Source organism: Bacillus sp. SIMBA_031, assembly GCF_046535225.1.
Taxonomy (GTDB): domain Bacteria; phylum Bacillota; class Bacilli; order Bacillales; family Bacillaceae; genus Bacillus; species Bacillus velezensis.
In genome coordinates, this window is sequence record NZ_JAWRXC010000011.1 from 1 (window position 1) to 55,159 (window position 55,159).

59 protein-coding genes, 2 tRNA genes and 1 rRNA gene are annotated in these 55,159 nt (G+C 45.5%); 1 reads left to right on the forward strand and 61 read right to left on the reverse strand.

Going from position 1 to position 55,159, the window contains the following annotated elements:
• Positions 1-380: 380 nt before the first annotated feature.
• The 47 genes from lysS to metG form a co-directional block, all read right to left on the reverse strand.
• Complete coding sequence (gene lysS / locus SB724_RS18335) at positions 381-1,880, reverse strand: lysine--tRNA ligase (protein WP_014416740.1); 1,500 nt, start codon at positions 1,878-1,880, stop codon at positions 381-383.
• Positions 1,881-1,969: 89 nt separating this feature from the next.
• Positions 1,970-2,971, reverse strand: a complete 1,002-nt coding sequence (dusB, locus tag SB724_RS18340) for a tRNA dihydrouridine synthase DusB (protein WP_007409948.1) — start codon at positions 2,969-2,971, stop codon at positions 1,970-1,972.
• Between the two features lie 21 nt (positions 2,972-2,992).
• A complete protein-coding gene (locus tag SB724_RS18345) occupies positions 2,993-3,202 on the reverse strand; it encodes a helix-turn-helix domain-containing protein (RefSeq protein WP_032872207.1) in 210 nt (69 codons plus the stop codon).
• Positions 3,154-3,657, reverse strand: a complete 504-nt coding sequence (gene folK / locus SB724_RS18350) for a 2-amino-4-hydroxy-6-hydroxymethyldihydropteridine diphosphokinase (protein ID WP_410572230.1) — start codon at positions 3,655-3,657, stop codon at positions 3,154-3,156. Before folK ends, SB724_RS18345 begins: the two co-directional genes overlap by 49 nt.
• Positions 3,654-4,016, reverse strand: coding sequence for a dihydroneopterin aldolase (gene folB / locus SB724_RS18355; RefSeq protein WP_003150671.1), 363 nt, complete (start codon positions 4,014-4,016; stop codon positions 3,654-3,656). The genes folK and folB overlap by 4 nt, the downstream gene beginning before the upstream one ends.
• The gene (gene folP / locus SB724_RS18360; RefSeq protein ID WP_410572232.1) at positions 4,009-4,866 is read right to left on the reverse strand and encodes a dihydropteroate synthase; all 858 of its coding nucleotides are present in this window, start codon (positions 4,864-4,866) and stop codon (positions 4,009-4,011) included. The genes folB and folP overlap by 8 nt, the downstream gene beginning before the upstream one ends.
• Entirely contained in the window at positions 4,847-5,731 is an 885-nt protein-coding gene (gene pabC, locus SB724_RS18365) for an aminodeoxychorismate lyase (protein WP_410572234.1), read from the reverse strand. Before pabC ends, folP begins: the two co-directional genes overlap by 20 nt.
• Positions 5,728-6,315: an aminodeoxychorismate/anthranilate synthase component II gene (gene pabA / locus SB724_RS18370; RefSeq protein ID WP_410572236.1), complete on the reverse strand. Its 588-nt coding sequence runs from the start codon at positions 6,313-6,315 to the stop codon at positions 5,728-5,730. The genes pabC and pabA overlap by 4 nt, the downstream gene beginning before the upstream one ends.
• A 6-nt stretch (positions 6,316-6,321) precedes the next feature.
• On the reverse strand, positions 6,322-7,743 hold the full coding sequence (pabB, locus tag SB724_RS18375) for an aminodeoxychorismate synthase, component I (protein WP_410572238.1): 1,422 nt from the start codon (positions 7,741-7,743) through the stop codon (positions 6,322-6,324).
• 167 nt (positions 7,744-7,910) lie between these two features.
• A complete protein-coding gene (gene cysK, locus SB724_RS18380) occupies positions 7,911-8,837 on the reverse strand; it encodes a cysteine synthase A (protein ID WP_007615206.1) in 927 nt (308 codons plus the stop codon).
• A 75-nt stretch (positions 8,838-8,912) separates the two neighbouring features.
• Positions 8,913-9,803, reverse strand: coding sequence for a peptidyl-prolyl cis-trans isomerase (locus SB724_RS18385; RefSeq protein ID WP_045206448.1), 891 nt, complete (start codon positions 9,801-9,803; stop codon positions 8,913-8,915).
• A 45-nt stretch (positions 9,804-9,848) separates the two neighbouring features.
• Positions 9,849-10,724, reverse strand: coding sequence for an Hsp33 family molecular chaperone HslO (gene hslO / locus SB724_RS18390; protein ID WP_004264606.1), 876 nt, complete (start codon positions 10,722-10,724; stop codon positions 9,849-9,851).
• 10 nt (positions 10,725-10,734) lie between these two features.
• Positions 10,735-11,511, reverse strand: a complete 777-nt coding sequence (locus tag SB724_RS18395) for a type III pantothenate kinase (RefSeq protein WP_130571797.1) — start codon at positions 11,509-11,511, stop codon at positions 10,735-10,737.
• 148 nt (positions 11,512-11,659) lie between these two features.
• Positions 11,660-13,579 (reverse strand): ATP-dependent zinc metalloprotease FtsH, encoded by a 1,920-nt coding sequence (ftsH, locus tag SB724_RS18400; RefSeq protein WP_007615201.1) that lies wholly within the window; start codon positions 13,577-13,579, stop codon positions 11,660-11,662.
• Positions 13,580-13,676: 97 nt separating this feature from the next.
• On the reverse strand, positions 13,677-14,216 hold the full coding sequence (gene hpt / locus SB724_RS18405) for a hypoxanthine phosphoribosyltransferase (RefSeq protein ID WP_004264611.1): 540 nt from the start codon (positions 14,214-14,216) through the stop codon (positions 13,677-13,679).
• A complete protein-coding gene (gene tilS, locus SB724_RS18410; protein WP_265973571.1) occupies positions 14,213-15,631 on the reverse strand; it encodes a tRNA lysidine(34) synthetase TilS in 1,419 nt (472 codons plus the stop codon). Before tilS ends, hpt begins: the two co-directional genes overlap by 4 nt.
• 104 nt (positions 15,632-15,735) lie before the next feature.
• A complete protein-coding gene (locus tag SB724_RS18415) occupies positions 15,736-16,737 on the reverse strand; it encodes a protein kinase domain-containing protein (protein ID WP_014304202.1) in 1,002 nt (333 codons plus the stop codon).
• Entirely contained in the window at positions 16,703-17,440 is a 738-nt protein-coding gene (locus tag SB724_RS18420; RefSeq protein ID WP_004264624.1) for a vWA domain-containing protein, read from the reverse strand. The genes SB724_RS18415 and SB724_RS18420 overlap by 35 nt, the downstream gene beginning before the upstream one ends.
• Before the next feature lie 67 nt (positions 17,441-17,507).
• Complete coding sequence (gene spoIIE / locus SB724_RS18425; RefSeq protein ID WP_007409936.1) at positions 17,508-19,997, reverse strand: stage II sporulation protein E; 2,490 nt, start codon at positions 19,995-19,997, stop codon at positions 17,508-17,510.
• A 209-nt stretch (positions 19,998-20,206) separates the two neighbouring features.
• Positions 20,207-20,278 (reverse strand) — tRNA-Glu (locus SB724_RS18430).
• A gap of 9 nt (positions 20,279-20,287) precedes the next feature.
• Positions 20,288-20,364 (reverse strand) — tRNA-Met (locus tag SB724_RS18435).
• 157 nt (positions 20,365-20,521) lie between these two features.
• Entirely contained in the window at positions 20,522-20,908 is a 387-nt protein-coding gene (locus SB724_RS18440) for a S1 domain-containing RNA-binding protein (protein ID WP_004264630.1), read from the reverse strand.
• Between the two features lie 80 nt (positions 20,909-20,988).
• On the reverse strand, positions 20,989-21,366 hold the full coding sequence (gene divIC / locus SB724_RS18445) for a cell division protein DivIC (RefSeq protein ID WP_032858294.1): 378 nt from the start codon (positions 21,364-21,366) through the stop codon (positions 20,989-20,991).
• Positions 21,367-21,383: 17 nt separating this feature from the next.
• Complete coding sequence (gene yabQ, locus SB724_RS18450) at positions 21,384-22,019, reverse strand: spore cortex biosynthesis protein YabQ (protein ID WP_007615182.1); 636 nt, start codon at positions 22,017-22,019, stop codon at positions 21,384-21,386.
• Entirely contained in the window at positions 22,016-22,318 is a 303-nt protein-coding gene (yabP, locus tag SB724_RS18455) for a sporulation protein YabP (protein ID WP_004264638.1), read from the reverse strand. Before yabP ends, yabQ begins: the two co-directional genes overlap by 4 nt.
• A 78-nt stretch (positions 22,319-22,396) precedes the next feature.
• Positions 22,397-22,657 carry an RNA-binding S4 domain-containing protein gene (locus tag SB724_RS18460; protein ID WP_007409934.1) on the reverse strand — a complete coding sequence of 87 codons (261 nt, stop codon included), beginning with the start codon at positions 22,655-22,657 and terminating at the stop codon, positions 22,397-22,399.
• Position 22,658: 1 nt separating this feature from the next.
• Positions 22,659-24,134 carry a bifunctional methyltransferase/pyrophosphohydrolase YabN gene (gene yabN, locus SB724_RS18465; protein WP_410572244.1) on the reverse strand — a complete coding sequence of 492 codons (1,476 nt, stop codon included), beginning with the start codon at positions 24,132-24,134 and terminating at the stop codon, positions 22,659-22,661.
• A complete protein-coding gene (locus SB724_RS18470; RefSeq protein WP_410572246.1) occupies positions 24,124-25,704 on the reverse strand; it encodes a putative polysaccharide biosynthesis protein in 1,581 nt (526 codons plus the stop codon). Before SB724_RS18470 ends, yabN begins: the two co-directional genes overlap by 11 nt.
• 168 nt (positions 25,705-25,872) lie before the next feature.
• Complete coding sequence (gene spoVT / locus SB724_RS18475) at positions 25,873-26,409, reverse strand: stage V sporulation protein T (protein WP_004264646.1); 537 nt, start codon at positions 26,407-26,409, stop codon at positions 25,873-25,875.
• Between the two features lie 136 nt (positions 26,410-26,545).
• Positions 26,546-30,079, reverse strand: a complete 3,534-nt coding sequence (mfd, locus tag SB724_RS18480) for a transcription-repair coupling factor (protein WP_410572248.1) — start codon at positions 30,077-30,079, stop codon at positions 26,546-26,548.
• Positions 30,080-30,148: 69 nt separating this feature from the next.
• Positions 30,149-30,379 (reverse strand): anti-sigma-F factor Fin, encoded by a 231-nt coding sequence (gene fin, locus SB724_RS18485; protein ID WP_004264650.1) that lies wholly within the window; start codon positions 30,377-30,379, stop codon positions 30,149-30,151.
• A gap of 61 nt (positions 30,380-30,440) precedes the next feature.
• Positions 30,441-31,007, reverse strand: a complete 567-nt coding sequence (gene pth, locus SB724_RS18490; RefSeq protein ID WP_025650338.1) for an aminoacyl-tRNA hydrolase — start codon at positions 31,005-31,007, stop codon at positions 30,441-30,443.
• 84 nt (positions 31,008-31,091) lie between these two features.
• On the reverse strand, positions 31,092-31,700 hold the full coding sequence (locus SB724_RS18495; protein WP_032872190.1) for a 50S ribosomal protein L25/general stress protein Ctc: 609 nt from the start codon (positions 31,698-31,700) through the stop codon (positions 31,092-31,094).
• 84 nt (positions 31,701-31,784) lie between these two features.
• Entirely contained in the window at positions 31,785-32,738 is a 954-nt protein-coding gene (locus SB724_RS18500; RefSeq protein WP_004264656.1) for a ribose-phosphate diphosphokinase, read from the reverse strand.
• A gap of 21 nt (positions 32,739-32,759) precedes the next feature.
• Positions 32,760-34,130 carry a bifunctional UDP-N-acetylglucosamine diphosphorylase/glucosamine-1-phosphate N-acetyltransferase GlmU gene (gene glmU / locus SB724_RS18505; RefSeq protein ID WP_410572251.1) on the reverse strand — a complete coding sequence of 457 codons (1,371 nt, stop codon included), beginning with the start codon at positions 34,128-34,130 and terminating at the stop codon, positions 32,760-32,762.
• A 191-nt stretch (positions 34,131-34,321) separates the two neighbouring features.
• Positions 34,322-34,615 carry a septation regulator SpoVG gene (gene spoVG, locus SB724_RS18510; RefSeq protein WP_004264660.1) on the reverse strand — a complete coding sequence of 98 codons (294 nt, stop codon included), beginning with the start codon at positions 34,613-34,615 and terminating at the stop codon, positions 34,322-34,324.
• 195 nt (positions 34,616-34,810) lie between these two features.
• The gene (ridA, locus tag SB724_RS18515; RefSeq protein ID WP_004264663.1) at positions 34,811-35,191 is read right to left on the reverse strand and encodes a 2-iminobutanoate/2-iminopropanoate deaminase; all 381 of its coding nucleotides are present in this window, start codon (positions 35,189-35,191) and stop codon (positions 34,811-34,813) included.
• Positions 35,188-36,045, reverse strand: a complete 858-nt coding sequence (gene purR, locus SB724_RS18520; protein WP_004264666.1) for a pur operon repressor — start codon at positions 36,043-36,045, stop codon at positions 35,188-35,190. The genes ridA and purR overlap by 4 nt, the downstream gene beginning before the upstream one ends.
• A 55-nt stretch (positions 36,046-36,100) precedes the next feature.
• Positions 36,101-36,970 carry a 4-(cytidine 5'-diphospho)-2-C-methyl-D-erythritol kinase gene (ispE, locus tag SB724_RS18525; RefSeq protein ID WP_007409927.1) on the reverse strand — a complete coding sequence of 290 codons (870 nt, stop codon included), beginning with the start codon at positions 36,968-36,970 and terminating at the stop codon, positions 36,101-36,103.
• 142 nt (positions 36,971-37,112) lie between these two features.
• On the reverse strand, positions 37,113-37,301 hold the full coding sequence (locus tag SB724_RS18530; RefSeq protein ID WP_011996172.1) for a small, acid-soluble spore protein, alpha/beta type: 189 nt from the start codon (positions 37,299-37,301) through the stop codon (positions 37,113-37,115).
• Between the two features lie 162 nt (positions 37,302-37,463).
• Positions 37,464-37,724, reverse strand: coding sequence for a biofilm formation stimulator Veg (gene veg, locus SB724_RS18535; protein WP_007615173.1), 261 nt, complete (start codon positions 37,722-37,724; stop codon positions 37,464-37,466).
• Positions 37,725-37,935: 211 nt separating this feature from the next.
• A complete protein-coding gene (gene yabG, locus SB724_RS18540) occupies positions 37,936-38,811 on the reverse strand; it encodes a sporulation peptidase YabG (RefSeq protein ID WP_032872185.1) in 876 nt (291 codons plus the stop codon).
• A 172-nt stretch (positions 38,812-38,983) separates the two neighbouring features.
• Positions 38,984-39,865 carry a 16S rRNA (adenine(1518)-N(6)/adenine(1519)-N(6))-dimethyltransferase RsmA gene (rsmA, locus tag SB724_RS18545; protein WP_038456675.1) on the reverse strand — a complete coding sequence of 294 codons (882 nt, stop codon included), beginning with the start codon at positions 39,863-39,865 and terminating at the stop codon, positions 38,984-38,986.
• Positions 39,855-40,418, reverse strand: a complete 564-nt coding sequence (rnmV, locus tag SB724_RS18550) for a ribonuclease M5 (protein ID WP_004264696.1) — start codon at positions 40,416-40,418, stop codon at positions 39,855-39,857. The genes rsmA and rnmV overlap by 11 nt, the downstream gene beginning before the upstream one ends.
• 134 nt (positions 40,419-40,552) lie before the next feature.
• Positions 40,553-41,878: a resuscitation-promoting factor gene (locus tag SB724_RS18555; RefSeq protein WP_410572254.1), complete on the reverse strand. Its 1,326-nt coding sequence runs from the start codon at positions 41,876-41,878 to the stop codon at positions 40,553-40,555.
• 134 nt (positions 41,879-42,012) lie between these two features.
• Positions 42,013-42,780, reverse strand: a complete 768-nt coding sequence (locus SB724_RS18560) for a TatD family hydrolase (RefSeq protein WP_032868379.1) — start codon at positions 42,778-42,780, stop codon at positions 42,013-42,015.
• Positions 42,781-42,856: 76 nt separating this feature from the next.
• Complete coding sequence (metG, locus tag SB724_RS18565) at positions 42,857-44,848, reverse strand: methionine--tRNA ligase (RefSeq protein WP_410572257.1); 1,992 nt, start codon at positions 44,846-44,848, stop codon at positions 42,857-42,859.
• Between the two features lie 483 nt (positions 44,849-45,331).
• Here metG and abrB point away from each other — a divergent pair, with 483 nt between their 5' ends.
• Positions 45,332-45,622: a transition state genes transcriptional regulator AbrB gene (gene abrB, locus SB724_RS18570; protein WP_169510469.1), complete on the forward strand. Its 291-nt coding sequence runs from the start codon at positions 45,332-45,334 to the stop codon at positions 45,620-45,622.
• A 49-nt stretch (positions 45,623-45,671) separates the two neighbouring features.
• Here abrB and rsmI read toward each other — a convergent pair whose 3' ends face one another.
• The 14 genes from rsmI to rrf form a co-directional block, all read right to left on the reverse strand.
• Positions 45,672-46,553: a 16S rRNA (cytidine(1402)-2'-O)-methyltransferase gene (gene rsmI, locus SB724_RS18575; RefSeq protein ID WP_088461222.1), complete on the reverse strand. Its 882-nt coding sequence runs from the start codon at positions 46,551-46,553 to the stop codon at positions 45,672-45,674.
• Positions 46,528-46,827 carry a GIY-YIG nuclease family protein gene (locus SB724_RS18580; RefSeq protein WP_088461223.1) on the reverse strand — a complete coding sequence of 100 codons (300 nt, stop codon included), beginning with the start codon at positions 46,825-46,827 and terminating at the stop codon, positions 46,528-46,530. The genes rsmI and SB724_RS18580 overlap by 26 nt, the downstream gene beginning before the upstream one ends.
• Positions 46,814-47,557 carry a tRNA1(Val) (adenine(37)-N6)-methyltransferase gene (locus SB724_RS18585; protein ID WP_004264717.1) on the reverse strand — a complete coding sequence of 248 codons (744 nt, stop codon included), beginning with the start codon at positions 47,555-47,557 and terminating at the stop codon, positions 46,814-46,816. The genes SB724_RS18580 and SB724_RS18585 overlap by 14 nt, the downstream gene beginning before the upstream one ends.
• A 60-nt stretch (positions 47,558-47,617) precedes the next feature.
• A complete protein-coding gene (gene yabA / locus SB724_RS18590; protein WP_004264720.1) occupies positions 47,618-47,977 on the reverse strand; it encodes a replication initiation-control protein YabA in 360 nt (119 codons plus the stop codon).
• Positions 47,978-47,991: 14 nt separating this feature from the next.
• Positions 47,992-48,819: a competence/sporulation regulator complex protein RicT gene (gene ricT / locus SB724_RS18595; protein ID WP_004264723.1), complete on the reverse strand. Its 828-nt coding sequence runs from the start codon at positions 48,817-48,819 to the stop codon at positions 47,992-47,994.
• A gap of 2 nt (positions 48,820-48,821) precedes the next feature.
• Positions 48,822-49,811 (reverse strand): DNA polymerase III subunit delta', encoded by a 990-nt coding sequence (gene holB / locus SB724_RS18600; RefSeq protein WP_032872173.1) that lies wholly within the window; start codon positions 49,809-49,811, stop codon positions 48,822-48,824.
• Between the two features lie 11 nt (positions 49,812-49,822).
• Positions 49,823-50,263, reverse strand: coding sequence for a YaaR family protein (locus tag SB724_RS18605; protein ID WP_004264730.1), 441 nt, complete (start codon positions 50,261-50,263; stop codon positions 49,823-49,825).
• Positions 50,264-50,275: 12 nt separating this feature from the next.
• The gene (gene darA, locus SB724_RS18610) at positions 50,276-50,605 is read right to left on the reverse strand and encodes a cyclic di-AMP receptor DarA (protein WP_004264734.1); all 330 of its coding nucleotides are present in this window, start codon (positions 50,603-50,605) and stop codon (positions 50,276-50,278) included.
• A 70-nt stretch (positions 50,606-50,675) separates the two neighbouring features.
• Positions 50,676-51,314 carry a dTMP kinase gene (tmk, locus tag SB724_RS18615; protein ID WP_007615155.1) on the reverse strand — a complete coding sequence of 213 codons (639 nt, stop codon included), beginning with the start codon at positions 51,312-51,314 and terminating at the stop codon, positions 50,676-50,678.
• Entirely contained in the window at positions 51,311-52,744 is a 1,434-nt protein-coding gene (locus SB724_RS18620) for an aminotransferase class I/II-fold pyridoxal phosphate-dependent enzyme (RefSeq protein WP_130571790.1), read from the reverse strand. The genes tmk and SB724_RS18620 overlap by 4 nt, the downstream gene beginning before the upstream one ends.
• Positions 52,745-52,820: 76 nt before the next feature.
• Positions 52,821-53,939 carry a toxic anion resistance protein gene (locus SB724_RS18625; RefSeq protein ID WP_410572261.1) on the reverse strand — a complete coding sequence of 373 codons (1,119 nt, stop codon included), beginning with the start codon at positions 53,937-53,939 and terminating at the stop codon, positions 52,821-52,823.
• Positions 53,940-53,954: 15 nt separating this feature from the next.
• Positions 53,955-54,569, reverse strand: coding sequence for a 5-bromo-4-chloroindolyl phosphate hydrolysis family protein (locus SB724_RS18630; RefSeq protein ID WP_410572263.1), 615 nt, complete (start codon positions 54,567-54,569; stop codon positions 53,955-53,957).
• Between the two features lie 148 nt (positions 54,570-54,717).
• Positions 54,718-54,912 (reverse strand): sigma factor G inhibitor Gin, encoded by a 195-nt coding sequence (locus SB724_RS18635; protein ID WP_007409914.1) that lies wholly within the window; start codon positions 54,910-54,912, stop codon positions 54,718-54,720.
• Between the two features lie 174 nt (positions 54,913-55,086).
• A 5S ribosomal RNA gene (gene rrf / locus SB724_RS22220) occupies positions 55,087-55,159 on the reverse strand; the annotation flags it as partial.

Here is a 55,159-nt window from a genome sequence, read left to right on the forward strand (position 1 = left end):
ATTAGGCACGCCGCCAGCGTTCGTCCTGAGCCAGGATCAAACTCTCCGATAAAGTAGTTTGACTGACTACGCACATCACTGTGCGATTTATTTAAAACTTTGAATTAACAGGTACGTTTTGTCTTGTTTAGTTTTCAAAGATCATTTTGTCTTTCGTTCAAGCGACTTTATTATTATATCTTATCAATCTCTTGAAGTCAACAACTTTTTAAATTTCTTTTTTTCGTCAGCGCCTTGTTTAGCGGCAACGAATAATAATATACCACCTCACAAATAATAGTGCAATAGTTTTTTAAAAGAAAATCAAAAAAGTTTTACGAGCGGCTTGTTTCTAAAAAAGCGCCGTACTGCGATAAGCAGAAACGGCGCCTGCCCTTTTATTAGCGTTGTCTCATTTGAGGGAATAATAAAACGTCTCTGATAGACGGAGCATTTGTTAACAGCATGACAAGGCGGTCGATACCGATACCCAATCCCCCGGTCGGCGGCATGCCGTATTCAAGAGCTTCAACGAAGTCTTCATCCATCATATGCGCTTCATCGTTTCCTTCTTCTCTTTCTTTTAATTGCGCTTCAAAGCGTTCCCTCTGGTCAATAGGGTCATTCAGCTCCGTAAACGCATTAGCGTGCTCACGGCCGACGATAAACAGCTCAAAACGGTCTGTAAAGCGAGGGTCCTCCGGATTTTTCTTAGCAAGAGGAGAAATCTCTACAGGGTGGCCGTAAATAAATGTAGGCTGAATGAGTGTTTCTTCAATTTTTTGTTCGAAGAATTCATTGATGATATGACCCACCGTCATTGAGTTTGTGATCTCGATACCATGCTCTTTTGCATGACCGCGCGCTTCTTCAACAGTCATCTCATTCCAGAAATCTACGCCTGTCGCTTCTTTGACCGCATCTACCATGTGGAGTCGTTTCCATTCAGGTTTCAGATCAATCTGCTCTTCGCCGTACTGGATTGTGGTGCTTCCAAGCACTTCCTGCGCAATATGTGCAACGAGGTTTTCCGTAAGGCTCATAATATCTTTATAATCGGCGTACGCTTCATACAGCTCGATCATCGTGAATTCAGGGTTATGGCGTGTAGAAACACCTTCGTTACGGAACACACGGCCGATTTCGTAGACTTTTTCCAATCCGCCGACAATCAGGCGTTTCAGGTGCAGTTCAATCGCAATACGCATATAAAGAGGCATATCGAGCGCGTTATGGTGCGTGATGAACGGGCGTGCAGACGCTCCTCCCGGTATGCTGTGCATCGTAGGTGTTTCAACTTCTAAGTATCCATGGTCATCTAAGTATCTTCTCATCGCTTGGATGATTTTGCTGCGTGTGATAAACGTTTGTTTGCTGTCAGGGTTTACGATGAGATCGAGATAGCGCTGGCGGTAACGCTGTTCAACGTCTTTTAACCCATGATATTTATCAGGAAGAGGACGCAGTGCTTTTGTCAGCAGTTCAAAAGATGTCGCTTTGACAGAAAGCTCGCCTACGTTTGTTTTGAAAACTTTCCCCGTGATGCCGATAACGTCTCCGAGGTCTGAAGATTTAAAGATTTCATATTGTTCTTCGCCGACACTGTCTTTTCTTACGTAAATTTGAATTTGACCTTCTAAGTCCTGCAGATGCGCAAAGCCGGCTTTCCCTTTTCCGCGCTTTGTCATCATACGGCCTGCAATGGTCACTTCGATCGCTTTTTCTTCCAGTTCTTCTTTAGAAAGCTCCTGGTAGGCGTCAATGATCTGTTGAGATTGATGCGTTCTCTCGAAACGTTCGCCGAAAGGGTCAATGCCGTTTTCTCTCAGCTGGTTCATTTTATCTCGTCTGACTTGCAGCTGGTCGTTCAATTCCTCATGATTTTGCTCTTCTTGACTCATTGGTATCACTCCGTTACATTTTGTTTTCACGAAAAAGCAGAAAAACTGCCAGCGGTAAGCTGGCAGTGAGCAGCAATAGAGGGTGTATATTAACCTACTTTTGCATCTTGAAGCTCTTTTGCCTCTGCTTCGGCGGTAAATGCATCTAAAAGCTGCACAACTTCTTCACGCGTCTCACATTGGTTAATTTCGTTGCGTACATTCGCATTGCCTCTGACACCTTTCAGGTACCAGGCAGCGTGTTTTCTCATTTCTCTGACTGCCACATTTTCGCCTTTTAACTTAATCAGGCGGTCTAAGTGCAGTTTGCATACCGACATTTTTTCACGGACTTTCGGTTCGTCTTTCAACTCACCGGTTTCAAGGTAGTGCACCGTACGGTAAATCATCCACGGGTTGCCGAGTGCGGCCCGGCCGATCATGACGCCGTCAACTCCTGTTTCCTCAAGCATGCGTTTCGCGTCCTGAGGCGTTTTGACATCACCGTTTCCGATGACGGGAATGGAGACGGATTGCTTCACTTCTTTAATGATATCCCAGTTCGCAGTGCCTTCATACATTTGCACTCTTGTGCGGCCGTGCAGGGCAACGGCTTTTCCGCCGGCACGTTCAACGGCTTGGGCGTTTTTCACCGCATAGATGTGCTCTTCATCCCAACCCATTCTCATCTTCACTGTAACCGGCTTATCAACAGCATCTACTACTGCGGATACCATTTCATAAATCTTATCAGGATCGAGAAGCCATTTGGCGCCCGCATCACATTTTGTAATCTTGGGTACGGGACATCCCATGTTAATATCAATAATATCAGCAGTCGTGTTTTGATCTACAAACTTCGCCGCTTCCACAAGGGTTTCCTTTTTTCCTCCAAAAATCTGAAGGCTGAGCGGTTTTTCACGTTCATCAATGTAAAGCATCCCCATTGTTCTTGCGTTGTTGTAAAGAATCGCTTTGTCACTGACCATTTCAGCGCATACCAATCCAGCTCCGAATTCCTTTACAGTCAATCTGAACGCTGAGTTGCAGACACCGGCCATAGGGGCAAGCACAACCCGGTTTTTCAATTGAATATCACCGATTTTAAACATTTTTCCCCTCCTTTCATTTGTCTATTTTTCAGGCGGGGCCAATTCGTCCGCACTTATATTTAAAACATCTGCCGCATCTTGAATGATGGCATCTGATGGCAATCGGTTTCCGCGTTCAATTTCACCGACAATAGAAACTGATACACCTAATGCTTTTGCAAATCCTTCTTGAGTATAACCTTTCAGCTTTCTGAATGCACGAATTCGCCTACCCCAGATTTCTGCTTCCATACTCTTACACCTTCTTGGTTTGTTTCAGCGCTTATCGTGATATGATCCGCCTGCGGACATATTTCTTTTAACGGCGCAAGGACAAATAAGCGCTCATACATTCTCGGATGCGGAACAATCAGCCGCTCTGTTTCAATATTTTCACGATTATACAGCAAAATGTCAAGGTCTGCCGTCCGCGGTCCCCAGCGAATCTCTCTCGTTCTGCCTAATTCAGCTTCAATGCTCTGCGTTACGTCAAGAAGTTCAAAAGGAGATAACGACGTTTTCACTTCAACCGCCATATTGAGAAACTGATCTTGATCCTCATAGCCGACGGGATCTGTTTCATATATGGAGGACACCTTTGACACTGTCACGCCATGATGGCGGCTGAGCAAGGCCACTGCCTGGCGCAAATAATGTTCACGGTCGCCCATATTGGAACCGAGGCCGATATATGCCGTATTGTTCATGATTTCTTTCTCGTCATTTCTATGGCTACTGATTTATAATGGCCGGGAATCGGCGGGTCAGGCTTAACAACCTTTACCGTACATTGCTGCACCGGCTCAAATTTCTCAAGGACGGTGTCTGCGATCCGTTCCGCAAGGGTCTCGACCAAATTAACGGGCTCGCCCTCAACGATGCCGCGGCAGACACTGTACAATTCCGCATAGTTAATGGTATAAGAAAGGTCATCCGTTTTTCCCGCTTTGCTCAAATCCAGTTCGGCAGTCAGGTCTACTTTGAAGCGCTGGCCGAGTTTGTTTTCTTCTTCGAACACGCCGTGATATCCGTAAAACTCCATACCTTCCACATATACTTTATCCAAAATGTGCGCCTCCTTTGTTCAACATAGCATCCATCATCTTAGTCATTCTTGCGATCTCTTTGACATCGTGCACCCTCACAATGTCGCAGCCTTTCTGGACGCCAAGGCATACTGTCGCTCCCGTTCCCTCGGCACGTTCTTCAGGGGGAAGGTCAAGCACACGGCCGATGAACCTTTTTCTCGATGTCGCCAGGAGCAGCGGATAACCTAACCCGCTGAACACCTCCAGCTTGTTCATGACAGCCAGATTGTCCTCATAATTTTTCGCAAAGCCGATCCCCGGATCCAGAATCATATTTTCATCTGTGACGCCGGCTTCTGCGGCAATTTTTACGCTTTCCATCAAGTCAGCAAGCATATCAGGAATAAGATCGTTGTAGTTTCTTTCCATGCGATTATGCATTAAGATAATCGGAACCCCATGTGCGGCGGCTACTGACGCCATGTCAGGGTCACCTTTCGCCCCCCAGATGTCATTAAGGATAGAGGCTCCCGCTTTAACCGCTTCGTCTGCCACGGACGCTTTGTACGTATCGATTGAAAGCGGAATGTCCAGCTCGCTTGTAATCCGTTCTATAACGGGGATGACTCGTGACATTTCCTCATCAGCCGACACGAGTGATGCGCCGGGCCTTGTCGATTCGCCGCCGATATCTATGATATGCGCCCCTTCTTCAGCCATCTTCGCCGCATGCAGAAGCGCCCTTTCCGTACTGTCGTATTTACCGCCGTCAGAGAAGGAGTCTGGCGTTACATTTAATATCCCCATAACGAGCGTCTTCTCTTTATAGGACAGAGCGCCTTTTTTTGTATGAATCAGTTTAGGCTGTTCAATTGTTTGCTGCGCCATTTTGTTCCCCCTCCTGTACATTCATTTTATTTATTTCCTGCTGATACTGCTTACGGAGCAATTGCACCGTTTTTCCGCTCACTCCGGGCAGCGGCACTTCCTCTATTTTAGAAAACGGGATGATTTCAAGCACGGAGTTTGTCAACCATGCTTCATCCGCTTCAAGCATTGATTGAAAACGGAATCGGCCTTCGGTGACTTCTGTCCCCTGCCGTTTCAATTCATCAATGACAAACTGTCTTGTTACACCATCGAGAATTCCCGTATCCAAGGATGGCGTAAAGACCTTGTCTCCTTTTCGCCAAAACACGTTGGAGACAATGCCCTCCGCGACATCTCCTTCTCCGGTCAGGAAAATGCCTTCAAGATTGGGATCATTCCCGATCTCCCGTTTAGCATACATGTTGTTTAAATAGTGATGAGATTTTAACCGGAAATATCCTTCAGGCGTATTTCTCCTGATAGAGAGAAGCCTGCCTTCTTTTTGAACAGGCAGAGTTTCCGGATTGAGCCGGTTGACGAAACAAAGGACGGTCGGCTTTTCATAAGTCTGCGCGGCAAACCCTTTATCGCTGACGCCTGCCGAGATGTTAAGCCGGACACGCGCGCTGCCGTCCTTTATGTCATTGAGGAGCAACAGTCTCCGAAGCATATCAAGCAGCTCCTGTTTGTTCACCTCATATGCAATCTGCAGATCCCGAAGCGCCCTGTTGAGCCTGGCGACATGCGCATCCGACAGAAACGGCCGGCCGCTGTAAAGCCTGAACGTCTCGAACGCGCCGATCCCGTACAGATAACCATGGTCAAAAGGAGAAAGCGCCGCTTCTTTCTCCTCTATATATTGACCATTCAAATATATAATCACACCGTCACTTCCTTTTTGCGGTGTGTCTCTATAAAGTTTCTGAGCATCTCTTTGCCGAAGGAGGTCATGATGGATTCCGGATGGAACTGAACACCTTCAACAGGCAGCTCATTATGGCGGATTGCCATAATTTCTCCTTCTTTGGTTTGAGCGGATACCGTAAAGCAGTCCGGCAATGTGTCCGCTTTGACAATAAGCGAGTGGTACCGGGTGGCGACCAGTGGATTTTGCAGGCCTTTAAAAATCGTCTGTCCGTCATGTATAACTTCTGACGTTTTGCCGTGCATGAGCCGCTCTGCTCTGACGACGTCGCCGCCGAATACTTGCGCAATCGACTGATGCCCGAGACATACGCCGAAAACAGGAATACTGCCGGCAAAATGTTTGATGGCTTCGAGGCTGATCCCCGCTTCATCAGGACTGCACGGCCCGGGTGAAATCATTAAGAAGTCCGGACCCAGCTCTTCAATCTGCTCAATCGTAATCTCGTCATTCCGTCTGACGATCAGTTCCTCCCCGAGCTCACCCAAATATTGAACCAAGTTGTACGTAAATGAATCATAATTGTCAATCATTAAAATCATCTCTGCTCACCTCGTCTGATTTTTTGTCTCTTCTTCGCTCAGCTCTAACGCCTTTTTCATCGCAAAAGCTTTTTTGAACGATTCCTTGTATTCTTGCTTCGGAACCGAATCAATGACCACTCCTGCACCGGACTGCATAAAAGCATGTCCGCCGGCTGCATAGATCGTCCGGATCACAATGTTAAACTGCAAATCTCCGTTGAATCCGAACCAGCCTATAGATCCAGTATAAAGCCCCCGTCTTGTCGGCTCAAGCTCTTCTATAATTTCCATCGTTCTCACTTTGGGCGCTCCCGTGATGGTGCCCCCCGGGAACACCGCATGAATAATGTCTGTCGCGTCATATCCGTCCTGCAGCTCTCCCTGTACGTTTGACACGATATGCATGACGTGGGAATACTTTTCGATCGCCATAAATTCGTTAACCCGCACGGAGCCGTAGCGCGATACGCGCCCGAGATCATTGCGCTCAAGATCAACAAGCATGACGTGTTCCGCACGTTCTTTCTCGTTGTGAATTAATTCATCAGCCAAGGCCTTGTCTTCAGCATCGTCTTTTCCTCTTGAACGCGTACCCGCGATCGGTCTCGTTTCAAGCTTCTTCCCCTTCTTTGTCACCAATAGCTCCGGCGACCCGCATATCACTTGAAACCCCGGTGTCTCGAGATAGGCCATGTAAGGAGACGGATTGACGTTTCTCAAGTGTTTATACACCTCATACGGATGAACGGATAAGGACTGAGACTGCCTGATGGACAAATTAACCTGGAACACATCGCCGCTCGCGATATATTGTTTAATTTGTTCTACAGCCTGCGAAAATCCTTCCTCAGTGAACGGAGCGGCGTACGATCCGTCCCCATTCCGATTCAGCGGTGAAAAAGGCTCGTCCGCCGTTTGGAGGGAACACCACATGTCCTCTAAGCCGGACAGCTTTTCTTCCGCAAGATCCGCTTCTTCCGCTTTGGTATGGGTAATGAGCCATAACGCCTCTTCCTCATGGTCATAAACGGCCACATCATCAAAAACAAGAAAGTAAATATCAGGTGTTTCCAGATCATCTAACGACAGCATCTTAAAATTCTCAATATATCGTGCGTAGTCGTAACTGATAAAACCAATCGCACCGCCCTGAAAGTCCGGAAACCCAACGTTTGTTTCCGTTCCGAGCGTTCCAAACCATTCATGAAAGGCCCGCAGCGGGTCACCTTCTTTAAACAGTGTTTCCCCCTCATGCTTGATCGTTGTAATTCCGTCTTTCCCTCTGACGGACGCAATCGGATCTAGACCGGCTATACTGAATCTTCCCCCTCTCGCGCTTTCGAGCAGAACATGCCGTTTTCTCGATTTCGAAAGGTTTTCATATCGCTGTAAAAATGCTTGTTTCGTAAAAGGTATTTTTCTTCCTGCCGGTCTGCGTTGTGCCATCATATCAATCCTCTGCTTCGTTTTACTGTAGTTTTATTTTAAAGCAATCACACTGGTGAAAAAAGTGAATTTCACTTCCAACCATAAAATTCGAAACGTTTTTTGGATTTTCGATGCTTCAGGCACAAAAAAACTCCCGGATACAGCCGGGAGCCGTGTGTATGTCTCTATTCAAACTGATAAAGCGGTGTGCTTAAGTAACGTTCTCCGTTACTAGGGATGATCGCAAGCACTTTCTTGCCTTTCCCCAGTTTTTTCGCGATTTCCAGTGCAGCGTAAATGGCCGCTCCGGAAGAAATGCCGCCGAGAATCCCTTCTTCTTTTGCCGTTTTACGGGCATATTCAAATGCATCCTCGTTTTTGACGGGAATGATTTGATCATAGATATCCGTATTCAATGTTTCAGGGACAAATCCCGCTCCGATACCCTGAATTTTATGCGGGCCCGGTTTTCCGCCGGAAAGAACTGGAGAATCCGCCGGCTCTACCGCATAGATTTTGATGGATGGATATGCTTCTTTCAGCACTTCGCCCGCTCCCGTGATGGTTCCGCCGGTACCGATTCCGGCCACGAACGCATCAAGCTGGTCGTCACCAAACTGTTCTACGATTTCTTTCCCCGTCGTTTGGCGGTGAATTTCCGGGTTTGCCGCATTGTTGAATTGCTGAGGCACAAAGTATCCGTGTTCCTCGGCAAGTTCTTCCGCCTTTTTAATGGCGCCCTTCATTCCTTCTGCGCCGGGAGTCAGCACAAGTTCCGCTCCGTATGCACGCAGCAGATTGCGTCGCTCCATACTCATTGTATCAGGCATAACGAGAATGGCTCTGAGACCTTTAGCCGCTGCCACCATCGCAAGACCGATCCCTGTATTTCCGCTTGTCGGTTCAATGATTGTGTCGCCGGCTTTTAATTTTCCTTCTTTTTCAGCCGCTTCTATCATCGCCACTCCGATCCGGTCTTTTACGCTGCTGCCCGGATTCATGTATTCAAGCTTCAGATATACATCTGCGCTGTTTTCATCCGTCAGGCGATTCAATTTCACAATAGGAGTATTTCCGATTAGTTCAGTAATAGAATTTGCAATACGCACCATGTTGGACACCTCAATTTCCGAGTAAATTTATTGGTATTATAAATATAAGTTATCAATTTCAAAATTTTTTGTCAATCATTTAGTTCTTTTTTCCCCGTAGAACCAAGAGACCCCCGCCTCTTTCCACAGCGTTTTGACTGTCGCCTTGTCACCTAATTGATCCATCGCGATCTGGCGTCTGATTTGGCTCTTCACTTCATTGTATGAGAAAGTTCTCGCTTTAAGCTTTTCTTTCAGCTGAATGACGGCGTATCCTGAAGAAACTTTAATCGGTTCAGCGGACCATTCATCTTCTTTAAGATTTTTAGCTTCTGTGATATATGCCTGCGGGATATTTTCCTGGTTTTCTGTCACAAAGCCGAGGTCTCCGCCATACTGTGACGTGTATCTGTCCGTGGAACGCTCAGCGGCGACGGCTTCAAAGCTGGAACCGCCTTTCAAATCAGCAAGCACCCTGTCCGCCTCATCTTTGTTTTTGACGACGATGTGCCGGATTCTGTAGGAATCATCGAAATGGTACAATTCTTTGTTTTTATTATAAAATGATTGCATTTCCTTATCCGATATATCGATGTCCTTCGTCAGCAGTTCTTCAAGAAGAATGTTGTAGCGGATCTGGTCTCTCCATTCTTTTTCGGTAATATGGCTGTCTTCATAAAATGAATTATTCACCGCTTTGATTAAAAGAAACTCCCGCTCCAATTCGCTGTTTGAAACTGTGAGTTTATTCTTTTTCGCAAGCTCTTCCACTACTTGTGCATTAATCATGTCTTCCAGAGTTGATTTTCCGTACTCGTCTTCCATCTTTTTCATCCAGTCTTGCCGTGTGATATGTTTATCACCGATTGTCGCGATGGATTCTTCAGATGACCCTGCGGCTTGGGATTTTGTTAACTTATACGCCACTGTCACACTGCATACTAACAGCGCCGCTACAATAATCGTCAAAAGTGTTCTCGATTTCAAAATCTACCCCATCCCTTTTATAAAATAGAACAACCCGCTAAAGAGCTAGCGGGTTGTTTCGTCACGAAGCTCTTCCAGTTCTTCTTTTGTAAATAAATATTTCTCATTACAAAAATGGCAAACCGCTTCGGCTTTTCCGTCTTCTTCTATCATATCTTGTATTTCTTTTTTGCCTAGTCCTAAAATGGCCGTTTCGAATCGATCTTTTGAACAAGAACAGTGAAATTTGACCGGCATTGTTTCGAGAACGTCCGGTTTTTGACCCAGAACTTCTTCTAAGATTTCTTCCGGTGTCAGGCCTTTTTGAATCAATTTTGAAATCGGTTCGATTTGAGATAATTGCTTTTCAATTGTTGAAATGGTTTCTTCATCAGTCCCCGGAAGAAGCTGAATGATGAACCCGCCCGCAGCGAGAATGGTGTTATCAGGATTTACTAGAACACCTACGCCGACAGATGAAGGGACTTGTTCAGAAGAAACAAGGTAATACGTGAAGTCGTCACCGAGTTCACCCGAGACAATCTCTACTTGTCCCGTAAAATAATCACGCAAGCCCAAATCTTTTACGACACTGAGTGTTCCGTCAGTTCCGACCGCCCGTCTGACATCCAGTTTCCCTTGTTCATTGAGGTCAAAATGAACGTGCGGGTTTGATACGTATGCTCTTACCTCACCCTTTGCGTTCGCATCTGCGACAATGGCTCCGATCGGGCCGCCGCCTTCTATTTTGACTGTCAGCTTATCTTCACCCTTAAGCATCGCTCCGAGCATCAGAGAAGCTGTCATCGTCCGGCCGATTGCGGCTGATGCCGTCGGCCACGTGTCATGCCTTCTTTGCGCTTCATTAACCATATCTGTCGTTCTGGCTGCATAAGCCCGCACTTTACCGTCATATGCAATTGCTTTAATTAAATAATCCATCGTTTACCTCCTATACGTGACCCACGCGATTTCGCTCATAAATGATTTCCAGCCCTTTCAGAGTGAGAAACGGGTCAACAATATCAATACAGTCTGATTCGTTTGCGATTAATGACGCAAGCCCGCCTGTCGCAATGACTTTCGGTTCCTGTGTTGCCTGCCATTTCATCCGCTTCACTATACCTTCAACTTGTCCGACATAGCCGAAAAGGATGCCGGACTGCATGGCGCTTACCGTGTTTTTGCCGATGATATTGTCCGGACGGGCAATTTCAATTCTCGGAAGCTTCGCCGCACGTGAGTACAGCGCTTCCGTTGAAATCGTAATGCCGGGAGCAATCGCGCCGCCCATGTATTGTTTGTTTTCATCAATGTAGCAATACGTTGTCGCCGTTCCGAAATCAACAACAATTAAGGGGCCCCCATACTGCTGGATCGCCGCAACGGCATTGACGATCCTGTCAGCTCCCACTTCTTTCGGATTGTCATACTTTATATTTAAACCTGTTTTCATTCCCGGGCCGACAATTTGCGGCTCGATGTGAAAGTATTTTGTGCACATTCTTTCTAAAGAGAACATAATCGGCGGCACCACGGAGGAGATGATAATCCCTTCAATCTGTTCAAACATGAGTCCGGAATGTTCAAATAAGGAACGGAGCAGCATGCCGAATTCGTCTTCTGTTTTGTGCCTGCTCGTTTCTATGCGCCAATGATATTCTAATTCCCCATCATGATATACACCAATCACGGTGTTGGTGTTCCCCACATCTATAACCAGTAACAACCTCTATCACCACTTTTGAATAGTTTCTAATCATAACATTTTCAACATTCTACAATACCATACACGATCTGCGGCTCTTTTGTAAACAAAACGGAACCAGTAAAAAAACCGCCGGTATACGCCGGCGGTTTTCATATCAGAAAGCGAACTATTCTTTCGGCTCGTCTTTCTTTTCGTCTTCTGTTTTAGACAGGATGTTTACTTTCACATCGTCTTTTTGAAGATGGTCATCTGAGAAATTGCGCTCAGGGAGTTTTCCGTGATCCACGAGATGCTTGATTTGTTCCGCATCTAATGTTTCCACATCAAGCAATGTCTGAGCAATCAATTCAAGCTTATCGCGATTTTCAGTCAGGATGGTTTTCGCACGCTCATAACATTCTTTAATGATGCGCTGAATTTCCTGGTCGATTTCGTAAGCGATCTGATCACTGTAGTTTTGCTCGTTGTTGAAATCCCGGCCCAGGAATACTTGACCGCCTTGAGATTGACCGAACTGAAGCGGTCCGAGTTTTTCTGACATACCGAACTCTGTCACCATTCTTCTGGCAATGCTCGTTGCCCGCTGGAAGTCATTGTGAGCCCCCGTGCTGACTTCGCCGAAGATAATTTCCTCGGCAACCCGTCCGCCCAGAAGACCGACAATTTTATCGAGAAGTTCAGGTTTTGTCTGGAAGTAACGGTCTTCTCTCGGAAGCATGACCGCGTATCCGCCCGCCTGCCCCCTCGGAACGATCGTTACTTTATGAACCATATCGGCTTCATCCAGCACAAGTCCGATAACGGTGTGACCGCCCTCGTGGTACGCCACGATATTGCGTTCTTTTTTCGATATGACGCGGCTCTTCTTCGCAGGACCCGCAATGACACGGTCCGTCGCTTCATCAATGTCGCGCATATCAATTTTCTTCTTGTTTTGACGGGCAGCAACAAGTGCCGCTTCGTTAAGAAGGTTTTCTAAATCGGCGCCTGAGAAACCGGGTGTTCTTGAAGCGATCGCTTTTAAGTTCACCGTTTCATCAAGCGGTTTGTTTCTCGCATGGACCTGCAATACGGCTTCACGGCCGATGACATCCGGACGGTCTACCGTAATCTGACGGTCAAAACGTCCCGGACGAAGCAATGCAGGGTCGAGAATGTCCGCACGGTTTGTCGCAGCGATAATAATGATTCCTTCATTCGCACTGAAACCGTCCATCTCTACAAGCAGCTGGTTAAGCGTCTGTTCGCGTTCATCATGCCCGCCGCCAAGACCTGCGCCGCGCTGACGTCCCACCGCGTCGATCTCATCAATGAAGATCAGGCAAGGCGCATTCTTTTTCGCATTTTCGAATAAATCACGCACACGGGAAGCACCGACACCGACAAACATTTCAACGAAGTCAGATCCGCTGATGCTGAAGAAAGGAACGCCCGCTTCACCGGCTGAGGCTCTCGCAAGCAATGTCTTACCGGTTCCCGGAGGTCCGACCAGCAGCACGCCTTTAGGGATTCTGGCGCCAAGCTCGGCGAATTTGCGAGGATCTTTCAGAAACTCAACAACCTCAACAAGCTCCTGCTTCTCCTCATCCGCGCCGGCTACATCTTTAAACTTCACGCGTTTCTTTTCTTCCGTATACAGCTTCGCTTTGCTCTTCCCGAAGTTCATGACACGGCTGCCGCCGCCCTGAGCCTGATTGAGCAGGAAGAAAAACAGAATAAAGATGATGACAAACGGAATGATCGTCGTTAAGAACGTCACCCACCCGCTTGTTTCCTGTGCGGGATCAACTTTTACGTCCGTCTTTTTAATTGCATCAAATATCTGGTCTGCTCCTTTTCCTTCAGGAACATGTGTTAAAAAGTACTGGTCTTTGTCGTATTTTTTCAGCTGTCCTTTTACCTCATAAACACCTCTGACAGGCTGAACCGATACGCTATCAACTTTCCCCTCATCGAGGTTCTTGATAAACGTACTGTACGACATATTTTCTGTTTTCGGGTTTGAAGTCTGGAAGTAACTCACAACCCCGATTACTACTAATAAAATAAGTAAATAAAAAATGGTATTACGGAAGACCCGATTCATTCCTTACCTCCTCCCACAGTAAGCACAACTATGTTCAATAGTACCATAGAAAATCATTCCAATACAACCGATAACCATCTCGGAAGCAGGCAGCCGATCAGCTTTCATAAATCGCCGGTTTTAATACTCCGATGTAAGGCAGATTGCGATAGCGTTCGGCATAATCAAGTCCGTAACCCACAACAAACGCGTCAGGAACTTCAAAGCCTACGAAGTCTGCTTTAATGTCCGCTTTTCTTCCGCTTGGTTTATCCAACAGGGTAACAATCTTAATTGATTTCGCTTTACGATATCGGAAGAGTTCTACGAGATAGCTCAAGGTTAACCCACTGTCGATAATATCTTCAATGATTAAGATGTCCCGGCCTTCTACAGATGTATCCAAATCTTTGATGATTTTGACTTCTCCGGAAGAAACCGTGGAATTTCCGTAGCTTGATACATCCATGAAGTCCATTTCCAAATATGTATCAATATGCTTTATAAGATCAGCCATAAAAGGAAGCGCTCCCTTTAACACACCGATTGCCAACGGAAACGTGTCGCTGTACTCGCTTGTTAATTGTTCTCCAAGCTGTTTTACTTTCTGCTGGATCTCATCTTCTGAGATCAGCACTTTTTCGATATCCTGTTTCATGTTAATGCTTGCCCCCTACACTTTTCATGCTGTCTATATTGTAATACAATGCGGTCACTGTTTGAAATCACAAGATCGTCAAAGATGGATTTTTTCAAGCCAGGCAGCCAGATAATTTCACCGCTCGCATCCGTTACAATCGGCCATTCGTCCCGATCCCGCAGAGGCAGTTTATGATCAATAAATATATCTTTCACCTTTTTCGAGCCATTCATCCCTTTAAGTTTGATCCGGTCGCCGATTTTTCTCGTCCGGATTGTTAAAGGAAATTGCACCTTGTTTCTGCTTGTCATAAAAACAGCATTCCCATTTTTGATATGAGGATCAGCCTGATCGGCCACCTCTATCATAAAGCCGTTGGGGAGAACAGCAGTCTCGCCTTCCGCTCCTTGCAGCTGCAGCTCAAAGGGAACTTTTTCACATTGCCATTGTTCAAATGTAAACAAACATGTCTGATATGATTTGACCACCTTCAGCCCTTTCGGAAAATCAAGCACTCCCGAGGCGCTTCCATTTTCCGCCCATTCGAGAAACTGCTGTATGTGGCGGGCGGAAAACGACGATGGAACGTTTTCATAAAGATAGTTTAATATTAGTTGAACTCCTCTTCTTTGTAAAGGTATCGGAAGGGCAAGCAATTGAGAGGAATTGACTTCAACCGATGTGTCAGACTTGCTTGTAATAACCTTATTCATTCGTTCTTTCGTTAATGACTGCAGGTATTGTTCGTCTTCTGTCAGTGCTTCACTCACCTTTTGAAACATTTTATGAACGTCAGGTGATTCTTGTTTTAAAAAAGGAAGCACGGTCTTTCTGAATCTGTTTCTTGTATAATCGTCTTTTGCATTGCTCTCATCCGTTCTGTAGCTGAGCCCTTCTTGACGGCAGTATTCAAGGATTTCATCCTTTGCCGCATAGAGGAAAGGCCTGATCAGCCAGCCGGATGCAAATTCGCGGACGGGCTGCATTCCCGCAAGCCCTGCCCCGAGCGTACCTTTCGCAAGCCTCATGAGCATTGTCTCAACCTGGTCATCGCCATGATGAGCCAGCGCCAAAAACTTCGCTTGGTGTTTTGCCATCAGATCTTCGAAAAACTGATATCTGCAATCACGCGCGGCAGCCTGCTTGTTCAGCCTATTCTTCTTTGCGTATGCAGAAACATCAATCTGTACCGTTTCGCAGAGGATGTGTTCCGCTTCGCAATATGACTGCACAAACTTCATATCTTCTTCAGATTCAGGACCCCTGAACTGATGGTCGACATGCGCCGCTATGATAACGGAGGAATGCCCGAAGTGCTTATTCAGCATACTGAGAAGCGCCATTGAATCAGGGCCTCCGGAGACCCCGGCAATAATCGTTTCTCCCTCCGCCTGAAGATGATATGTTTTGAAAAAATCTTCCACGCTTTTCACAATGTCCCCCTCACAATGAGCAGGTTTTTTAAAGATATACATATCCTATCACTTTCATTCCCTCCAAGCAAAGAAGAAGCATGAGTACAGGCGTCCGGCCGGCATTAGATGAGAAAAAAGACGATGTAAGCGAAATAAAGGGCGAGAACGCTGATTAAAATAAGTGTTGTTTCAAACAAACCATTGTGCTTTGCGGGTTTTTGTTTAGGTTTATACCGCGTTTGAGATACAGTGCCCTGCCGCGGTTTTGATTGCGGCGGCTTAGGCTTGGCGGCGGCTTTCCTTTTGCTCCCGGCGCTCTGTCCCGCCGTCAGGATGTCATGCTTCATGGCTTCCGCAGACGGATATTGGCCGTTTAAAGCAGAAAACAGAACCTTCTTATACTTATTCAGAAACGGGTGGCCTTCAATGATAGAACGAAGCTGTTCTTTCGGCTGTCCTGACTTTTTGCACTCTTTCTTCTGGACACAGTGGATCATGATCATTGCGACAGCAAACAGGTCATAGGATGGTTCTGCTTTTCTTGTTCCATACCCCCAATAGCCCCTGTCGTAAAACTCCGTATACTCTTTAATCGCGCGGCCCTGTTTTGTCGTTCCCCCTACATCAATGCAGCGAATGGCAGCCGGTGGTCCGGTTACAATGAGATTTTCCGGTTTGAGGTCGCCAAAAACCCACCCTTGCTGATGAAGGACTGACAAGCTGGAAAGAAGCTGCACCATCAGCACCGGAATCCACTCCGCTCCTTTACTGCTGATATATTGCGGAAGAAGCGGCCCTTCTATGTACTCCATCACGTAAAAAGAGACATTTTTATTCAGCTGCGGAATAAACGCGTCGTCCGCATCAAAAAAAGAAGGCCCCATCGTTTGCGACCGGGCCTTTGAAAAGGATTTTAAGACATTCACTTCAGAGGTAACAGACATGCTGTCGCTGCTTATTTTCAAAGCGACCTGTCCGCCTGATGCTTCTGCCAGATATACAATACCGTTAGCCCCTTTTCCAAGCTGTTTGAGCAATCTGTAGGATTTGCCGTTCCATTTGCCCTGAATTGCCGTCCCCGGTGCCAGACTACATGCCAAACTCGTTAAAGCGTCGTTCATCATCTGCCAACATGCTCCTTCTTGAGCGGATTCTCTCAAACTGCTGCGTCGCTTCCCGGATAGCGGGGCCCGTAGGGGTAATACCGCCGGTCGACAGCTTCGCAAAGAGTGCAGAAAGGGATTCAAGCTTCGGCGTCCAATTCAGCACAAGCTCAACTTCCTGGCTTTTCCCGGGAAATATACACATGGCAAATTCATTTTGCCCGGCTCGGGAATTTAAACTGATGGAAAGATCGATCAGCGCTTCTTTCACCGTCGGCAGTTTCGGCGCCATACTCGCACTCGTATCAACCAGCACAAGCACTTGCAGATGAACCGTTTCGCCGAGTTCATCAACCACTTCCATCACTTCGCCGCGTTTTTCAGGAGAAAGCTCTTCCATTTCAACGTTTTTCCCTAAGATTTGTTTAAGCTCTTGATTGACGACACCTTGCAGCGTCTGGGTCATTGCTTTTTTCGTCACCATTTGAACCGTCTGAGACAATTGTGACGCATACACAACTTGATGGACGCCGCCTCCGGCCATGGCGATGCCTTCAACTTCCTTCATTGCCTCTTGGTCAATCGCGTTTTCTTCCATAATTCCTATAACATTCACCGTAATCCCCTGCTCCTTGGCGAAAGCCGCCATTGCGATCGGGTCTTCACCATGATTGGAGCAGCCATCTGTAATCAGCAGAACTTGATTTAAATGTCCCTTATTCACATACATTCCTCCCGGTGATACGATTAGTCCCATCTTCGCCAGAAGGAAAGTGATTTATACGAAAGGATTAAGAAATCTCCTTTTTATTTTGGAAAACCGCCGGCACCGGTATGGAAGCCCATTTCGGCGTGTTGTGATCAATCCGGACAACAACCACTGTCATATCGTCTTCGATTTGACCGGAACGTGTTCTGATGACCTCTTCCATTAATATATCAGCGATTTCCTGAGGATCTTCGGTTTTCAGCCCTTTCATTTTCCGTTTCATCCACAGGTCGTGGTTTTCAACGTGCTTCGGCCCTTCAAAAATACCGTCACTCATCATGACGAGCAGATCTCCCGCTTTTAACTGTTCACTTACAACCTCCACATCAAATTCATTGATGATGCCGATCGGCAGATTGCTGGCCTGAACTTTCATGACTTGATCTCCCCGCTTGATAAAACTCGGCGTTGAACCGACCTTCAAGAATTTGCAGCTTGCATCCTGAAGGTCAATGATAGAAAGATCGAGAGTTGAGTAGATTTCGTCTGTCGTCCGTAAAGACAGAATACTGTTGATCGTTTTGATCGCTATTTTTTCATCAATACCTGATTCGAGGATTTTTTCGAGCAGCTTAATCGTTTCATTGCTCTCATAATGGGCCCTCGCCCCATTGCCCATGCCGTCACTGATCGCGGCCGCATACTTTCTCGCCCCCAGTTCCATCATGCTGTAGCTGTCTCCGGAGACAAGGCCGCCGCCTTTTGCCGCATGAGCTGCGCCTGTCGAGACCCGGTACGACTTGGTCGAACCGAACGCGACATGGCTGTAGCCATTCGGATGAGTCGAGTGCTGTTCGCTTTTGACAAGTATCTGCTCCTCAAGAATGTCAGACAGCATCGGGGCGATAATTTTCTCACTCTCGCCGTGTCCTCCGCTGAACGGGATTGTCATTTCGATATCAATATTGCCCTGCTCCAAGCTGTATATCTCGACATGCTGAATCTCGATTCCGAAATGCTGAAGCGCCTCTATCATTTGTTCTTCCTGAATAAAATGCTGCTCCCTCTCCCGTTTTATTTCCCGAGAAAAGTCCGCCATGACCTCAGAAACCCCCAACAGCTGCTCGGCAACAAGCCTTCTGCTGTCCTGAACTTTTCTCTTCAGTGTCAGATGGGCGTGATGGTGGGCAAGTTCGTCCTCAATCAGCTCTTCCACCTGTCTGGATTTGGAACAGTGCTGTTGAAACTCCTTTTTTAATCTGCGGTTTGAGGCATACTGTTTTTCTTCTGTTTCATGCATAACTTGTTTCATTAAGTCATATGTTTTATCAAAGTTTTGAACCCAGCATTTGCTTTTCTTATAGCAGGATTGGCAGGAATGCTCGGTGATTTTGCTTAAAAAGAGATCCACTTCCCCTTCTTCCGCCTGCTCATCGGAAGACGTCTGATGAAAGGTGGCGAAGCTCTCCGACAAGGCATGAAACACATTGGAGAACTGGTCTACTTTCTGGGCGGTGACATCTCTGATTTTCCTCGCGTACTGCTGCTGTTCCTGACTGTGCTCAGCAGTGCCCGGTATGTATCGCGCCACCTTTTTCGTAATCGATTGGGGCGTAATCAAAAACAAAACAACGGCAATCAAAGATTCATAAAGAGTGGTCATTAATCCGGCAGACCCCTCTCCATATAATGAAATCAGCAGTGAGCCGATCACTAACCCGACTGCGGCTCCGGCTTTCTTTCCTTCTTTCAGCAGCCCGCCAAGAAGCCCGGAAAACGCAAGCAGACTCATTTGATAGAGATTCCCGATATTCGCAAGCCCGAGGATCAGTCCGGTCACCACACCGACCGTACAGCCGATGCTTGCCCCGCCGACAAAGGAAAAACTCAGCACGACATAGCGGGCCAGGATATGTTCAGCCTGCATTCCCTGAAATGAAACACCGGCAAGCCCGGTTAAAACGGATGCGATCAAGATCATAAAACAGATAATTTCTTCTATTTTTAACGATTGCTTCACTTTTTTGATCGTGAAGATCGGCAGGCTTTGCAAAAAGATCAGCGTCAAAATAAAGGCCAGGCCCGCCTCGACAACAGCCATCACATAATCATAGGTGGTAAAAGCGCCGCTCTCAAAATAAACAAATCCGATTCTCGCGGCAGCCATAGAGAAAAACACCACGATCGGCAGCATCTTCACTCGGTCCTGCACGATATATGTACCGATTTTTGAAAATAGAGTGAAGACGGCCAAAGCTGTGAGAATCAATAAAGAGTGTTTCGGCGAAATGGTTAAAGCGCCCGCAAGTAAAGACAGACAGGCATAGAAGGCTTTATCTCTTCTGATCAAAAGCATCGCTCCGAAAAACGGCAGCGCAAACGGAAGAACCTCAGATAATATGAAAGCCCGTCCAAGTAAAAATCCGATCACGACATAAATGAAACCCTTATAGAAAAAAAGTGAATGCGCTTGATGGACTGTAAGCTTTGCCGCCTTTTCAAAAAACGATTGCAGTTTTTCCAGAGCTTGTCCCGCCATCGGCCCGTTCACTCTTCTTTCTGCTTTTTCCATTGCTCTCATCCCCCACCTGTTTTATTCGTTGCTTGTCATTATAAATGAAAGCCCAGATAGGATTTTGTCAAAAGAAGGTAACAATTCCAAAGAACTCTTCGACGCTTTCTCCCTTGTTCCCCTTTCCTTTCGTATTTCCTCCGACATTTCTCAAAAAGTTGTCTAAATATGAAAAAATCGGCTTCTGCAACAGAAGCCGATTCGCTTGATGACCCGTACGGGATTCGAACCCGTGTTACCGCCGTGAAAGGGCGGTGTCTTAACCGCTTGACCAACGGGCCATATATATATGGTAGCGGCGGAGGGGATCGAACCCCCGACCTCACGGGTATGAACCGTACGCTCTAGCCAGCTGAGCTACACCGCCATATAGGTGCTTATAAGCACAAGTTATATAATACAAAGGTTTCTTCATTCCGTCAACAGGAACTTTAAAGTTTTAATTTTCTGACTATACGGGTACATACAAAAAAAGCACCCGCTGGGATAGACGGATGCTCCATGTATTTATAGAAAGCAGCAAGTTATCCTCTTCTTGCTCCGCGCCCTCCACGTTTTGATTCCGTGTTTCGTTTTAAAGATGATAAGCGGTCTTCGCTATCTTTAAGAAACTTGTTCATTTTCTGTTCAAAAGATTCTTTCGGACGGAAATCATTTCTAGGTCTGGCTTGCGGACGGTCTTTAGCTTTTTTAATTGATAAACCAATTTTCCCGTCTTTTTCAACGTTGATGACTTTCACTTCAACTTGATCGCCGACTTTTAAATGCTCGTTAATGTCTTTTACATAATTATCGGCTACCTCACTGATATGAACGAGACCGGTTGAGCCTCCAGGCAATTCAACAAATGCTCCGAAATTTGTAATACCTGTTATTTTCCCTTGCAACTTGCTGCCAACTTCAATCGACATAAAAAAAGTGCTCCTCCTTAGGCTTATAAAAAGATCGTTTGTTTAATTATACCTAAATAAAAATTTAAGTGTCAACAAGGCTACTTGCTCTTCTTCTCTACATTGAAGAGAATCTCACCATTTCCTGACATAAACAAGTCTCTTCTGGCAAGCTCTGTGACGTAATCCTCATCCTTTAATTTGGAAATTTCATCTTTTAAATCAGCCTGTTTCGCGTTCAATTCTTTTACTTGTTTTTCCAGCCTAGCTTTCTTTTCTTCGTTTGCGCTAAGGGAAGAGGTCTGTGACCAAAGAGAACCCGCTAAGACAATAGCCGTCAACAACACAAGGGCGCCGAATACGATCAACCGTCTGAAAAGCCCTTTCCGCCTTCTTTTCATAAGCTGGGATTGCCGTTCAACCTGCTCTTTATAGTCGTTTTGAATTTCAGTTATTGTACGTTCTCTAGATAGATTCAAATCAGACGGTCCTCCTTTCACCTTTTCAAAATACGTATCATGGTCGATCTGATTGTTATGATTAGTTTCTTGCTCTTTTGTAAAAATCCTGCACTTTTTTGAAAATATCGTTTGAAAGTAAGACGCCACTTTTCAGGAAGAAGTTTCAATAATTGTTTCAACAGGAAAAACAGCGGATACAGCAAAAACGTTACGATCTTAAAAAGACACTTCGCAAAAAAGGCACTCACCCGATAGGAGTATAAAGAAATAGCCGTGATCAGCCCGATGAGCAGCTTAAAGAGCAGAAGCACCGGACGGAACAGCACGTGCTGAATGAGCTTTTTTGCGAATTGGTAAAGAGACACCGCAAGATGAATGGCAAATTTCAGTATTTTTATATACATTCGTTTAAACAGGCTTTGGTACGTCGCAATACCCAGTAAGACAGCCAAGAAAATGTATACCCTGAGTTCTCCTTCATTCACGTTGAGCAGCACATAGAAAAACAGCAGACCTTGTACAATCCAAAAGAGAATGTCATGAATGAATAACAGCCATCTGGCCGTTTTGGCGCGGCTGACAAACAGCCTGTATGTATCAAGCGACGCTCCGAGCCAGGCGCCCATACCGGTCATTGCCAGCATCGTATAAAATTGGGTGGTCAGCGTCATTTAAACAACTTGCTAAAAAACCCTTTAGCTTTATCCCCTTGCTGCTCGTCTAAATATACAAGGTCAAACACCCTGCCTTTTATAGATACAATCCCTTTTTCCACATCAAGATTTTTCATCTGCAGGTTCTCGCCTCTGACGGAAAGCATTCCCATAACCGTTTCCAGCAAAAACTCTTCGTTGTCAAAACTTTCTACATGCTTGACGCCCGAAATGTCTAAATGCTTTCTCCCTTTCATCGTTACATCATGCTGTTCCGGAACAGAAGAAGAACCTTTTTGCTCATAATATGAATTCATCTATTCAGCCCCCATATCCTCGATACTTTTAGCATTATTACTGCATTGTATGAGGCGGGTGCCTTGTTTAGAACAAGCCTATTCGCCGAGTTTTTCTTCCTTGACGATTGTATACATGCCCGCGGCTTCTTCTTTTTTCGTTGTTTCTTTCAATTCGTTTACCTTCACGGTGACAAGCTTTTGGCCGAAGCGGACCGTCAGTTCATCACCGGCTTTTACGTCTGAGCTGGCTTTCGCCTGATTCCCGTTAACGGTGATTCTCCCTTGATCGGCGACCTCTTTCGCCAATGTGCGGCGTTTAATCAATCTGGATACTTTTAAAAACTTATCAAGTCTCATATCAGAATCTCCTCTCCATTTCTTTTGCTTCATCCCACAATTTGTCCATTTCCTCAAGTGACATTGCGGTCAATTCAAGTCCCTTTGCTGCCGCTTCTTTCTCAATATAAGCAAAGCGTCTGCGGAATTTGTCATTTGTCATGGCGAGCGCTTCCTCAGGCTCAATTTTATAGTATCGGCCGATATTGACCAATGCAAATAAAACATCGCCGAATTCAGCTTTTAAGCTGATTTCATCTGCTGATTCGGCGGAAGCCTCTGCAGAAAATTCCTTCAGCTCTTCATTTACTTTATCCCATATATCCTGAACGTCATCCCAGTCAAAGCCGGTTTTTGCTGCTTTTTTCTGAAGCTTGGCCGCTTTTGCAAGAGAAGGCAGTGTTTTCGGCACGGCATCCAGCAATGAAGAGGATGTTGTTTGCTTTTCCGCCTTTTTGATTTCTTCCCAGTTGGCGACGACATCATGTTCATCCTGAACCTTAACATCCTTAAACACGTGCGGGTGCCGTCTGACCATCTTCGCACTTATGTCTCTGATGACATCATCAATTGAGAAATACCCCTCGTCTTCCCCGATCTGGGCGTGCAGCATAACCTGAAGCATGACGTCCCCGAGTTCTTCTATCATGTGATCCGTGTCCTCTTCGTCAATGGCCTCAAGCAGTTCGTAGCATTCCTCAATCATATATTTCTTTAATGACTGGTGTGTCTGCTTTTGATCCCACGGACAGCCGTTCGGCCCGCGAAGCTCGCGAATAATACTTCGGAATGCAGAAAATTCCTGGTAAAGGAGTTCTTCTTTTTTAATCGGCGGAACATACACGCTTGTTAAGTTATTTATTTCTACATTGCGGTCAAGTTCAAACAAAGGCACCTTGGTCATCTTTTCTCCCTTGCTTCCGGCTGCCGTGACGATGACCACTTCATAGTCGTCAGGCAATTTCTCCATAAGCGTCAGCTTTACCTCAGAGGCCGTCATCTGGTCATAAACCTGGCAAATGATCAGGTGATGGCGGAGTTCGAGCTCATCCGGCGTCATTGTTTGCGCATCCGTAAATTGAAACCCTTCAATCGGATCAATTCGCAAAGCATTAAAAGTGGCATCCAGAAAGCTTTGCCCTCCGGCAGTATGAACAGCTATCTGTTGTTCTTCCCGGCGTTCAAATAACAGCTGAATGGTTTTCTCAGCGACAAACGGATGCCCGGGCACAGCGTAGACGACATCCTCTTGCTTCGCTTTTTCAAACAGAATGTCCGCGATCTCTTCATAGACCGCTTCAAACTGATCATGTTTTTCATAAATATCATCAAAATACCGGATGTCCGCTTCCGTCTCTTGCTCTAATTCCGGAATCAAAGGGTGGTCTTTCGTTCTTATATATAAATGCTTCGCCTGAGTCAGCAGCTTATGTACGCCCACTGTCAACTGATCCATGTCTCCGGCGCCGAGGCCGACGACCGTAATGTTACCTGCCATGTTTTTCTCTCCTCTTTTTCAATTTGCTTAAAGCACTGCCGAAAGGAAGGCCGCTCAGCTCTTCGTCCGTGAAAATCTTCATTCTTATCATACAATAAATAAACAATAGCCCTCCGATGACTGACGCAGACAGACTCTCACATACAGCTCCGGCCCTGCTGACAGGAACAAATAACTGCCATAGCTTCATATATACGAGCAGAAAGAAGACCATCAGCAGACTGCACCAGCACAGACGGGCAATCACGCCTCCGATATTCGTCAGCCAGCCCTTCGACCAAATTCTCCGGAGATTCAGGCACGCAACTGCGGCAAATGCCAAGACGGTCGCCAGTGCCGCTCCTGTAATACCCCAGCCGGGGACCAGCCAAACATTCAGCACCCATTTCAGCGCCCCTCCCGCTAAAACGGATACGGCGGGGAAAACGGTATGTCCCGCTCCTTGCAGAATCGCGGCTGCCGTAAGCGCAATTGAGGCAAAAAAGATAGATAAGCTGAATATGTGTAAGGTCTGCGTCCCCTCACTGTTTTGGAAAAGCATGATATTCACCGGCTCTAAAATGCAAAAAAGCCCGGCTGATGCACCGATCCCTATCGCAAGGCAGAGCTTGACGGCTGATGTTGCTTTCTCTTTTATGATAAACGGCTTATTCTCATGCACCGCTTTTGAAATTGAAGGAACCAATGACGCGGCGATACTGACGGCAAACACGGTTCCCAGCTGAAGGAGCGGCTGTCCGCGGTCATATATGCCTTTCAGCTGTTTCGCGGCATGGCTCTCCGTCCCGTCTGAAAGCAGTGAATATAAGTTTAAGGCGTCTACAAGCTGAATCAAAAGCATGAGTACACTGCTGATACAGATGGTGACTGAATAAAGCAGCAGCTTTTTTACAATGACGGCCGTTTCGATATGTCCGCCGTCTTTCTTTGTTTCTTCCCGCTTATACCAAAAAACAGCCAATACACAAAGGGCCGCCAAGCTTCCGGCAATTGATCCCGAGGCCGCCCCCGCACCAGCCGCGTATAATGAACGGCCGCTTTTCAAAAGCCAGAAGGATAAACCGAGAAGCACCGCCACGCGAAGAAGCTGTTCCGTAATCTGGGATAAGGCTGACGGCATCATATCATGCACGCCTTGGAAATACCCCCTGAAAACCGCCGTAAACGGAAACAGTATGAAAGCGAACGCCGCGACCCTTATCAGCATCACAAGGCGGACGTCACCCATAAAACCGGCCAACGGCGCCGCGCCGGCATACATGAGCACAAACAGAACAAGTCCGGCCGCCGTGACATAAAGGGCGGAAATTTTCATTATTTTTTGTTTATGATCGCTATAATCGTTCATTAATTTTGAGATGATTACCGGAAAACCGGATGTTGACAGCATGACCGCGATCCCTAAAAACGGATACACCTGCTGATAAATGTAAAATCCGACGTCACCGACAATATTCTGAAAAGGAACCCTGTACACGGCGCTTAATATCTTCGTCACGATACCCGCAACGACGAGCACAAAAGCACCTTTCCATGCCGATTGCCGCTTGGCGCCAACTGAATCGTTCATCCAAAAGCTCCTTCCAGCCGCTAGAAAATTACGTCTATAAAACGAGCTTATTATATCACAATCCTAACGGCCGAACCGATAGAGAGCACATATGAATATGAAAAAGAACAGCACTTGTATAAGAGCTGCTCTTTCTCCGTTTTCTTATTTCAATAATGGTAATAAGACCTACTGCTCCATTTGTCTCGCCAAAAAACTGGCTGCCGTTTCTACTGCTTTATGTTCTACTTCTCCAAGTGCCTGTTCCTTGGAAAAGATGACCACGGCGCCGATAGGATCGCCATTTGCCACGATCGGAGCTATTGTATAGGAGCTCATATCTTCATCAATGTCATTAACAAGCTGCGCGGACTTCACGTCGTTTTCTACCACAGAGCTGCGCTGATCCATCGTTTTTTCGAGCAAATCGCTGATGGCTTTGTTCAGAAATTCTTTTTTCGAACTGCCGGAAACGGCAATATACGCGTCACGGTCGCAAATCAAGACGGAATGGCCGAGACTGTCATACAATGCATCTGCATATTCCTTCGCAAAATCGCCAAGCTCACTGATAGGAGAATATTTTTTCAATATAACTTCTCCGTCGCGGTCAACGAATATTTCAAGCGGGTCTCCTTCCCTGATCCGCAGTGTTCTCCGAATTTCTTTAGGGATGACAACCCGTCCTAGATCATCAATACGACGTACGATACCTGTAGCTTTCATCTCTCTGGTGCCTCTCTTTCATGTGATGATATTTAAGGGAAAGTACTAAAGCTCTTTACTTTATGTAGCTTCCGCCACTCGCTTGAAATTAGTATCCGTCACATCAAATGTAATATACACCAGAGAGTAACAATTTTTATGAAGACGCGATTGTTTCTTTCTTCACATCCTGAAGGCCTTTCAGCATGCCGAGCACGGTCTCCAGCCACTCTTCCGTTTTGCGGCCTTTCGTCTGTACTGAGATTTTCAGCTTTTTCCCTTCCATTCCCAGTCCGATCTGCCGGCCGTATTTATTGCCGAGTTCGAACAATTTCTGGCCGTCAATCTGTGCGCTGGCCTCTTCAGAAATGGTAAATCTGATCGCGTCTTTATCCTGCTTGATGAGTTCGACGCGTTCATATTTTCCGTATACCTTCATCTCAGCAACCGTAAACAGCCATTCAACCTCTTTAGGGTAGCTGCCGAACCTGTCAATGATTTCATCTTGAAGCTCATTTTTCTCCTCAATTGTGGCGATCGACCTGAAGCGTTTGTACATGTCGATTTTTTGCTTGCCGTCTTGTATATAGTTTTCAGGAATATACGCGTCCAGCTCGATATCGATTTCTGTCTCAAACTGTTCGCTTTTCGGAATATCGCCTTTCCGCTCTTCAATCGCTTCCTTGAGCATTTGCGAGTACAGGTCAAAACCGACTGAGTCGATAAAGCCGTGCTGCTGGGCGCCGAGAAGGTTCCCCGCTCCCCTGATCGTCAAGTCACGCATGGCGATTTTAAAGCCTGATCCCAGCTCGGTAAATTCTTTAATCGCCTGCAGCCGTTTTTCCGCCACCTCAGTGAGCACTTTGTCTCTGCGGTACGTAAAATACGCGTAAGCGACGCGGTTGGAACGGCCGACCCGTCCTCTCAGCTGATACAGCTGAGACAGCCCCATTTTGTCTCCGTCGAACACAATCAAGGTATTGACATTTGGTATATCTACGCCTGTCTCAATAATAGTCGTGCTGACAAGGACGTCTGATTCCCCTTCCAGAAAATTGAGCATGACGCTTTCCAATTCATTTTCGGTCATTTTTCCGTGGGCATATGCCACTTTCGCATCGGGAACAAGCATGGAAATTTCATCAGCCTTCCGCTCGATGTCATCCACGCGGTTGTACAAGAAATATACCTGTCCTCCGCGCGCCAATTCTCTTTCGATGGCTTCCCGCACAAGCGCGCCGTTGTATTCCACGACATATGTCTGAACAGGGAAACGGTTTTCCGGCGGCGTTTCAATAACTGATAAGTCCCGCACACCGAGCATGGACATATGAAGCGTACGCGGTATCGGCGTCGCTGTAAGAGTCAGCACATCGACATTAGCTTTGATCTGTTTGATTTTTTCCTTATGCGTTACGCCAAAGCGCTGCTCTTCATCAATGATGAGCAAGCCGAGATCTTTATAGACGACGTCTTTAGATAAAAGCCTGTGGGTTCCGATTACGATGTCTACCGTTCCGTTTTTCAGGCCTTTAATCGTTTCATTGGATTCTTTTCTCGTTCTGAATCGGCTGAGAAGACCGATGTTAATCGGATAGTCCTGGAAACGCTCCATAATGGTTTCATAATGCTGCTGCGCGAGTATTGTCGTCGGCACAAGAAGCGCGACCTGCTTTCCGTCGGCGATCGCTTTAAAGGCCGCTCGGATGGCTACCTCCGTCTTCCCGTAACCGACATCACCGCAAAGCAAACGGTCCATCGGGCGCTCTCTTTCCATGTCCTTTTTAATCTCCTGAATGGAACGGAGCTGGTCCTCTGTTTCCTGATAAGGGAAAGCAGATTCGAACTGCCGCTGCATTTCATGATCCGGCGAGAACGCATAGCCTTTGCTTGCTTCCCGTTCCGCATAAAGCTTAATCAGATCATCGGCAATATCCTGAACGGAGTTTTCAACTTTTTTCTTCACCCGTTTCCATTCACTGCCGCCCAGTTTATAAAGCTTCGGTTCTTTTCCTTCAGAGCCGACGTACTTCTGCACCTGGTCGATTTGTTCTACAGGGACGTACAGCTTATCGCTGCCCTGATAATGAATGTTGAGGTAATCTTTATGAATGCCTTTGATTTCTAGTGTTTCGATCCCCAAATACTTACCGATCCCGTGGTTGACGTGGACGACATAGTCACCGACCTGAAGCTCGGAATAGCTTTTGATCCGTTCGGCATTTGTCAGCTTCTGCTTTCTCGGCTTTTTCTTAATTCGGTTTTTGAACAGCTCTTCCTCCGTAATGACGGCCAGCTTCATCAGCGGCAGTTCAAAACCGGATTGCAGCTCGCCTTCCATGACATAGACCTGTCCTTGCACAAGCGCTTTGGAGCTGTCCGTTTTTGCGGCTTCAATTTCGTAATCAGCCAGCACGGATGCCAATCTGTCGGTTCTGTCCTTATTTGCGCCTAAAAAGACGACGGTGAAGTTTGATTTCTTAAAGCGCTCCATTTCACCTGCGAGCACATTCATCTGCCCGTGAAAACTCTGCATCTGCCGGCTTGTCACATTCACGATATTCTGAGGGCTTGTATGCTGGACATGACGCAAAAATAATGAATAATAAATAGCCGGGCGCCGCTTTTCGCTCATAAGCTCCTGAAAGCTGAAGGATAAATGAATGTCATGCAGAATTTTCCCTTCCTCAAGCAGACTTGTCATAAATTCGGCCTCTTCTTTTTGCAGCTGATCCTCCATTTCATGAATGCGGCTGACCTCGTCTAACAGTAACAACGTGTCTGCCGGTGTATAATCTAGCAAACTAGCAGGTTTTTCGTAAAAGTACGAGAGATACTTCACAAGTTCCTGATCAGTCTGTCCCGTTGATAACCGTTCTTTATCATGTGAGATATTGATATGAAGCATTTCCTTTTGTTTGTCCTGCTTCAGCTTTTTCAGACTGTCGGCAAGCCCTTTATCGAGCCTTTCCATTGCCCGGGCTTTTTCTTCCGCCCTGATGATCAATTCCTTCGCCGGTCCGATCGCCACATGTTTGAGCGTCTCAATTGATCTCTGGTCATCAGAATTGAAGCTTCTGATGGAATCGACCTCCGTATCAAACAGTTCAATTCTCACCGGATGCTCCGACGTCAGCGGATAAATGTCGATAATTCCGCCGCGAATACTGAATTCACCGGGTGCAGAAACCATATCGGATCGCTCATACCCCACCTCTACAAGGCGCGCGGACAGCTGATCCGGTTCTATATCGTCTCCGAGTGAAATGACGATCTGGCTGCTTTTCCACAGCTCCTTCGGCGGAAGCATTCTTCTCACTGCCGCCACGGGCGCCACAACGACCGGCGCTTCTCCGTTTGTTAATCTATTAATGACATCAAGCCGCTGAGCGCGCAGTTCAGGGCTCGCTACCGCAATTTCTGAAGAAATCAATTCATTCACGGGGTATAAAAAAACAGATTGATCCCCGAGAAGCGCCGTCAGATCTTCCGTCACTTTTTGGGCCTGATATAAATTATGGGTGATAAAGAAAATCGGCCTTTTCGTTTCCTGTGCAAGGGCGGAGGTAAAAACAGAACGCGCGGAACCTGACAGACCCGCAAGCAGCTGTTCCTTCAGCCCCTCATGTAAACCGTTGACAATGGATTTAAAATCATCGCTTTCTTTAATAAAGGTTTGAATGTTGTCCATATGGGCCCTCCTCTCTATTTTCTGCAAGAACAGAAAAACGCTTTGGTCTAGAATCTACACCAAAGCTTCTTATTGAATAAATGTGTTGTGTTCATGGTAGTGCGGATTGCGCTCCAGCGCCTCTTGGCAGTCTTCACAAATTGTAAGAACATGGACATCTCCATTGTCTTTATATGAAATCATATCGTTTCTTTCCTCATTTGTTAAGTGCTGAAATCCAAGTGACTGTGTCGGCACCGTCGAATATTCCAGGCTCCCTACCTTAAAGCCGCAGTGGCGGCAGAAATAATGCAAAGCCATACGTTGGACCTCCTGATGTGAAAAAATCATTTTTCCCTAGTATGGTCTCCCATTATTTATCTTATACATTTGCATTAAATTCGTTCATGACTTCTAAAAATGGTTTCGTTAAGGAAGCTTCGCAGGCTTTTACGGTTTTTGAGACGGCATCATTGATATGCGGCGCTTCTTCCTTCGTAAAAGCTCCCAGTACATAGTCAACGACTTTCATTCCGCCAGCGGGGCGGCCGATTCCGATTCTGACCCGGTCAAATTCAGGGGTTCCGAGGTGCTGTATAAGCGATTTAATTCCGTTATGTCCGCCTGCGCTCCCCTTCGTCCGAAGTCTGATTTTTCCCGTCGGAAGATCAAGGTCATCGTATATGACTTTCAGATCTTCATGATCGGCATCATAATAATCCAGTAGCGGCCGCAAACATTCCCCTGATAAATTCATATATGTAAGCGGTTTAACAAGTAGAACTTTTTTTCCGGAAACAAACCCCATTCCGTAAAGTCCGTTGAATTTCGTTTTATTCAATTCAATATTCCATTCTTTAGAAAGCTCGTCAATGGCCATAAAGCCGACATTATGTCTCGTGTTCTCGTAGGTTTTCCCGGGGTTACCGAGACCGGCAATCACAAGCATCGTAAATCCTCCCTCAACATCGCTGTAATTCTTCTCATTCTAGCACAAAAGACGTAACCTCGGGCGGGTTACGTCTTAAAGCGCTTATTGATTTTCTCCTTCGGGCTCTTCCCCAGGAGACGGTTCTGCATCTTCTTCGAATGCTTCCTGCTTAGGAGGAAGGATGGAAGCCACGACTTCTTCCGGATCGTTTGCAAATGTATAATTGCCGTCAGCAGTCAGATCTGCGATGGTCAGCACATCATTCATCTCAAGTCCTGAAATATCAACATTGATTGTCTGAGGGATGTCCTTCGGTCTGGCCTTAATCGAAAGCTCATGCAGCGGCTGCTGGATGACGCCTCCGTCTTTGACTCCCTTCGCCTCTCCCGTCAGCTGAATCGGCACCTCGGCCTCCAGCTCCTCACTCATATTCACGACTTGAAAATCGGCGTGCGTCAATTCGTTTTTGAGCGGGTCTGTCTGAAGATCAGTCACCATAACCGATTGCTGATTTCCGTTGACATCAATTGTGATAATCGTGTTTTTTCCTTCGTCCCGCAATGTTTTAAGCAATTCGACACTGTCTAAAGAGACAGGCGTATTCGTTGTTTCTTTACCGTATATAATCCCTGGAACATGTCCTGAATGACGGATTTTCCGAAGCGTCGAACGTTTAAAATCTGTTCTTTCATTTGCTTTTAAAGTTGCCATATTCAGCACCATCCTAATTATCGTTTTATCGTCCTATTAGAACAATACCCACAATAACTGGGATTTAAACCTTAAAGTTTCGGTTTAGCTGAATAAATAGCTGACAGATTGTTTCTCGTGAACGCGGATAATCGCTTCAGCCAGAAGCGGTCCGACAGAAAGCTGCTTAAAGCGGTCGATTTTTTTCTCATCAGGAAGCTTAATGCTGTTCGTTACGACAAGCTCCTTGATTTTAGAGTTATTGATCCGCTCAACGGCAGGACCTGACAGTACAGGGTGCGTACAGCATGCATACACTTCTGCAGCTCCGTTTTCAACCAGCGCGTTAGCGGCAAGTGTGATTGTGCCGGCCGTATCAATAATATCATCGATCAGAATCGCTGTTTTACCTTCCACGTTACCGACGATGTTCATCACTTCTACCTCATTCGGTCTAGGACGGCGTTTGTCGATAATCGCGATCGGCGCTTTCAGACGGTCCGCAAGTTTGCGGGCGCGCGTCACACCGCCGTGGTCAGGAGAAACAATGACGATATCTTTCAAGTCTTTACCTTCAAAGTAATGGCCTAAAATCGGAACACCCATTAAGTGGTCAATCGGAATATCAAAGAAACCTTGAATTTGCGGCGCGTGTAAATCAAGCGCGATCACGCGTGTCGCACCCGCTGTTTCAAGCAGGTTTGCAAAAAGTTTTGCCGTAATCGGTTCACGTGATCTTGCTTTTCTGTCCTGGCGCGCATAACCGTAGTACGGAATGACAATGTTGATTGTTTTCGCGGAAGCGCGCTTTAAAGCGTCAACCATAATCAGCAATTCCATGATGTGCTCGTTGACCGGCGCACTTGTAGACTGAATGATATAGCAATCACAGCCGCGAATACTTTCTTCTATGTTGATCTGGACCTCTCCGTCACTGAATCTTGTAACAGAGCACTTTCCTAATTGAACCCCTACATTATCCGCGATTTCTTTTGCAAGTTCTGGATTTGAATTCAAAGAAAAAATCTTTAAATTCTTATCTCCGTATTCGTTAGACATGGTAAACCTCCGATTTTAGGATTATTTTTTATGAATATTTTTCACATAATCTTCTTTATTTACTTGTCTTGCTCTGGCAATGGCAAGCGCTTCGCCCGGCACATCTTCAGTTACGGTTGAACCCGCAGCGACATATGCGCCTTCTCCCACTGTAACAGGAGCGACCAGATTGGAGTTGCAGCCAATAAAGGCGCCGTCTTCAATTTTGGTTAAATACTTTTTCTTCCCATCATAATTGACCGTGATGGAGCCGCAGCCCAGATTCACATCCGTGCCCACTTCGGCATCACCGATATAGCTTAAATGAGATGCTTTGCTCCGGTCGCCGAATTGTGTTTTCTTGATTTCAACAAAGTTTCCGATCTTCACTTCATTGCCGATTGCGGAATCGGGTCTGATGTGAGCAAAAGGACCGATATTTACATTATTCCCAACTTTGCTGCGATTGACAACGGATTGTTTAATCACAGTGCGGCTGCCGATTGAGCTGTCCTCTATCTCAGTGTGAGGGCCGATGACACATTCATCGCCGATTTCAGCTTGTCCCTTTAACACAGTTCCGGGATAAATAACTGTATCTTGTCCGATACGTGCGTCAGGTGAGATGTACGTATTCATCGGATCGATTAAAGTGACTCCGTTCTGCATATGCCGTTTGTTAATACGCTCTTTCATATACATTTCAGCCTGAGAAAGAGCGACTCTATCATTCACTCCGAGCGTCTCTTGGAAGTTACCAGTCTGGTAAGCGGCAACAGTTTCGCCTTCGTCTTTGAGGATTTCGATCACATCCGGCAGATAATACTCGCCTTGGGCATTTTCATTCGAAACCTGTTCGATGACACGAAAAAGAGCCTCGTTATCAAAACAGTACGTTCCCGTGTTAATTTCTTTCACAAGACGTTCTTGTTCCGAAGCATCCTTGTGCTCCACGATTTTTTGAACGGCGCCGTCTTCACTGCGGATGATTCTTCCGTATCCGGCGGGATCGTCGGCAACGGCCGTTAACACCGTGGCTTTTGCACCTTTGTCTGTATGTTCATTCAGCATGGCTTCCATCGTCTCCGCCGTCAGAAGCGGTGTATCGCCGCAAATAACGATCGTGACACCCTTTTCTCCGTGAAGAAATGGTTTTGCCTGTTTGACCGCATGAGCCGTACCGAGCTGTTCTGCTTGGAGAGCGTAATCGCTTTTCTGTCCGAGCTGCTTCTTCACATCTTCGGCGCCGTGTCCTACGATGGTGACAAGCTTCGCTAAAGATAATTTCAGAGCTTCGTCTGCGACGTGCTCTACCATAGGCTTTCCGCATACCGGATGAAGGACCTTGTAAAGCTTCGATTTCATTCTCGTTCCTTTTCCGGCAGCTAAAATCACTGCAAACCGCTTATCCATTTAATGGCCTCCAATATCCCTTTTATCCATAGAAAAATATATCCTAAATAGCTGTTGATTTCAAGAAGACATCAAAAAGTGCAAGAATTTTCTATGTAATCGCTTTATTACTGAAAAATCAGATTTAAAAAAGGACTGCCGGAAAAGGCCTTGTGTCAGCCTTTATCAGCAGTCCTTACATTTTGTTATGTTTAAGAAGCCCCGGCTTCTTCATATTCTAATGCTTCAGAATCACCCAAACGATGATACTCATTTAAAACAGCATCCTGGATCTTGCCCCGCGTGCTGGAATTAATAGGATGAGCAATATCGCGGAATTCTCCATCAGGGGTGCGTTTACTCGGCATCGCAACGAAAAGACCATTGTTTCCATCAATCACACGAATATCATGTACAACAAATTCGTGATCCAGCGTGATGGATGCAATCGCTCTCATGCGACCATCGGTATTCACGCGGCGTAATCTTACGTCAGTAACTTCCACAGTAGTTCACCACCTTTTCCCTATATAAAAGCATTAGTCTAACAATTCCACGATTCTTTTTAAATTCCTGCACGTTTCAAAAAGTTTTTTTGAAAATATAGGATATACATACACAATTAGGTGATAAACCATATTTGGGGATCATATACTGCATAAAAAAAGTGATCCCGGAGACCGGAACCACTTTTCTGAGATTTAAGATTTCACCAGCGCAATGACTTCAATTTCCACGAGAGCATCTTTCGGCAGTCTCGCCACTTCCACACAAGACCTTGCCGGCTTATGTACATCAAAGTATTGTCCGTACACTTCATTCACTTCCGCAAACTGCTCCATATCAGCAATAAATACCGTTGCTTTTACAACCGTCTCGAGAGAAGCGCCCGCTTCTTTCAGCACAGCTTTTAAATTGCTGAACACCTGATGCGTTTGTTCTGTGATATCACCGTTTACCATTTCTCCTTCAGCAGTAAGAGGAATCTGGCCTGAGCTGTAAAACATGTTGTTTACGATGATTCCCTGTGAATATGGCCCGATCGCTGCCGGCGCGTGTTTTGTATGGATTGCTTTTGTCATTTTTCTGTCTCCCCATTCTTTAAATGCTGTTCTTTAAAAAATCGCAGAAAATTGCCGTTTTGAATCTCAATCGTTTTGTCTTTCATATTGATGGTTGAAAGCGTGAGCAGTGACATGTATTCATCGACAAGCCGTTCATTCACTCCCTCGGCTTCAACCAAGACACCTATTCCCGCAACGTTTGCATTAAACTCATCAAGCAAACTGATCATGCCGTTAATGGTGCCGCCGGCTTTCATAAAGTCGTCAATAATCAAAACGTTCGAACCCGTAGCCAAACTTCTTTTCGCAAGCGACATCGTTTGAATGCGGTTAGATGACCCTGATACATAATTGATGCTCACCGTGGAGCCTTCCGTCACTTTATTGTCCTTTCGCACGATGACAACCGGAACGTTCAGATAACTTGCCGCTGCGTAAGCAAGAGGGATTCCTTTTGTCGCAACGGTCATCACCACATCAATTTCCCGCTCCGCAAAAACGGAAGCAAAAAGCCTGCCTACATGAGAGAGGACAGATGGTTTTCCTAAGATATCCGTTAAATATACATAACCGCCCGGAAGGATACGCTCAGGATTTACTAAAGACTGTCCCAGCTCCTGTATAAACGCTTCTGCTTCAGCCTGTTTCACTTTCGGAATGTATTTGACGCCTCCGGCAGCTCCCGGCACTGTAAGCAGCGTCCCAATGCCTTGCTGTTCAAAGGTCTGTTTAATAATCGTTAAATCTTCACTGATTGATGACTTTGCTGATTGATACCGTTCTGAGAAAAACGTTAACGGTATTAATTCATGCGGATGGGTTAACAAATAATTTGTTAAGTCCACCAATCTGCCGCTGCGACGAAACTTCATGAACTTACCCCCAAAATCCGAATAATTTAAAAATAATATAACTTAACATACGGATTTAATCAAGAGCATTCTGTTCGCCGATCATCCGCACCGCGTACACTTGATCACAGAAACCTCTTAACCCGTTATAAATCCGCTGCACCTTCGATTCGTATTGAACCAAACCGAATACAGTCGGTCCGCTTCCGCTCATTAACACCGCATCAGCGCCGAAGCGTTTCATTTGATTTTTAATCATCGCCACCTCGGGATGGAGGCTGAGCGTAACCGACTCCAATACGTTTCCTAATTGTCCGCATACCTTTTGGAAGCTTTTTTCTTCAATCGCGTCAATCATCGCCTGCACATCAGGATGCCGAACCTGCTGTAAGTTCAGCCGGCGGTATACTTCGGCAGTCGATACCCCGATCGTCGGTTTGGCGAGCACGACCCAGCAATGAGGCGGAGCACTGATGTGCCTGATTTTCTCACCGCGTCCGGTTGCCAGGGCAGTGCCTCCGTATACACAGAAGGACACGTCTGAACCGATTTCAGCTCCAAGCTCCGCGAGCTCTTCGACAGAAAGCTTTAAATCCCAAAGCCTGTTCAGCCCTCTGAGCGTGGCTGCCGCATCGCTGCTTCCGCCGGCAAGCCCTGCCGCTACAGGGATCACTTTTGTAATCATAATGGAAACGCCTTTTTTGACTTGAAACCGTTCTTTAAGCAGTTTGGCTGCCTGATAAGCCAGATTCCTTTGATCATCCGGAACAAAGCGGTTATGCGACGCCACTCTGATAACGTTTTCGGGCAGTTCTGTCAGTTCAATCCGATCTGCCAAATCAATTGTCGTCATGATCATCTCCACTTCGTGATAACCATCCGGGCGTTTACTCGTCACATCGAGGGACAGATTGATTTTGGCCGGCGCTTTTTCTAAAATACGCATAGCTTTCACCTACTTCTCCATCTAAACATAAGTATGAACATTGTATCACATTTGGAGACCCGGAGGTACTTATCGAAATTGACGCCGGTTTTGACAGCCGATAGAAAAAACCGGGGAACGGATTGTCCCCCGGGCCACTGCATTATCGGTTATTTTGGTTCTGAGCCGCCATCTGCTGTTCGGCAATCTCAATCGCGCGCTTTACCATATTCCCGGCGTCACGCGCCCGAATGCCTCCCCAGCCCTCGTTTTTCACCGTATCGTAAAAACCAAGGTCCTTCGCCAGCTCATATTTGAACTCATCTGACATAACTCCACGACGTCTGCCCAAACGAAACAACCCCTTTTATAGAATTGATCACCATTCGTGCACGCCACGATAAAACATGTGACACCTATAGCTTTCGTTTAATCGGCAGAAACTTTCGAGGGAATAATTAGAAGAGCTTTAGAAGGCAAAACAAAAAGCAGTAAACAAAAGGTTCACTGCCCATTAAAATGCTACTGAGCTTGCCGTATCGTCATTGAATGTCAATTCAACAGTCTCAGTCAGAATATCAGCATAACTGTATGAAACTCTTTCAAACGAATTCTCGTCTTGATCTAGTTGTATCACAAAAACAGAAGGGTACGTCTCAGCTAAAATGCCCGAACGCTCAATCGTTTTTCGGCGGCCGCCGTTTGCTTTTAACGTAAGCCGTTTACCTAAATTCCCATCAAGCGATCTTTTTATATCGGACAACGTCTTCGCCATTGCATCCACCTCACTACATTTATTGTACAACAAGAGCCCAATTTTGTCAAATAAAATTTAAATTATATCAACGTTAATAAGTCATTGTCAACAAAATTATTTTGACAAAATTCTATTGATTTCTCCGTTATTTTTCACAAGTTCCGGAAATTTATGTATCAATATGTAAAATAATTAACCCGCATAGCGAAATATATGCGGGTTTTATCACTCATCCATTTGATTTATACGGCATACCGACACGCAGCACACCCTTCGTTTCAATTCCTCCCAGCCCTTTCTCTCTCGTCAGCGTATTTCTCAGGACATCCCACACATTGATCCGCTCCATAAACGGGGTGAAGCTGATTTTCGCGACAATATATACCGGGTCAAGCGCATGGATATTGACGCGTGACGGCGAACTTGCGAAATTCGCGCCTGCTCTGATTAAAGACTCGAAATGAGATTGGCAGGCCCCCGCGAATATGACCAGCTGATCCAAATGAGGGACTTTACGCCTCGCTTTTTGAACGGTTTCGACAAAGTGTTTGGAATGCCTGTAGGCGCTTAAATCGTTCACGTCACCCTTATGCTTGGAATATGCATCATGGCCGGTGATGACTAAAATATCCGGCCTGTATTTATCAAGCAGCTCGTCAATTGATGCCGGCATTTTTTTCTCATGGCAGTGAATTCCGTATACCGGCACACCGATTTTTTCATAAAAGTTCAGGCACTTTTTCAAATAGGCCTCATCGCCGTCCAGATGCAATACCTTTCCGGGCATATGAAAGTAGTGCTCCTGATGCTGATATTGATTTGTCGCATAATATTCCTGTTTTTCCCGAAGCAGCTTATAATCCTGGCGGAGCAGCTCGAGAGATTCATTCATCCTGCTTTCATCTCTTTTCTTTCTCATGGCCTGTTCGTCTTTTCTGACAGGCTCCAAATCAGAAAAATCAGCATCCGCAATCAATCTGACTTCGTCACCATGCAGGATGGCAATTGAATTTCCGTTGCTTGTTTGCTCTATACCGATAATGCGAAATAAAACATCCATTTGATAGGATTTCCTGGCTACCATATCTCCTATTTGAAATTGCACGTTACCCACTCCACAAATAGACTAAGCCTCATCATGAAAGAAGTCTTGGCAAATACACCTCTTTCCGCTGCGGCGCTTGATGTTTCAAGCTTTTCTTGCAGTTGAATGAATAAGGTTCTCCTCTAGCCTATGTAGCGGCAGTCCAAGTGGTGACGCAAAACAAAAAGCCCTCTTAGAAAAGGGCTTTATGCAATCCGTTGGACAGGAGCGCGAATTCTTCTATGGACAGGGATTCACCGCGCCGCTTTCCGTCAATATTCGTTTCTTGAAGAACTTCTTCAATTTGAGCTTTTTTCTCTTTTCCGTCCGGAAGATTGTTCACAAGGTTGTTCAGCAAGGTTTTCCGGCGCTGTGCGAAGCTTGCTTTAATCAGCTGGAAGAAAAACGGTTCATTATCGACATCAACCGCCGGGCCGTCACGAAGCAAGAGACGGATGACGGCTGAATCGACATTAGGCTGAGGCACAAACACCGTTTTCGGGACGGTCATGACGGTTTTGGCCTCCGTATAGAACTGAACCGCAATGGAAAGCGATCCGTACTCCTTAGAGGAAGGATCAGCGGCCATCCGCTCAGCGACCTCTTTTTGCAGCATCACGACAATTCCTTTTAACGGAAGATGTTCTTCCAATAGCTTCATGATGATAGGCGTCGTCACATAATATGGGAGATTCGCCGTCACCATAATTTCATCACAATCCTGAAACTGCTCTTCAATGACAGATTTTACGTCTGCTTTCAGCACATCTTGATGAATGATCGTTACATTGTCATATGGAGACAGCGTATCATTGAGAATGGGCAGCAGGCGCTGATCAATTTCAAACGCGACGACCTTTTTCGCCCGTTTGGCAAGCTGCTCTGTCAGCGCGCCGATTCCGGGCCCGATTTCAATGACTCCGGTCCGATCCGTAATTTCCGCATGGTCCACAATTCTGTCCAATATATTTGTATCAATTAAGAAATTCTGTCCCAGACTCTTTTTAAAAGAGAAACCGTACTTTTTCAGAATTTCCTTCGTTCTGATAGGTGTCGCGATATCTTTATTGTTCATCCTGTTCCTCCTGCCTCATAGCATCGAGCGCATCAATAAAATCACTTCTTTTGATTTGAAACATTTGCAGCCGTTTTTGAAGCTGCTTGCCGTTTGTATAGCCGATCTTCAGCAGGTCGCCCAATCGTTCGCGGCGTCTTTTGGCAGCCGGTCCGCCGATCAGACCGGCCTGTATGACATCTTCAGCTGAAATCTCACTCGGCTTTGCCTCCATCTCTTCATGCACATTTTCCAGACATGCTCTGATGCTTTCAATGGATGCGTGCTCAACGCCAATGCCGCGCTTGTTTTTCGGTTTGGCAAGGTGTTTGGGCAGAAATGCGTGTTTACAGCCGGGTACTGCTTCAGAAATGGTTTTCCGGATCTTTTCCCCCGGAAAATCCGGGTCCGTCAGCACGATGACCCCTCTCGTTTCCTGCGCCAGCCGTATCTGCCTGATGACTTCGTCTCCGATTGCGGAACCGTTTGTCTCGATCGTATCCGCATCAACGGCAAGTTTTATGCGCGCAGTGTCATCGCGTCCCTCGACTACAATAATTTCTTTAATTTTCATTACTTCCTCCAAAAAAACTTTTTATATCCAAAACGAAACCTTTGCTTGCACGTCACGTCTAATATACTGAAAATACACTTTACCTATTATAACGAAAAAAACAGAGGGCGCAAAACCCTCTGAGTGAATCGGAATTAATTTAAGATTTTTATTTTGACCTGTTTCTTTCCCCAGCGGTAAGCTGAAGATTTTTCAGGGAAAAAGACATCAATCCGTCTTCCTTTAATGGCTGAACCTGTATCAGCGGCCACGGCTTCCCCGTATCCGTCTACGTGGACTCTTGTGCCGAGCGGGATGACGCTTGGGTCTACCGCAATGACCTTGGCATTCGGATTGCTTGTCAGGTTAACGCCTGTAGCCGTATGGCCGGAACAGCCGCTGCAGCTTGCGGTATAAGCCGTGGAAGACACGGTAATCACTTTACCGGAAGATCCGGTTTCGCCCGAAGATGCCTTCACAGGTGCACTGAGCTGCTCAATCTTGGGACTGTGCCGCTTTGTGCCGACCGCAATGACCTGATCTTTGCTTTTTTCAGATGTTTCTTCTTTGACAAGCTTTCTTGAAACTTCTTTTCCATTTTCTTTGACAACATGAAAATGCTTTTTAAGTTTGCCTTCTTTTCCTTTTTGAACGATCTTTTCTTTCCCGCTGTCGAGAGACGCATCTTCTTTTTCTTTCACTTGATACGCTATTTTTTCCTCAACTACATCGGTGACTTTTTCGATACGAGTGATTTGTATACCGGCCTGATTTTTTGTGAGCTTTTCGTGTAATGCCGGTTTTACTTTATCTTCGTCTTTCATGTCCATCTTATGCTGCGTTAAAAAGTCAGCGACCGTAGTCGAAGTCGTCCATATTTTCTTTTTCTTTCCCGCATCATTTACAGTGACCTGAAAAGCCGGGTCGACCGTGACTTTCATGCCGTTTGTCACTTTCGTATCTGCTGCTGGATCTATTTTATCGTGCTGATTCACAGGTGTATGCTGTTCGTTCAGAAATGCGCCGACTGTTTTTGCCGTTGACCATAAAGTCTTTTCTTCTCCGCCTCTTGTCACACGGATCTGCTTTGCAGCTTCATACACGACATTCATGTTGTCTGCCAATGCTGTCTGCTTAGACGGGGTAATCCGGTCTTCATTTCTCGTCTCTATATGTAAATCTTCCAGAAGTTCCCCAACCGTTTTTGCATGAGTGCGTATTTGCTTTTTCTTGCCGTTAATGGAAACAGAAACTGATTGTTTTGAGAGCTCATGTGCCCCGTATGCAGTCCCGGTTCCGCCCAGCAGAATAATAGCCGCAATAAGAATAACCTTGCTTTTACCAAGCTTTACGGAAAACAGTTTTTTCATTTTTTGTGTGATGAAAAACGCCTCCTTCTCCTCGGAGAGATTATATAGAGTATCTAAAATGCTGTCAACCCTCCCATCTCGAAGATAAAAAACCTTCAGCGTATCCCTCATTATGCAAAAACAAAGCAAAAAAAGGAAGAGAGACATATCGACAACCTATCTTATGAGGAGAAGGAAGCTTGTAGAACCGTTTTACATATCCACTGAATCGGACAAGCTTTTACACGTTATGACAGCGCATTCTGTCAGTTCATGCGGAAAAGTCTTTTTGCGTTTTCGGTTGTAATTGAGGCAATTTCTTCATATGTCAGCCCTTTTAATTCAGCGAGCTGTTCAGCAACATATTTTACATAGCTTGGCTCATTCCGTTTGCCGCGGAAAGGATGCGGTGTCAGGAAAGGACAGTCCGTTTCAATCAGCAAACGGTCATTCGGAATTTCCTTTGCTACTTCTTTTGGTTTCTTCGCATTTTTGAAGGTAACCGGTCCGCCGAATGAAATATAAAAATTCATATCCATACACTGCCGCGCAACCTCCGCGCTCCCCGTAAAGCAGTGCATAATACCGCCGACTTCTTCCGCTCCCTCTTCTTTCAAAATTGTGACAACATCTTCTGTTGCATCACGATTATGAATGATAATTGGAAGATTCACTTCTTTGGCGAGAGCGATTTGTTTCCGGAATACTTCTTTCTGAATGTCTTTTGGTGATTTATCCCAGTGATAATCAAGGCCCATCTCTCCGATTGCCACGACTTTTTCGTGAGAGGACAGTTCCTTAATCCATGATAAATCTTCCTCTGTCATGTCAATTGCGTCTACCGGATGCCAGCCGATCGCAGCGTATATAAAGTCATATTCCTCAATCAGCTCCATCGCACGCGTGATAGTGGGTTTGTCGAATCCGACAACGACGATCCGTTCAACTTTTTCAGCCTTTGCACGCGCAATGACTTCCTCTAAGTCTGTGTCAAATTGCTCGGCATTTAAGTGCGCATGTGTATCAAAAAGCATCATAAAAACTCCTTTCTTGTTGAAAAACAAAAGGTGTTCGACGAAATGTTACACGTGAAACACCTTTTGCATCTATTTATTTAATTCGAGTGCCTTTCGGTAATGACTGGTCGACAGCTACAACTTTGAGAACGCCGTCCGATTCTCCTGCCAGTATCATTCCTTGAGAAAGCTCGCCTCTCAGTTTTACCGGTTTTAAATTCGTTACACAAATGATCTTCATTCCCACAAGCTGATCCGGTGTGTAATGCTTTGCGATACCTGATACAACTTGGCGCTGTTCAAAGCCCAGATCAATTTGCAATTTCAGCAGCCGATCTGCTTTTTTCACCGGCTCTGCGGACAAGACCTCTGCGACGCGAAGTTCTGTATCCATAAATTGATCAAACGTAATTTCAGGAAGACGCTCTGCTTCTTGCGGCTCTTCCGCCTTTTCTTCTTTAGCAGGAGCTGTTCCTTGCATTTTTTGCTTGATGTAAGCTACTTCTTCTTCAGCTTCAAGACGAGGGAAAAGCGGTTCCCCTTTTTTCACTTTCGCGTTCTTCAATTGGCCGAATGTCTGAATGCTGTCCCATGCTTTAAGAGACTGATCCTCAACTCCTAGCTGGGCAAACAATTTTTCAGGCGTTTGTGTCAAGAAAGGCTGGAGCAATACGGCTGAGATACGTAAAGATTCAGCTAAATGATACATGACAGAACGTAATTCTTTTTCTTTTTCCTCGTCTTTAGCAAGCACCCACGGAGCAGTTTCATCAATATATTTGTTCGTACGGCTGATTAATTGCCATAGCGTTGATAAAGCGACTGAAAACTCCATGTTTTCCATTGCCTTTTCATAAGCTTTAACCGTTTCACCGGCTACAGAAGAAAGCTCTGAATCAAAATCGGTCACATTTCCTTCATATGAACCAATCTCACCGTCAAAATATTTTTGGATCATTGCGACTGTACGATTCAGAAGGTTTCCTAAGTCGTTCGCCAAGTCATAATTAATCCGTTCTACGAAACCTTCCGGCGTAAAGACACCGTCTGAACCGAACGGTACTTCGCGAAGCAGGTAATAGCGAAGTTCATCCAAGCCGTAGCGTTCAATTAACGTTACCGGATCAACGACATTTCCTTTTGATTTCGACATTTTTCCGTCTTTCATCAATAACCAGCCATGCGCGAATACTTGCTTAGGCAGCGGGAGATCAAGCGCCATCAGCATAATCGGCCAGTAAATGGTATGAAAACGGACAATTTCTTTACCGACAAGGTGGACGTCAGCCGGCCAGTACTTTTTGTAAAGCTCATCATTTTCCGTATCGTAACCGAGCGCTGTAATATAGTTGAACAGTGCGTCAATCCATACATACACGACATGCTTCGGATTTCCCGGCACTTTTACGCCCCAGTCGAACGTCGTTCTGGAAACGGCCAAATCTTCAAGCCCCGGTTTAATGAAGTTGTTAATCATTTCATTTTTGCGTGATTCAGGCTGGATGAAAGAAGGATTTTCCTCATAAAACTTCAGCAGGCGGTCTGCGTATTTGCTCATGCGGAAGAAGTATGACTCCTCTTTGATTAATTCGACCGGGTGGCCGCTGTCAGGGCTTTTTCCGCCGACAACCTCACCCTTCTCATTTCGTTCCACATCCACCAGCTGTGTTTCCGTATAGAATGTTTCATCAGGTATGCTGTACCAGCCCTCATACTCATCCAGGTAAATGTCACCATTATCAAGAAGTTTTTGAAACACTTTCTCGATAATTTCTTTGTGCCGGCTTTCCGTCGTCCGGATGAAATCATCGTGAGAAATGTCGAGCTGCTTCCATAGTTTTTGGATTTCAGCAACTGCACGATCCACATAAGCTTGAGGCGTGATATTCTCTTCCTCCGCTTTCTGCTGGATTTTCTGTCCGTGCTCATCCGTTCCGGTTAAGTAGCGTACGTCAAATCCTTTTAATCTTTTGTAACGCGCCATCGCATCGCCGGCCACGGTAGTATAAGCATGGCCGATATGTAATTTTCCGCTCGGATAATATATCGGGGTTGTAATATAAAAAGTATTATTGTCTTGCGGCATGTTGCAACCTCCCATTCAGAATGTCGAAAAGCTCACGCCCAAAGGACGAGAGCGGTTTTATTTGATATACAATATTGATATTTGTCCTCTATCTATGATACCATCTTAGCCTTTAAGATCAAGGATATATACGTACTGCGCGTAAAAGAGTAAATAAAATTAAAAATTTTTATTGAAATTAAAAAAAGTCTTAACATGTCGAAATTTGTCGTATATAATCTACTAATATAAAACATCTTGGTTCGAAAGTCTTGATTTAAAAGGATTTTCAGTAGGATAATAGGTTCGAAAAAGCAGTCAAAAAGCCTGTTATTTCAGGATTTCCAAGGCTTTACTTACTATAAGAACTAATTCTTACAATCAATAGTAAACAAAAAGATTGACGATTATTGGAAACCTTGTTATGCTAGGAATGTAAGGAATTTTGTCGAATAATGACGAAGAAAAATATAAACTACAAAATAATTATCTCTCGGGAGGAGACTGTTAATGAAATCTACTGGTATCGTACGTAAAGTTGATGAACTTGGACGCGTAGTTATCCCTATCGAACTTCGCCGTACACTGGGCATCGCAGAAAAAGACGCTCTTGAAATTTATGTTGATGATGAAAAAATCATCCTTAAAAAATATAAACCAAACATGACTTGCCAAGTAACTGGTGAAGTTTCTGATGATAACCTTAAACTTGCCGGCGGCAAATTGGTACTCAGCAAAGAAGGCGCTGAGCAAATCATCTCTGAAATTCAAAACCAGCTTCAAAACCAAAAATAAGCTATTTCATACAAAAACCGTTCTTGTTACGATACAAGAACGGTTTTTTTTATGATTGAATGTGATAAGCGTCATAAATCTCGCGTTTCGGAACGCCCCGATCTACCGCTGTTTGTTTTATGGCCTGTTTGGAAGATGCTCCTTCGTTTATGTAATGCTCCACATGCTCTTTCTCAGAAAGCTCCGTCCACCAAGGCTTTTCCTCTTCATCCGGTTCAGCGGTTTGATTTCCTTCGACAACGAGACAGAACTCACCGCGGATTTGATCTTCATTTGCCCATTCAATCACCTCGGCGATGGTTCCTCTGATGAATTCCTCATACTTTTTCGTTAATTCTCTCGTGACGGCGATGGTTCGATTACCCAAAACGTCATGCATTGCTGTTAATGTTTCTTTTAATCTGTGCGGCGCTTCGTAAAATATCATCGTTTCCTGCCGTTTTTTCAGGAGTTCGAGTTCTTTCTTCTTTTCTTTTTTCTGTCTGTTTAAAAATCCGTAGAAGAAAAACGGCTGCGGGGTGATGCCTGATGCGGTCAGCGCGGTTAATGCCGCATTAGCACCCGGAAGCGGAACGACATATCCGCCGATTTGGGTGAAATCTCTCACAATCTCAGCCCCCGGGTCGGAAATTGTCGGCATGCCGGCATCACTGACCAATGCCACATTCTTTCCGCTTTTCAGCCATTCAATGATTTTATGGCCGCTGCTTTCTTTATTATGTTCATGATAGCTGATGAGAGATGTTTCTATGTCATAAACATGGCACAGCTTTTTCGTCTGTCTTGTATCTTCGGCAGCTATGACATCGGCCGATTTCAGCGTCTCTACTGCACGAAAGGTCATGTCCTCCAAATTGCCGATCGGTGTAGGAACAAGGTACAGAGTTCCCATTTCAGTTTTTCCGTTAAAACTCATCTGGCGTCTTAACATATACAGCCTCCTTGCTGCGTCGTTTTTCTTCTATATATTGCTCTTTTTTCTTTCGGTTCAGCTGTTTAAAACGGTATTCCGCCTGCATCGCTTCCCGTTTTGTTTCAAATGATTCCGCATGGCATAACAAAACCGGCCTCCGCGCTCTTGTGTACTTCGCGCCCTTTCCCTCATTGTGGGTTTTCAGCCGTTTTTGCAGATCATTTGTATAACCGGCATACAGACTGTTGTCATTGCACAGCAGCACATAAAAGAAATGACTATTTGTCTCCATATAAAATCGTGCGGATCTCTTTCGTATATTCATTTTGTTCATTGTATACGAACAGCGGGGGAAGAATTTTGAGATCAGGGCGGCCGCCTTTAATTCCTTCAACCAAAATGGTATTCGCTTCTTTACCTTGTTTCGGATAAATAAACTGAACCCGTTTCGGTTCTATTCGGTACGCTTTCATTAATTCAAAGATTTCCAAAAGCCTCCCCGGCCGATGAACGAGAGCCGCTTTTCCGCCTTGCTTCAGCAGTTTGCTGCTGACGGAAATCACATCTTCAAGCGTGCAAAGAATTTCGTGCCTTGCGATTCTGAGATGCTCGTTCAGGTTCTGCTCCGCCTCTTTCGGTGTTTTAAAATAAGGCGGATTGCAGGTGACAACATCATATTTATTATGTCCGAGTCTTTCCGGCATATTTTTCAGATCATCATGAATGAGACTGATCTGACCGCCCAGCCCGTTGTATTCCACGCTTCGGAGCGCCATATCATACAAGCGTTCCTGAATTTCAACGCCGGTGATATCGGCTTTTGACCTTGTGCTGAGCAAAAGCGGCACAATGCCGTTCCCCGTGCATAAATCAACGATGTTCCCCTTTTGAATCGGAACGTATGCAAACTTAGACAGCAGCACGGCATCTAATGAAAAAGCGAAAACCGTCGGACTCTGTACTATTTTCATATCCTCTGCTAATAAGTAATCCAATCTTTCATCATCACGTAATGAAACCATAATCTTATTCCTTTCGGCACTCTTTGAAAAAGGCTTCCGACATCAGCGGAAGCCTTTTCCTTATTTTTTATTTAAGAAGGACAGACAAAAAAGGCAATCTCCCTTGCGGACGCTCCCATAATGGACGTTGCAAATATGAAAGCCTTCTTGATACAGCCGGGCCAGATTGTCGTACCCTTCTCCTATATCACTCTGCTCTGCCTTCTGTGTTTTTGTTTCTTTCTGATCGGCTTTGAATTTCTCAATTTGCTCTGTCGTGTCATCAAGCCGCTTACGCAAATGCTTATTTTCAAGCTGAAGATGGTGATTCTCTTCAATCATTTCGCCGATATGCTGCTTTAAGTCACCCAGCTGACGGTACAGCGAACCGATTTGTTCCTCCAGGTTTATGACAGTATCAAATAACTCTTTTTTATCCAAGGTTCCACACCTCGTTAATCTGTGGTTTGTGCGGATACGACGCCCTCTTCCAAGAGCTCTTCCCAAGTATATTCTATCACTTTTTCACGATTCTTCAGTTCCACCTGAAGCACCCGTTCCAGAATATTAAGACCGACAACCTTTGCGGGGCCGTTTGCCGTCGTAATCATTTCGCCTAAATCCGGCAGCTGTTCTTTTGCCGTCTCATACTCATCATTTTCGTACTTCAAACAGCACATCAAACGGCCGCACAGACCGGAAATCTTCGTTGGGTTCAACGATAAATTTTGATCCTTCGCCATTTTGATGGACACCGGTTCAAAATCTCCGAGGAACGTGGAGCAGCAAAGCATTCTCCCGCAGGGTCCGATACCGCCGAGCATTTTCGCCTCGTCCCTCACCCCGATTTGGCGCAATTCGATTCTCGTTTTAAAGATAGAAGCCAAGTCTTTGACCAATTCCCTGAAATCAACCCGTCCGTCTGCTGTAAAGTAAAAAATGACTTTATTGCGGTCAAACGTAAACTCAACATCAACCAGCTTCATATCTAAGCCGTGGTCAGCCACTTTTTTCTGACAGACTTCAAAAGCGGACAGGGCCTCCTGTTTGTTTTCTTCTACAATGAGAAGGTCGCGTTCATCAGCAACGCGAATGACCTTTCGAAGCGGAAGCACAACATCATGCTCGTCCACTTGTTTATTTGCGATGACAACCTGCCCGTATTCGACACCTCTTACGGTTTCAACAATGACACAGCTGTCTTGTTCTATATCAAATCCGTTCGGATCAAAATAATAAATTTTCCCCGCTTTTTTAAAGCGGACGCCTATTACGTTGTACAAGCTTATCCCTCCTGCAACGTTAACACCAAGTGCTCCATTAATCCCTGCACATTCACATTGGAATGAAGCCGTTTTTTTGCTTCTAAAACAGCGAGAATTTGGTTCGTAACGCTTTGTTGTGTAAATTGCAGCGCATGCTGTTTTATTGATTGGAATAAGTCTTGATAAATCAGTTTATCTTCATTTCCAATTTGGATGGATAATACATCACGGTATATCAATAAGAGCATATCAAGACCCATTTCTTGATGGGTTTTTTCTTTGAAAAAGGGCACCCACTGATCCTGAATGAAGAAAAAGGCATGTCCTTTCCGCTGATGTAAGACTTCATACAATTTTATCACTTTCGCTCTGGACTCTGCAAACTCATCATTTCGACTTAATTCGACTGCTTCCGCAATATTATTTGTCATATTTGCTAAGAGCCGGGCCATGTGAGGGCTCACTTCCTGTTCAATCAGCCTTTCTTCTATGGCTTTCGGCTGAAGCGGCTGGAACGGGAGAACCTGACATCTCGAAACGATGGTATCCAGTATTCGGTGGAGCTGCTCAGTAATCAGAATTGCGATGGTGTCTTGACTCGGCTCCTCTAAAAATTTCAGCAGACTGTTTGCCGCATTTGTCGTCATTTGATCCGCATGGGATATAATGTACAGCTTTTTATGCGATTCCAGTCCTGTTTTGGAAAACTCCTCCTGAAGCGATTGGATCTGAGCCTTTTTAATGGATAATCCGTCGGGCTGAACCACATGCAGGTCGGGATGGTTTCCGGATTCAATACGCTTACAGTTCCGGCATTTCCCGCAAGGCTCAGTCCCGCCTTCAAGGCAAAAAAAGCTTTTTGCGAGAAGCAGTGCGGCATCCAATTTGCCCGTACCTTTTTTGCCTTCAAACAGATAGGCGTGAGAAAGCCTTTTCTTTTCAATACTGTTATGCAAAAGCCGCATTACTCTGGGCTGCTGCCCGGTCATTTCCTTCCATGATATTGCCATTGTATCACTCTCTATGTGTAAAGGTTAATCAATAAACCTTTTATTTCTCCGATTCGATCCAGCAAATCAATTGCCGGTTTTTCCTGATCTAACATTTCTTCTGTCAGCTGGAGCAGTTTTTCATCTATTTCTTTCACAAGCCCCAGAGTCCGGCTGCTGCCGTACAGGTCAAAGCTTTTCTCCGTCTCATGCGATAATCCGCTGTCTACGGCCTCTTTTACAAAACGTTTTACCAATCCTTTGAATTTCGCTAAGTCTTTGAAGTTTCTCGACTTCGTCAGCCTTTTCCCGAACGTTTCTATATCCGTTAAGAACCTGCTCAGCTGATCAAATTTCAGCTTGCTGCTTTGGCTGTCCATTGAACTTTTAAATGTTCCGGAAAGCTCTGCCGCTTTATAAGCAGGCTGCTGCTTTTTCTCAATAAATGTACGTAAGTCAGAATTTATTTTCACGTCGTCAAATCCTTAAAATTGATGAAATTCATCGACCGGGAGGACAAAGACCGTCGCTCCGCCGACTTCCACTTCGACGGGATATGGAACGTAGGAATCCGCATTCCCGCCCATCGGGGATACCGGGGCAATCATCTGATCACGTTTACAGCCATTCTCTTTAATAAGGCTGAGCGCTTTATCGACACGGATATCTTCCACCCCGATCATAAACGTCGTATTGCCTGATTTAAGGAATCCGCCTGTTGTCGCAAGCTTCGTCACCCTGAAGTTGTGGTCGGTTAATACTTTCAAAAGCCTGTTGCTGTCCTGATCCTGCACCACTGCCACTATTAGTTTCATTCTCTAGGCCCCCTTTAGGTTGGAAAGAACATTGTCGTTACATTCATTATAGCAACTTATGAGAAACAGGTCACAACTGAATTTTTTTCAATGCTTCATTTATCACTTGAAGTGCGTCCTGAATGACGAGTTCCTTCTTTTTCGAAGCGTCGATTGTATGAAATCTCTCGGGAAAACGCTGCATGACCTTTTGGTATCCTTCCCGTACTTTTGTGTGAAAGTGCAGGGCCTCAAGATCGAGACGATTCTTCTCTCTTGAATCATTCGACGTAATCCGTTTCAACCCTTCTTCCGGCTCAATAGAAAAATAGATGGTGACATCAGGCATCGTATCGCCGATTGCAAACTGGTTGATAGAAAGGACTTCATCAATGCCGAGCCCTCTCGCATAGCCTTGATAAGCCAGCGAACTGTCGATGAAACGATCGCACAGCACAATGCGGCCTTCTTTCAATGCAGGCTGCACCTTTTCGGCTAAATGCTGTCTTCTCGCCGCAGCGTAAAGCAGCGCCTCCGTTTTTGCATCCATCAGTGTATTGTTTTTATTTAAGATCACTTCTCTGATCTGTTCCGCAATGTCGATGCCGCCCGGTTCTCTTGTCGCTGTCACCGGGAGCCCCTCTGCCGACAGAATCTCTTTCATTTCCTGAAGCACAGTCGTTTTCCCTGCACCTTCAGGACCTTCAAATGTTATAAATAAACCGCTCATGATTTCTCCTCTTCTATATAGACAAGTAATTGTTCCCCGTTTAACAAGCCTTGAATATGCGCGTCCATGCCGATTAAACGGGAAAGCTTTTGTACGATCTCTTCTGTTATCCGTTCTCCGTCCATGACCAGCGGAATTCCCGGCGGATAAGGAATAATGTTGCCCGCATGCAAGCGCCCGGCAGCCTTATCTATATCTGTAAGCTCTTTTTTAAACTTCCGCATCTCATTTTGCGGGTATTCAAGTGTCGATATGGACGGAAATGTCCATCTCACGGCATCCGGCAATTTATCGGGCGGTGTATTCTCCAGTTTCTGCTGTATGTTTCTTACGGTTGCCTGTTCTATCATCCGCCGGCCGCCTATCGGCAGTACGAGCAATACTTGGTACTCGTCAGCCAGCTCGGCAACAATGTCTTCACTCTCCAAAATGCGTTGTAATGAATAGCCGGAATGTCCGAGCTTTGACCGAAGAATTAATTTTAACGGGTCCGCCCGCAGCCCATATCCGGAAGGCTCGATTATTTCAATAGAAGAAATTGATGCGAATCTTCGTTTGATTTTCTCAATGTGCTCCATATGAACGGGAAGTGTCCCTTTTTCAGCAATATCCTGCACATAAGCGCGCGCCGTATCTAAAGATGCCATAATCGGGTATGACGGGCTGCTGCTTTGCAAACTGCTTACATAATAAGTTAATCGATCTCTGTCAATTCTGGTGCTGTTCAAATGAAAGTAAGACCCCATCGTCATAGCCGGAAGCGTTTTATGAGCCGATTGAACAACGGCATCCGCCCCCATAGCCAATGATGAAGGCGGGAAAGGCTGCCCTAACACAAAGTGAGCCCCATGAGCCTCATCTACCAGTACAGGAACGCCGTATGAATGGGCTTTTTTAACTGCCGCAGTCAAATCGGCGGCATGCCCGTAGTAAGTCGGATTGGTCAGAACAAGTCCTTTCGCGTTCGGGTATGACGCCAGCGCTTTTTCGATGACTGAAAGGGATACATGTGCCGGCACATGCATGTTTTCATCGATTTCCGGCGCCAAATAAACCGGCTTGGCTCCGGCCAATGCCGCCGCATGGAAAACAGACTTGTGACAATTACGCTGGATCAGAATGGGTTCCCCCGGTTCACAAACAGCTAAAATCATCGCCAGATTGCCGGCGGTCGTTCCATTGACGAGAAAGAAACTTTCCTGAGAGCCGTAAAATCTGCTCACCAAATCCTGCGCTTCCTTAATGACCCCCGTCGGGTGATGCAAGTCATCAAGACCCGTGATCTCAGTCATATCAATAGATAAAAGAGATTGATATACAGATTTGGCTTCATCAAAAAAGACATCTCCATTGTGATGTCCCGGAACATGAAAAGAATACGTATTTCGGTGCGCATGCTTCATCAGCGCTGTATATAAAGGTGTGTCCATTTTTAAACAAATCCTTTGCCTGTCTTTCTTATTATATCGTGACTGCGAGCCAACTTAAAGCTAAGACTTTTGCCATCTAGCCGTTATCCCGGCCGGACCTCATATCAAGCAGCTTCTTTTTTAAATCGCCTTCCATGATAACAAGCTCCTCCTCGGCACGCCTGCGTTTCATCCTGCCTTCTTCTTGAATAGACATGATTTCTTCAAGTGTGCTGACTAAGCTTTCCTGCACTTTTTTGAGGGTTTCTGCCTCAACAAGTCCGCGCTCATTGGCTTTGGCGGTCTCGACTGTACTTGTTTTCAGAAGTTCGGCGTTTTTCAGCAGCAATTGATTTGTCGTATCCGCCGCCTTCTGCTGCACATCTGCCGCACTCCGCTGCCTCATAAGCGTCAGTGCGATGGCGACTTGATTCTTCCATAAAGGAATAGCCGTAACAATGGAGGACTGAATTTTCTCTGCCAGTGCCTGATTCGTGTTTTGAATCAGGCGGATTTGCGGCGCACTCTGAAGCGTAATCTGCCTGCTCAGCAGCAGATCATGCACCCTCTTATCCAGACGGTCGGCAAACTGGCGAAGATCATTCACTTCCTGCGCGGCCATTTGATTGTGTTCTTGTAATTCGGCTTTTCTTGCCGCTTCGGGTATCAGCTTTGTTTTCAGCTCATCTAATTTTAATTCCCCCGCTGCTATATACATAGTTAAATCAGAAAAGTATTGTTTATTTTGGGCGTACAGCTGATCTAACAATTTATTGTCACTCAACAGCACATTTTTAGAATGTTCCAGCCTTCTGCTGATACGGTCAATCTGCACACTTGTCTTTTGATATTTCGAAAGCACTTCCTGTACAGAACCGGACACCCTTTTAAACAGCCGGGCGAAAAACCCTTTGTTCTTCATCTGCAGATCATCGGGGTTGACCTGGTCAAGCTTCAGCATCAAATCAGCCAGTATCTGTCCCATCTCTCCTGCATCTTTTCTTTGCACGTGCTCTATCATCGTGTGGGAAAATTCCAGAAGATTCGCCTGCGCCTGTGAACCAAACAGAACAATGCTTTGCATGTTCTTAGGGTCCAGTTTTTCAGCGAGCTGAAGTGCCGCTTCTCTTTTTTCTTCCGGCAGCGTATCTGCAAGCTTTAGAGGGGTCTGGTCATTTTGGGCGCCCATGCTGTCGTCGGAGCGGTCTTTGGCCATTTCCTTCTTCCTTTCTTATTTTCTCAGTGAATGCTTTGCCACATCTAATTCAAAGTGCAGGTCGTCGATGTCCTCCTTCATCAGTTCATGAAGATCCTCTTCCAGCCTTCTGGAAAGCTCTGCTAGAGTCACCCTCGTATCACTCAAGGACATTGATAAATCTTTATTTTTTCGCGGCTGTGATGAGAGCAGAGCATACTTTTCCGTCAGTTCCACAACAGAATCAAGCGTTTGATAATAGAAACGCTCTGCCTGATAAAAACGCTTCGGCTCTTGCTTTGTGAGCAGATATATTCGTCGGGTTATCCGCAGTATCTCTGCATTCTGCTTCAGCATTTGTATACTTTTAGAGCGAAAAAGCGCCCTGCGTAATCGGATGATTTTACCCTTTGCTTCCTCAAGATTTTCCTTGATATAAACATATTCTTTTCTTGTCAGCCGGTGTTTTTTTAAAAAGAGACGCTTCGCATTCCACAGGCCGGCCGCACTGACAGCGGCTCCGCCGGCCGCCCCGTATAAAAGCGAATACAGAAAAGGCTGATGCCCTATCGTAAAGAAGGTTATCCCCGCTAATACAAAAACTGTGCTGCCGCAAAGCGTCCATTTCATATATTGAATAAACGGTTTCATACTTGATCGACTCCTATTTATTCACTTTTATCAGTATTATCTATTACATTCCATGTCTAAACAAGTTCCTCTTCTTATCGTATCAGTTCTTTTATAAAAAGTGTAAAAACTCCTCTGATTTCAGGCAAAAAAAAGACCCTTTTCAGGGTTAAGAATATAACGTCGGTGTATGAAGGCTTTTCAGTTTACGAACGAAAAATTCATAATTTGGATCAGAGGTCGGAGTGGAAACTACTTTCTTCTCACACTCTAAACATATAAATTTCGTATAAATATGGATTCCCCTGCTTTTTTTGGTTTCACACACAATACATGTTTCTTCATGGCTGGACGTTTCATTCATTTTGCCCACCTCCGTATGAATAGCCTTCCCTTAAGCTGTTGATTGTATACACAATTTGGACCTTTTTGAAGTTTGCAATTAGTATATGGGTGTTTCCGTATTTCGGTGTTTGTTTTGTTTTTATTCAAACACAAAAAAGGCAGCTCATCATGAGCTGCCTTTACCGTAATGATAGCTTGGCGGCGTCCTACTCTCACAGGGGGAAACCCCCGACTACCATCGGCGCTGAAGAGCTTAACTTCCGTGT

Excerpts from the sequence above, each read along its gene's own strand:
- mfd (WP_410572248.1), bottom strand. The coding sequence starts at position 30,079 with ATGGACAACATTCAAACCTTTATTAAAGAAAGCGATGATTTTAAATCC.
- pabB (WP_410572238.1), bottom strand. The coding sequence starts at position 7,743 with ATGGCACAACGCAGACCGGCAGGAAGAAAAATACCTTTTACGAAACAA.
- SB724_RS18440 (WP_004264630.1), bottom strand. The coding sequence starts at position 20,908 with ATGTCGATTGAAGTTGGCAGCAAGTTGCAAGGGAAAATAACAGGTATT.
- SB724_RS18560 (WP_032868379.1), bottom strand. The coding sequence starts at position 42,780 with ATGCTTTTTGATACACATGCGCACTTAAATGCCGAGCAATTTGACACA.
- hpt (WP_004264611.1), bottom strand. The coding sequence starts at position 14,216 with ATGAAACAGGATATCGAAAAAGTGCTGATCTCAGAAGATGAGATCCAG.
- SB724_RS18460 (WP_007409934.1), bottom strand. The coding sequence starts at position 22,657 with ATGAGACTTGATAAGTTTTTAAAAGTATCCAGATTGATTAAACGCCGC.
- spoIIE (WP_007409936.1), bottom strand. The coding sequence starts at position 19,997 with ATGGAAAAAGCAGAAAGAAGAGTGAACGGGCCGATGGCGGGACAAGCT.
- folK (WP_410572230.1), bottom strand. The coding sequence starts at position 3,657 with ATGAACAATACGGCATATATCGGCCTCGGTTCCAATATGGGCGACCGT.
- tmk (WP_007615155.1), bottom strand. The coding sequence starts at position 51,314 with ATGAGCGGTTTATTTATAACATTTGAAGGTCCTGAAGGTGCAGGGAAA.
- darA (WP_004264734.1), bottom strand. The coding sequence starts at position 50,605 with ATGAAACTAATAGTGGCAGTGGTGCAGGATCAGGACAGCAACAGGCTT.
- SB724_RS18625 (WP_410572261.1), bottom strand. The coding sequence starts at position 53,939 with ATGGCCAAAGACCGCTCCGACGACAGCATGGGCGCCCAAAATGACCAG.
- glmU (WP_410572251.1), bottom strand. The coding sequence starts at position 34,130 with ATGGATAAGCGGTTTGCAGTGATTTTAGCTGCCGGAAAAGGAACGAGA.
- rsmI (WP_088461222.1), bottom strand. The coding sequence starts at position 46,553 with ATGTTAAGACGCCAGATGAGTTTTAACGGAAAAACTGAAATGGGAACT.
- SB724_RS18580 (WP_088461223.1), bottom strand. The coding sequence starts at position 46,827 with ATGGAGACAAATAGTCATTTCTTTTATGTGCTGCTGTGCAATGACAAC.
- veg (WP_007615173.1), bottom strand. The coding sequence starts at position 37,724 with ATGGCGAAGACGTTGTCCGATATAAAAAGATCGCTTGATGGGAATTTA.
- hslO (WP_004264606.1), bottom strand. The coding sequence starts at position 10,724 with ATGGATTATTTAATTAAAGCAATTGCATATGACGGTAAAGTGCGGGCT.
- ispE (WP_007409927.1), bottom strand. The coding sequence starts at position 36,970 with ATGCGTATTTTAGAAAAAGCGCCGGCCAAAATCAATCTGTCCCTCGAT.
- cysK (WP_007615206.1), bottom strand. The coding sequence starts at position 8,837 with ATGGTGCGTATTGCAAATTCTATTACTGAACTAATCGGAAATACTCCT.
- spoVT (WP_004264646.1), bottom strand. The coding sequence starts at position 26,409 with ATGAAAGCTACAGGTATCGTACGTCGTATTGATGATCTAGGACGGGTT.
- yabN (WP_410572244.1), bottom strand. The coding sequence starts at position 24,134 with ATGGCAGGTAACATTACGGTCGTCGGCCTCGGCGCCGGAGACATGGAT.
- pabA (WP_410572236.1), bottom strand. The coding sequence starts at position 6,315 with ATGATTTTAATGATTGACAATTATGATTCATTTACGTACAACTTGGTT.
- SB724_RS18415 (WP_014304202.1), bottom strand. The coding sequence starts at position 16,737 with ATGATGAACGACGCTTTAACGAGTTTGGCATGTAGTCTGGCACCGGGG.
- purR (WP_004264666.1), bottom strand. The coding sequence starts at position 36,045 with ATGAAGTTTCGTCGCAGCGGCAGATTGGTGGACTTAACAAATTATTTG.
- fin (WP_004264650.1), bottom strand. The coding sequence starts at position 30,379 with ATGGCTTTGCATTATTTCTGCCGCCACTGCGGCTTTAAGGTAGGGAGC.
- lysS (WP_014416740.1), bottom strand. The coding sequence starts at position 1,880 with ATGAGTCAAGAAGAGCAAAATCATGAGGAATTGAACGACCAGCTGCAA.
- metG (WP_410572257.1), bottom strand. The coding sequence starts at position 44,848 with ATGCCGCAAGACAATAATACTTTTTATATTACAACCCCGATATATTAT.
- holB (WP_032872173.1), bottom strand. The coding sequence starts at position 49,811 with ATGGCAATATCATGGAAGGAAATGACCGGGCAGCAGCCCAGAGTAATG.
- SB724_RS18345 (WP_032872207.1), bottom strand. The coding sequence starts at position 3,202 with ATGGAAGCAGAAATCTGGGGTAGGCGAATTCGTGCATTCAGAAAGCTG.
- SB724_RS18585 (WP_004264717.1), bottom strand. The coding sequence starts at position 47,557 with ATGGTTTCATTACGTGATGATGAAAGATTGGATTACTTATTAGCAGAG.
- yabQ (WP_007615182.1), bottom strand. The coding sequence starts at position 22,019 with ATGACGCTGACCACCCAATTTTATACGATGCTGGCAATGACCGGTATG.
- SB724_RS18635 (WP_007409914.1), bottom strand. The coding sequence starts at position 54,912 with ATGAATGAAACGTCCAGCCATGAAGAAACATGTATTGTGTGTGAAACC.
- SB724_RS18495 (WP_032872190.1), bottom strand. The coding sequence starts at position 31,700 with ATGGCAACTTTAAAAGCAAATGAAAGAACAGATTTTAAACGTTCGACG.
- SB724_RS18470 (WP_410572246.1), bottom strand. The coding sequence starts at position 25,704 with ATGAACGATTCAGTTGGCGCCAAGCGGCAATCGGCATGGAAAGGTGCT.
- rnmV (WP_004264696.1), bottom strand. The coding sequence starts at position 40,418 with ATGAAAATTAAAGAAATTATTGTAGTCGAGGGACGCGATGACACTGCG.
- rsmA (WP_038456675.1), bottom strand. The coding sequence starts at position 39,865 with ATGAACAATAAAGATATCGCGACACCTATCAGAACGAAGGAAATTCTG.
- SB724_RS18555 (WP_410572254.1), bottom strand. The coding sequence starts at position 41,878 with ATGAGGGATACGCTGAAGGTTTTTTATCTTCGAGATGGGAGGGTTGAC.
- SB724_RS18500 (WP_004264656.1), bottom strand. The coding sequence starts at position 32,738 with ATGTCTAACGAATACGGAGATAAGAATTTAAAGATTTTTTCTTTGAAT.
- ridA (WP_004264663.1), bottom strand. The coding sequence starts at position 35,191 with ATGACAAAAGCAATCCATACAAAACACGCGCCGGCAGCGATCGGGCCA.
- folP (WP_410572232.1), bottom strand. The coding sequence starts at position 4,866 with ATGGCGCAGCAAACAATTGAACAGCCTAAACTGATTCATACAAAAAAA.
- pth (WP_025650338.1), bottom strand. The coding sequence starts at position 31,007 with ATGCTTGTGATTGCCGGTCTCGGTAACCCCGGGAAAACCTACGAGAAC.
- SB724_RS18630 (WP_410572263.1), bottom strand. The coding sequence starts at position 54,569 with ATGAAACCGTTTATTCAATATATGAAATGGACGCTTTGCGGCAGCACA.
- SB724_RS18620 (WP_130571790.1), bottom strand. The coding sequence starts at position 52,744 with ATGGACACACCTTTATATACAGCGCTGATGAAGCATGCGCACCGAAAT.
- yabP (WP_004264638.1), bottom strand. The coding sequence starts at position 22,318 with ATGAATTCATATTATGAGCAAAAAGGTTCTTCTTCTGTTCCGGAACAG.
- ftsH (WP_007615201.1), bottom strand. The coding sequence starts at position 13,579 with ATGAATCGGGTCTTCCGTAATACCATTTTTTATTTACTTATTTTATTA.
- dusB (WP_007409948.1), bottom strand. The coding sequence starts at position 2,971 with ATGTTTAAAATCGGTGATATTCAATTGAAAAACCGGGTTGTGCTTGCC.